A 45,528-nucleotide genomic window follows, 5' to 3' on the forward strand; every position below is an offset into this window, starting at 1 on the left:
ACAGCAATCACCTGCGCGGTCATGGCACCCCCCCCCCCCCCCCCCCCCTCCTCTCCCCCCCCCCCCCCCCCCCCCCCCCCCCCCCCCCCCCCCCCCCCCCCGTCACCGTGGGTTCACGGTGAGGGGATCAGCGGGTCACGGATAGGACACGACATTGCTGGGGGTGGTGTTGGACGCGGTGACCGCTCCGGTGTCGTTGATGACGTGGGTGATGGTGCCCACGCCGCCGAGCGAGACGGTCAGCGCGCTGTGGAATTTCACGCCGGAGGTGTTGGGCACCTCGAACGCGTGGTAGCTGTTCACCGCCGGGTTGACGTTGAAGTAGCAGTAGCTGCCGAGCCCCCACGCCTCATGGGTGGTGACGTTCGCGCCGACCTTGTAGGCGGCGTATCCGTTCTGCCCGTTGGGGTTGACCCAGGCGGCCTGGTTCGGCGGGTCGTACGGCATCTCGTTCTGGAAGAAGATCGTCTTGCCGCCCTGGCCGTTCCAGACGACCTCGTACTTCTGGTAGTGCTCGACGAACAGTCCGGTCGCGAGCACATTGGCGCCGTTGACGATCAGACCGGTGTCGGCGGTGTTGGACGTCCAGCCGACGCCGCTGCCGTGGTCGGCGCGCCAGGCCCAGATGTGGTCGATGATCGTGTTGGCGCTGTTCACGATGAGGCTGGTGGTGGCCTTGCCCGCGACCTGGCCGCCGATCCGGAAGAAGACGTCCTGGATGGTGGTCGGGTTGGCGGCGTGGCTCGCGGTGGAGCCGGAGGGGCCGACGGTCAGCAGCGCGGCGGAGTTGGTGGTGCCCGCGTCGAAGAGCAGACCCTTGAGGCGTACGCCGTCCACGTCGGCGACCTGCATGGCGTTGACGCCGTTGTCGGGCACGAACGTCGGGTAGCCGATGCCGAGGATGGTGGTGTTGGCCTTGGTCACGTTGAGCGTCTGGTTGAGGTGGTAGACGCCGGGGGTGACGAAGAGGTTGCAGCCCTGGGACAGGGCGGTGTTGATGGTCGCGGCCGTGTCCCCGGCCTTGACCACGTAGAACTGGCTCATCGGCAGCGAGGTGCCGGGGGTGCTGCCGTTGGCCCAGCTCGGTCCGGACGCGTTGGTGCGCAGCGACGGCAGGAAGACCCGGTACTTGCCCGCGCTGTCGACGTACAGGTACGGCACGTCACGGGAGACCGGGGTGGTGGCCAGCGTGGTCTCCGGCGGGTTCGGGAAGGTGTTGGCCGGGGCGCCGTTGACACCGGAGAAGACCATGTTCCACACGCCGCCCGCCCAGCTCCCGAGGTTGCTGTCGCGGGTGTACCACTGCTGCTGCGAGACGGACGCGGCCTGGCCGCTGACCTTGGTGTCGGCGATGTAGCCGCCGCTGGCGTAGCCGTAGCTGGCCGGGTAGAGCGCGAGCCCGCCGTGCACGTCGATCCGGCGGAAGGGCGCGGCCTGCGCGACGGCCCACCGGTCGGTGCCGCTGGAGGGGTTGATCGCCAGATTCTCCGCGGACCGCCAGAAGTTCTGGGTCGCGTTGCCCGCGTCGGAGGCGTTGAAGGCGTCCACGGTGACGTCACCGTTGATCGTGACGTCGTCGGGGTTCTGGCCGAGACCGGCCACCGAGGTGTAGAAGCCGACGTTGTCGGACACGTTGTACGTGCCCGGCTTGAAGAGCTGCGCGACCCGGTTGTTGCTGAACTGCGCGGTCTGGGTGTCCTTCTGCTGCGCGAACTGCGCGTCGAGCTGCGCCTGGATGGTGGCGCTGGACATCGACGGGTCGTAAATGTGGACGTTCGACCCGAAGTTGGGAGTGTCCGACTGTGTCGGGCAGCTCGCCGAGGTCGAGCCGATGGTGTAACTGGCGGTGGCCACGGCCGAGTTGGTGGACCCGGACTTGATGCCGATCGCCTTGACCGTGGTGCTCGCCGAGATGTTCAGCGGCGCGCTGTAGAGCGTGGAGGAGGCGGTCGGCGTGGAGCCGTCCAGCGTGTAGCGGATGCTCGCGCCCGAAGTGGCGTCGGATATCGTCACGCTCTGCGCCGAGCTGAAGGTGCCGCCCGCCGGGCTGAACGTCGGCGTGGCGACGGTCGTTCCGGTGCCGCCGGTGCCGCCTCCGGTCGTACTCCCGCTGCCCTGGGTGTACGAGAAGTGCGGCGTGTCGTACTGCGGGCCGCTCTTCTCGTACGTGAACCAGTAATCGAGCACGGTGCCGGTGGTCAGCGAGCTGACGGTCTGGGTCCAGACGCCCGCGTTGTTGGTCATCCGGACGTTCTGCTGATTCGCGCCGTTGACCAGGTAGTGGACATCGACGTAGGCGGCGGCCGTGGTGGGCTTGAACGTGATCTGGGCCTGCGTGGAGTTCAGTTGGGCGACGCTCTGCGTGTAGTCGGACGCGTCCGCCGAGGCGGTGCCGACGGTCTGGGTGAGGCCGATGATCCCGGCCAGAACGAGGACGAGGGCCCCGAGCAGGGCGACCACGCGTCGCTGCCGACGCGGCGTGCCCTCGGTACGGGCCGGGAGGATGGATCTGCGCATGTGTGGGGGTCCTTTCGCCTGGGTTCGCGAAGTGAACACCAGGGTCAGCGCGGAGATGTGGGGGTGGATCGCGCTCGGCACTGCACATTCAGAGCCAAGGTCCCGCCTTGGCCCTTTGATTCAGTCTCTTGAAAACGCTCTCAATCTGCGGATGGCGGTAATCCCGAATCCGTAAGGCAGTGTCAAGTGGCCATGGCGAGCCGTCAAGCACATGCACCGGATTCACACAGTGAACGATTCGAGTGGGGCGTGCGGGAGACGTGGGGTCCGTGGTGCGCCGCCCAGGTCACGCCTCGTCCGCGGTCATCCCTGCCCCCGCTCACGCCCGCCCCGGTCACGCCCTGCCCGCGTCGTCGCGGGCCAGGAACGGGCGCAGGAGCGCGAGCAGGGCGCGCGGCCGGTGCAGCGGGATGATGTGGCCGCAGTCCTCGATGAGGTGTGCGGTGAGATCGTCGGCCAGCGGGCGCAGTTGGTGTGCGAGCACGTCGCCGACCGGCTGGGCGCCCAGGGCCATCGTCGGCACCGTCAGGCGGTGGGCGGCGACCGCCTCACCGATCCGCGCCGCGCTCTCGGGCAGGGCGCGGTAGTACGAGAACGCGCGGCTCAACGCCTCGCGGCCGGTGTACGCGCGCACGAACGCGTCCCGAAGTGCGGGGCGCACTCCCTCACCGAGCGTGCCGGAGCGCAGGAACCAGTCGACGTACTCGGCTTCGTGACCCTCCAGCACGGTCTCGGCGAGGCCGGGCGCCGCGCGGTGGAAGCCGAACCACCACGGCGGTCCGGCGGCGAGGAAGTCCTCGGCGCCGGGCAGCGCGCCCAGCAGGGATTCCATGACGACCAGGCGGCGGACGAGGCCGGGGTGGCGCAGGGCGAGGAGGAAGGCCGCGGGGGCGCCCGCGTCGATGCCCACCACCGCGGCGGACGACACGCCGAGCGCGGCGAGGAGCGCCGCGGCGTCCTCGGCCAGGGTGCCCGCGTCGTAACCGGACGGGGCAGGACCACTCGCGCCGAAGCCGCGCAGGTCGGGCGCGATGACGCGGTAGCGGCCGGACAGATCGGCCATGACGTCCGTCCACACCTCCCAGGTGTGCGGGAAGCCGTGCAGCAGCAGGACGGCGGGACCCGATCCGGCGAGGGCGACGTTCAGTTCGACACCGTTGACGGGCACGCGGCGCAGTTCGGGCATGACGGGACTCCAGGAGTGGTAACCAATGGTGACAAGATCACGCTAGGGAACTAAGCTGGTCCGCCCAAGACGGCACTTTCCCCTCAGGTGGTGAGCCCCAGGTGACCACGTCCGGGCCCGACGCACCGGGCACGTACGGGCCGCGGCCCGGCGACCGCGGTGACCTGCTGGATCCGCGCTGCCCGACCCGCCAACTGCTCGACCGCATCGGCACCAAGTGGACGTCGATGGCGGTCAAGACGCTGGCCGAGCAGGCTCCGGGCGAGGTCCGCTTCGCCGAACTGCGGCGCCGCATCCCCGGCATCTCGCAGAAGATGCTGTCCGCCACCTTGCAGAGCCTGGTCCGCGACGGCCTGGTCACGCGCCGCGTGGAACCGACGGTGCCGCCCGCCGTCCACTACCGCCTCACCGACCTCGGCCTGTCCCTCGAACACCCCCTCGCCGCCCTGCGCGACTGGGCCGAGACCCACATGCCGGAGATCGACCGCAACAACCGGCTCGCCGACGGGCCGTCTCCCGACTAGGGCCCGCGCGGCCGACGGCGACAGGCGCCGTTGCTCAGCGCTGGGGGCTCAGGCCAGCCACCGACAGGTCGAAGAGTTGGCGGGCGCGGGCGGCCGGGTCGGGGGCGTGCTCCGTGGCCAGGGCGATGCCGACCAGCAGGGTGATCAGGTCGAGGGCGGTGACGTCCTTGGCCACCACGCCGTCCCGCGCGGCGCGGCGGAGCAGCGGGCCCGCCGCTTCTTCGAGCGTGGCCGAGCAACTGTTGTTGTGCACCGGGTCGACTCCGGCGGCGTTGTAGGACAGCGCGGTGGCCAGGCCGCGCGCGGAGACGCAGTAGGTGAGGACGTCGCCGAGCCACTCCAGCAGCGCGCCGCGGCTCTCGCCTTCGCCGGTCAGCTCGTGCGCGCGGACGCGCAGGGCCTCGATCCGCTCCCGGGAGACCGCCTCCAGCAGCGCTTGGCGGGTGGGGAAGTGCCGCCGCACGGTCGCGGAGCCGACCCCCGCCGTGCGGGCGATCTGTTCCAGCGAGGCGTCGGCCCCGTGGGCGGCGACCTCCTGCTGGGCCACGGCGAGGATGCGCGTGTAGTTGCGCCGGGCGTCGGCGCGCTGGCCATCCGGCATGGCCTACCTCCATGGTTGCCAAGTGGCGGGGTCCGCCATATCGTACCTGGAAGAGAAACGGCGGGCCCCGCCGTTTAGCGTCTCCCCCGCACGAGCACCCGAGGAGCATCATGTCCGCACGCCCCGCACCGGTCCTGGTCACCGGTGCCACCGGCCGGCAGGGCGGCGCCACCGCCCGCGCCCTGCTCGCGTCCGGCGTCCCCGTCCGCGCCCTGGTCCGCGACCCTGCCGCCGACCGGGCCAAGGCCGTCGAGGCGCTCGGCGCCGAACTGGTCACCGGCGACCTGCGCGACCGCGACTCCGTGGTCCGGGCCGCCGAGGGAGTCCGCGCCGTCTTCTCCGTACAGATGCCCGAGATGACGGCGGAGAGCTTCGACTTCGAGGGAGAGGTGACGCAAGGCGTCAACCTCGTCGAGGGCGCGAAGGCCGCAGGAGTGCCGCAGTTCGTGCACACCTCCGTGACCGGCGCCGGTCAGCACACCGAGGCGCCCGGCTGGGCCGAGGGCCGCTGGCCTTACATGGAACCCGTCCTGGGCGCCAAGAGCGCGATCCAGGACGCGGTCCGCGCGGCGGGTTTCCTCCACTGGACGCTGCTCAAGCCCGGCTTCTTCATGGAGAACTTCCTTCCGTCCATGGCGTTCCTGTTCCCGCGCGGCATCGAGGGCGGCCTGGTGAGCGTCCTCAGGCCGGACACCCATCTGTCGCTGATCGCGGTGGACGACATCGGCCGCACCGCTGCGGCGGCCTTCGCCGATCCGGAGCGGTTCGACCGGGTCGAACTGGAGCTGGCGGGCGACTATCTGTCGATGACTCAGATCGCCGACGTCCTCTCGCGGGCCCTGGGCACGCACCTGCCCGCGCCGGACATGACAGAGCAGGAGGCGCTCGCCGCCGGAATGCCGGCCATGGGCGCCTCGCATGAATGGCTCAACGCGGTCGACCAGCCGGGCCGCCCGCAGTACGCGCGGGACCTCGGCATCCCGCTCACCGGCTTCGAGGAGTGGGCGCGGCAGCACATGGTGGCCGCGGCCTGAACCGCGCCCGCGAGGCGAGCGGGCCCGCACCGCGACCGGCCGGAGCCCGCGGTGAGCCGTCCCCTCAGGCGCCGGGGAGGACGGCCGCGACGACCTTGCGGATCGCGGCGGGTGTCGGCGGCGGTCCGTCGCGGTCGGCGAACAGCAGATGGCCGGCGCCGATCAGGGTCGGGGCGAGGGAGTCGACGTCCGCGTCCGGCGCGAGGCGGCCGAGGTCGCGCTCGGCACGGAGGCAGGCGGCGATCATCTCCGTGACCTGATGCAGCAGGGAGACCGCCGTCGGCATGGACCGGCGCAGGCGGGCGCGCAGGTCGTCCCGGAGCAGGATGCGCTCGGCGGCGTCGAGAAGCTGCTCCCGTACATTCCGAATGGCCACCCCTGTCGGCACCGCCCGCCCGGTGGAACTTCTCAGCATCCTCGGCCCGCAGGGTGAGCACTTCCACATCAGGGGCCGCCACCGCCCGGCCTGACGCCGGTCGGCTTCACCGCGCCTGAAGTCCGAGCTCGTCACCCGGGCGGCGACAGCAGTTCGGTGCGAAGCGCGGCGCCAACTCCCGCGCCGTGGCGACGAACGCGGCCTCGGCCGCCGCGTCGAGCGGCTGCGGCGGCTGCGTCCGCGTCGCGACCGGCCCACCGAAGAGGGTGAAGAACTCGTCCTGCCCAGCCGGAGCGCACATGCTCCGGCCGTCCGAGCCGGGCTGGGACGCCACCTGCCGCCGCCTCCTGGCGACCTGTCTGCGAGGCCCGCGGCGTGAGCCGTGACCGACCCCGATGACCCCGCGCGCCTCGGCCGGCGGAAAACCACAGGCCGCGCGGCGGCCCAACTGCCTATATTCCTGGCCATGCCCCAGATCGAACTGCTCCACCCGGACCACTCCCCCGCGCTGCTCGCCTTCGAGCGGGAGAACCGGGCCTACTTCGCCGCGACGATCCCCGATCGGGGCGACGACTTCTTCGCCCGCTTCGACGACCACCTCCGTGACCGGCTGGCCGAGCAGGAGACCGGCGCCTGCTACTTCCACGTCGTGACCGGCACCGAGGGCGACGTCCTCGGCCGGATCAATCTCGTCGACGTCGCCGACGGCGGCGCCGACCTCGGCTACCGGATCGCCGAACGCGCCGCGGGCCGGGGCCTGGCCACCTGGGCGGTACGGGAACTGTGCCGCACGGCCGCCACCGACTACGGGCTGACCGTCCTGCGCGCCGGAACCACCCTCGACAACGCGGCCTCCCGAGCCGTACTGGCCCGTACGGGCTTCACCGTCGTCGGCGAGCACCAGTTCTCCGGCCGCCCCGGCCTGACGTACCGCCGCGCCCTCACGCCGTAGCGGACGGGGAGAGCTGTTCGCGCACCCACGCGGGATCGGGGTTGGTGTACGGCCGGCCCGCGACGACGACGGTCGGGACGGTCTCATTGCCCTCGTTGACCGCCCTCACCGCCTCCGCCGCGGCCGGGTCACGCCAGATGTTGACCCAGTGCAACCGGCGGGCCCTGCGGCCGAGTCGGAAGCGCAGGCGCAGGCAGAATTTGCAGCCCGGCCGCCAGTAGACGATCGGCCGGCCGTCGGCGGCGCTGAGGCGCTGCGCCTCGGACGCGCCGATCGACCGGGGGAAGACCAGAGGCGAGTTCAGCCCCGCGAGCAGCACGAAGGCCAGCAGGAAGGTCGCGGCCCGGCCGGGGCTCCCGCCGAGGATCAGCCCCGTCGCGGCGGCCACGCCGCAGAGGACCAGCAGCATCGACAGGAACCACCCACGCATCATGATCAGGCAGCTTATCGGTGCGGTGAACCGCCTCTCGGGCCAGGCCGCGGCTCGCTCGCGTACCCCCCGGACAACCGGACGACCGGAGTCGGCCTCGCGCGCGACGCGTCGCCTTCGGTCGATGACGCCGGTATTCGGTTTGCCGTCGGCCGACGGGCTCGGATAGGAAACGTGCATGCTCAAGGGGAACAAGGTCGGGCTGAGGGCTCGGCACGCGGATGACATCCCGGTCCTGCGGACCGAGCTCTACAACGACGTGGTCAACGCCGCGCGAGCGGAGGGCGGCCCGTGGCGGCCGGTCTCGCCCGAGTCGAAGGATCCGCGGCTGTTCGTGGACGACAAGGAGGAGGGGCATGTCGCCTTCTCCGTCGTGGAGTTGGACGGCGGCGCCCTGGTCGGCACCGCGACGCTCTGGGGTATCGACACCCACAACCGGTCGGCGCACATCGGATTGGGCCTGTTGCCGTCCGCTCGCGGGAAGGGCTACGGAACGGACGTGGTCGCGGCCCTGTGCCAGTACGGCTTCGTCGTGCGCGGCCTGCACCGGTTGCAGATCGAGACACTGGCGGACAATGACGCGATGCTGCGCTCCGCCGAGCGGAACGGCTTCGTCCGCGAGGGCGTGCTGCGCTCGTCGGCGTGGGTGATGGGCGAGTTCCTGGACGAGGTCCTGCTCGGGCTCCTGGCCGCGGACTGGAAGCCGTAGCCAGGGGCTGCTAGAGGGCGCGGTCACGGGCTGGTTTCACATGTGCTGCCCGTGGTGGTCCACGACGGCGGTGAGGAGCCGGGCCAGCTCGGCGCGCTCCGGTTCGGACAGCGGGGCGAGCACCTGGTCCTCCACCTCGGTCAGCAGTCCGTCGAGCTTCAGGAGCCGGCGGCGGCCCGGCCCGGTGAGCGCGATGATGTTCTGCCGACGGTCGGCGGGGTTGGGCGAGCGTTCGAGCAGCCCGCTCTCGGCCAGTTCGTTGACGACCGCGACCATGTCGCTGCGGTAGATGCCCGTACGGCCGCTCAGCTCGGCCTGGCTGGCGGGCCCGAACTCCTCCAGGGTGGCGAGCACCGCGTAGTGCCATTTGCGGGCGCCCTCCCGCGTCAACTCCTCGTTCACCAGGCGGTCCGAGCGGATCGCGGCGAGCGACAGGAGCCGGGTCCGCAGATTCCGCAGCCGCGCCGGAGTGGCCGCGACGGTGGCCTGCGGTGCGGTCGGGGGTGCCGTATCACGTGCGCCGTTGCTCATGCCGCGATCATACCCTTTGCGTTAGTGCCACTAACGGATTATCTTCGACACGAGATAACCGTTAGTGTGACTAGCGATGCGGAGAAGCGTCATGCCCGTGACGAAGGTGCTCGATTCGACGATGTTCCACGAGGAGACGGGCAGCGGCACTCCCGTCGTCCTCCTGCACGGCAATCCCGGCTCGTCCCACCTGTGGCGCAAGGTGCTGCCCGCGATCGACCTGCCCGCCCGCCTGCTCGCGCCCGACCTGATCGGCATGGGCCGCTCGGGCAAGCCCGACGTGCCGTACCGGTTCGCCGACCACGCGCGCTACGTGGACGCGTGGTTCGACCGGCTGGACCTGGACAAGGTGGTGCTCGTCGGCCACGACTGGGGCGGGGCCCTCGCCTTCGACTGGGCGGCCCGCCACCCCGACCGGGTCCTGGGTGTGGCCTTCTTCGAGACCATCGTGCGGCCGATGTCCTGGAGCGAACTGGGCGAGGGACCGCGCTCGCGCGCCGAGACCATGCGCGGGCCGCAGGGCGAAGCCCTGGTGCTCGACCGGAACGTCTTCCTGGAGTCGGCCTTCACCGGCGGGGTGCTGCACCCGGTGGGCGAGGACGACCTGCGGGCCTACCGGGCGCCGTACCCGACGCCCGAGAGCCGCCGCCCGATCCTCGCGTGGGCCCGCTCACTGCCGCTGGACGGCGAGCCGGCCGATGTCACCGAGCGCGTCGAGCAGTACGACAAGTGGCTCGCGAGCAGCGATCAGGTCCCCAAACTGCTGCTCACCTTCGACTCCTCGCCCACCTTGCTGATCGGCCCGGAGACGGCGGACTGGTGCGCGGCGAACATCGCGGCCCTGGAGACCCGGCACTGCGGTCCCGCCGGGCACCACGCCCCGGAGGACCAGCCGCTGGCCATCGCGGACGCGATCACCGCGTGGGCGCGGCGGCACGCGGTGGTCATCGGCCGCTGAGCGCGCGGCCCGGCCGTTCCCGCGCCGGGCCCGTACGGGAAATCAGTTGCGCCCGGTGGCCTCGTGTCAGCAGGGTGCGGGGGTGATCGGGACGGGGACCGCACCGGCCACGGACGTCGGTCGAGCCGTGACCGTATCGGCGTCCCCTCCGTATCCGCCAACCGTATCCGCCATCCGTATGCGCTACCCGCATTCGCTTCCGCAGGAGGATTCGCCGTGCAGCGTTCTGAAGGCCCGGCCGTCACGGAGATCCCCGTGGCGGGCAAGGAGGCCGGCCCCTACGGCATCGCGGCAGGACCTGACGGCGCCCTGTGGCTCACCCTCGCGCAGAGCGGCAGCGTGGCGCGTCTCACCCTCGACGGCGAATTCAGCGAATTCCCGCTGGACTCGCCCGAGAGTCGCCCCACGGTCATCACTGCGGGCCCGGACCGCGCGCTGTGGTTCACCCTCCATCTGGCGAGCGCGATCGGCCGCGTCGGCACCGACGGCGCGCTGCGCTCCTACCGGCTGCCGACGCCCGACAGCGGCCCCTTCGGCATCGCCACCGGCCCCGACGGCGCGCTGTGGTTCACGCAGATGAACACCGACCGGATCGGCCGGATCACCGTCGAGGGAGAGATCACCGAGTACGCCCTTCCCGTACAGGGCGGCTGTCCCTCGGCGATCACCGAAGGCCCGGACGGGGCGCTGTGGTTCACGCTCAACCAGGCGAACGCGATCGGCCGCGTCACCGTCGAGGGCGCGGTCGACCTGTACCCCCTGCCGACTCCGGGTGCCGCGCCGGTCGGCATCGCCAGTGACGGCGCCGCCTTGTGGTTCGTCGAGATCGCGGCGGGGCAGATCGGCAGGATCACGACGGACGGGCGGATCGAGGAGTTCCCGCTCCCCGACCGTACGGCCAAACCGCACGCCGTCGTAGCGGCCGGCGTCGGGGACTGCTGGTTCACCGAATGGGGAGCCAACCGCATCGGTCACCGCGCGGCGAGCGGCGAGATCACCGCGTACGACCTGCCGACCGCTTCATCGGAGCCGCACGGCATCACCGTGGGTCCGGACGGCGCTGTCTGGGCGGCCCTGGAGGTGGGAGCCGTCGCACGGCTCGCGCCCTGAGGTGAACCGCCGCTTCGGCGGGGCCGGGCGGGTCGTCACCGGGCCCGCGCGGAAATCCCCTCGACAGACCGCGCCTCGCCCGCTGGAACAGTCGCGGTCGTCCGAGATCGCCAGCCACATCGATCGCATCGCCTCAAGGAGCCGTCCTGACCACGCAGCACACCCCGGACACCGCGGACTTCCGCCCCGCGATCGACACCGCGCTGGTACGACGGCTGGTCGACAGACAGTTCCCGCGGTGGGCCGCACTTCCCCTGGAACCGCTCGGCGCGGCCGGTTCCGATCATGTGATCCACCGGCTGGGCCGGGAGTTGTCGGTCCGCCTCCCCCGCCACCGCGGCGCCATCGGCCAGGCCGAGAAGGAGGCGCGGTGGCTGCCCCGGCTCGCCGCGCACCTGCCGCTGACCGTCCCCGTACCCGTAGCTGTCGGACGGCCCGACCTCGGCTATCCGTGGCCGTGGGCGGTCACCCGGTGGCTGGACGGCGAGGTGGCCACCGTCGAGCGGCTCGGCGAATCGGTGGGCGCGGCGGTCGAGTTGGCGGAGTTCCTGCTGGCCCTTCAGCGGCTCGCACCGCCGGACTGGGTCGCGGAAGGGCCAACGGGCCTTGCGGCAAGCCCGTTGGCCGCGCGGGACCGCGCGACCCGGGCCGCCGTCGCGAGGGTCGGCGACGCCTTCGACACGGCGGCGATGACCGGCCTGTGGGACGCGGCGCTGCGCACCCCCGCGTGGGGCCGGCCGCCGGTCTGGGTGCACGGCGACTTCCACACCGGCAATCTGCTGACCGTCGACGGCCGCCTCAGCGCGGTCATCGACTTCGGCGGCCTCGCCCTCGGTGACCCGGCCTGCGATCTGATGGTCGCCTTCACCTTGATGTCGGCCGGGAGCCGGGCCGCCTTCCGCGCCACGCTCGGCGTGGACGACGCCACCTGGACACGCGGTCGCGGCTGGGCACTGGCCACCGGCCTGAACGCCTACGTGTCCTACGCCGCCGACGATCCGCGAGTCGCCGCACAGACCACCCGCCAGATCACCCAGGCCCTCACCGGCTAGTTCCCGCACAGGGCCGCCTCACTACGACCGCAGGGTGGTGTTGTCGTGGCCCTCCGCCATCAGTGCGAGGACTTCGCGTTCGAGCGCCGCGCGCAGGCCCTCGTCCCGGAAGCCGGGCGGCATCCGGACGTCGAGCACGGCGGTGGCCGGGCGGTGTTCGAGCAGCGCGGGTAGCGCTTCGGGGCCGGTGCCGACGACGTCGACCGCCTCGTGCCCCGAGGAGGTGAGCAGCAGGACGAGCCCTTGGCGCACCAGCGCGTTGTCCTCGGCGATCACCACACGCACGGCAACTCCGCCTGGATGACGGTCGGTCCGCCGACCGGACTGGACACGGTGACCTCGCCGTCGAGCGCGGCGACCCGGCGGCCTGTGCCGAGCAGACCCGAGGCGCCGTGCTCCCCGCTCGCCGTCCGCTCGTCCACGCCGCCTCGGCCGCGTGACGGCGCGGAGCCCCGGGTGAGCGGGGAGGACACGTCCGCTCATACTGGGGCGACCGCAGACCCCGCACTCCTGGAGAAGTCACGTGATCGTCGTCGGTCTCATGTCGGGCACCTCGATGGACGGCCTGGATGTCGCCGTCGGTGAGTTCGGGTTCGACGGGGAGGTGCTGACGCTGCGGCCGCTCGGGGCCGAGGAGTACCCGTGGCCGCCCGAGACGCGGGAGCGGCTGCTCGGGCTGCTGCCGCCGTCCGCTGTCGGACTCGCCGAGGTGTGCGAGGTGGACACGCTGGTGGGGCAGGCGTCCGCGGCGGCGGTCGTCAGGGCGATCGAACGGTTCTCGGGCGGCCGGGCCGACCTCGTGGCCTCGCACGGCCAGACGGTGTTCCACTGGATCACCGACGGCCGCGCCCTCGGCACCCTGCAACTCGGCCAGCCCGCGTGGATCACCGAGGCGACCGGGCTGCCGGTGGTCTCGGACGTACGGGCCCGCGACATCGCGGCGGGCGGCCAGGGCGCGCCGCTCGCCAGCACGCTGGACACGCTGTGGCTCGCGGACGACACGTCGGCCGGTGCCGGGACCGTACCGACCCGCCGGGCCGCGCTGAACCTCGGCGGCATCGCCAATGTGACGGTGGTCGGCGGCCGGGACGAGCCGGTCGTCGCCTTCGACACCGGTCCGGCCAACTGCCTGCTCGACGCCGCCGCCCACCGCGTCACCGGGGGCCGGGCCGGGAGCGACCTCGACGGCCGCCTCGCGCTGGCCGGGACCGTACGCCCGGACCTGCTGGCCCGGCTGCTGGACGAGCCGTACTACCGGCGGGAGGCGCCGAAGTCCACCGGCCGCGAGCTGTTCAGGGCCGACTACGTCGAGCCGCGGTGCGCGGGGCTGCCGCCGGTGTCGGACGAGGATCTGATGGCGACGCTGACGGAGCTGACGGCCGTGACCGTCGCGGACGCCTGCCGCCGGTACGGGCTCACCGAGGTCGTCGCCTCCGGGGGCGGGGTGCGCAATCCGGCGCTGATGGCGGCGCTGCGCGAGCGGCTGAGCCCCGCGGTCCTCGTCACCAGTGACGAGCGCGGGCTGCCCGCGGGCGACAAGGAGGCGTATCTGATGGCGCTGCTGGGCTTCCTCACCTGGCACGGGATTCCCGGTGTGGTCCCCGGCGCGACCGGCTCCTCGACCCCGCGGGTACTGGGCCGGATCACTCCGGGCGACGCGCCGCTCCGGCTGCCGGAACCGGCCCCGAGCCCGCGCCGCCTCGCCGTCCTGCCGCCGGTCTGACCAGTACCGCCTGGCGACGGCCGACGGCCCGGGGGGGGACACGCTGGGCGGCATCACCTTGTGCGTACCGCCGTTGAGCCGTGCGCCGTTGAGCCGTGCGCCGATGAGCGGCCGATCAGGCGCGGTCGTGGAGCGTGATCTGGTAGCCGTCGGGGTCGGCGAAGGTGAACGTCCGGCCGAAGGGGCCGTCGACCGGCGCGGAGACGATGGTGTGACCGTCGGCGACGAGAGCGTCATGGACGGCCTGGACGTCGGTGGCGTGCAGCCAGATCGCGGCACCGATGCCGGGCTGGGCGACGGACGCGAGATCGGTGCCGGGAACGATGTCGCGCAGTGCGAACGCGATCGGCTTCGTCTCGAAGACGACGGCGTGCGGAGGTCCGGCCTGCGAGCGGACGAGGCCGAGGTACCGCTCGTAGAACGCCTGTGAGGCGCCGAGGTCGCGCGCGGCGCGTTCGTCACGCGGCAGTCGATGAACGTGCTGCTCCAGACCCTGGAACGGGACGGCTACGTGACCAGGCCCGCGGCGGCGCCCGTAGGGAAGGTCCTCCCCACGCGGCTCACACCGCGCGGCCGACAGAGCCTGGAGAAGGCGACCGTGGCCGTCCGTTCCGTCGAGGTGAGAATGCTGGCCGGCCTGACCGACACCGAGCAGTCAGGCGCGTTCCGGATCCTGCAAAGCATGATCCATTCCCTGCGCGACACCCAAGCCGACGGCCCATGCGGCGCTGGTTGACGCAACATCGTCTGGGAGACGCGGCTCCTGGCCACGCCTTCCAGCGCCTCGGCTCCCGCGCCGCGTCCGTCAGGCCACCGTCACTTCGAGAGGAAGTCGCGCAGCGCGGTGTTGACCTCGTCGGCGTGGGTCCAGAGCAGGCCGTGCGGTGCTCCTTCGACCTCGACGTAGTCGGCCTCGGGGAGCGCCTTGTGGAATCGGCGGCCAGTGGCGTCGATCGGGAGGATGTTGTCCTTCGTTCCGTGCAGGATCAGCGCGGGCTTGCCGCTCGCACGGACCGCCTCGACATCGGCGCGGAAGTCCTCGATCCATGCCGGGACCGCGGCGTACGCGGCCACCGGAGCGCTGAGGACCGCGACGTTCCAGCTACCGGTCACCGCCTCCTGGCTGATACGGGTGCCGAGGTTCTCGTCGAGGTTGTAGAAGTCCGCGTAGAACTGCTTGAACCAGGCGTACCGGTCCGCCTTCGCGGTCGCCGCGATGCCGTCGAACACTTCCTGCGGCACGCCGTCGGGGTTGTCGTCGCGAGCGACGAGGAACGGCTCCAGTGAGGCGAGGAAGGCGAGCTTCGCGACACGCTCATGACCGTGCCGGCTCACGTAGCGGGCGAGTTCCCCCGTGCCCATCGAGAAACCGACAAGGACGACGTCCCGCAGGTCGAGGGTCTCGAGGACCGTGTTCAGATCGGCGGCGAAGGTGTCGTAGTCGTAACCGGAGTTCACCTTCGAGGACTGGCCGAAGCCTCGGCGGTCGTAGGTGATGACCCGATAACCCTGGGCCAGCAGTTCGCGCGTCTGACGTTCCCAACTGTGCCCGTCCAGCGGGTAGCCGTGGACCAGGACGACCGGCTGCCCGGAACCCTGGTCCTCGTAGTAGAGCTCGACCGGCGTGCTGTTCTCCGTGCCGACGGTGATGTAACCCATGGTCTCTTTCCCTTTCCGGCCGACGAACCGAACGCCGACCCGTGTCTTTGAGCCCGATGGCTCGATTTCTGTGCGAGAACTCCGTTTCATCAGCGGCGAGTCGGATGATTCCCCGCTCCGCCGCCGACCGCTTCCCGTGCCGGGCCGTCCCTCGGCGGACGCACGGCCTGGTCCACGGTGTCCACGACGGTGACGCGGCCACCGTCGCCGGGATCGGGATCGGGCATGATCGATTCCGGGTCGGCGAGATACACCTCGTGACCACTCAGCGTCAGCCGACGCACGACCTCCAGCAGCACGCGCCGCGCCGCGTCGTCCATCGAATGGACCCTCGTCAGGTCCAAGGCCACCCTTACGGCCGAAGGCGGAACGGCCATGGCTTCCTGAACGACCCTCTCGGCCGCGGCGAAGCCGATGCCGCCTTGCAGTCGCAGGACCCGGAGCGCGTTCGGTCCGCTGCCCACGTCATGGTGGGACCGCACCACCGCACGCGCGGCGGCGGGGACATCCATCACACGCAGTCCCATGCCCCCGGAGAATCGTTCGAACAGGGACACCCCGCGAACGCTTCCCGTGACGATCCAGGCGTGGTGAGAACGTGGCCATGCCGATCTGTCCGGGGAGCGCGCCGATCAGGCCCCCTGCCACCCCGCTCTTCGCCGGAATGCCGACCCCGCGTGGTGACGCGCACGGAACACTGCCGGATGCAACCGTCCACGACGGCCTCGGGGTCCTCGGTGAGGCCACGCGCTCCGCCGGAAGCAGGTTCACCGCGCCGGCGAGTGCGTGCACGGTGATCGCACCAACGTTGATCATGGGATTGAGAGGGCGCAGTGCCTCTGCCCGATAGTCGGGAATGATCGGCCGCATTCGTCCTCCATGCGCAATCGGCGTCGGGCACCGCCGCACGACGGTTTGTCCGACTGTCCTTCCGCGCGGAAGGCGACGAGGTGACCGCGGTTTTCGGGCCCGGTCGAGGCGCCGCTGTTCTTCTGCGACGAGTGCTCAAGCAGCCGTGCCGGACTCGGGGGCGGCGGTGAGCGCGCGGAGCCGGTCGATCTCGACGTTGGCTCCGAAGGCGGGGGTTCCCGGCTCGAGCCGGACGCCCGCCGCAAGGCCGCCGATGGCGAGGGGGTCGAATCCGAGTGCGGTGATCAGGTCAGCGACGACGGCGAGATCCTCGGGCGAGTCCCCGGCGATCGCGATGGCCTTGCGTCCGACGGAGCCGACCGGACGGGCCCCGTCCTCGAGATCGTGGTAGCCCATGTGGTTGAGGGCTTTCACGACACGTGCGCCCGTCAGGAACCGCTGAACGGCCTCGCTTGACGACGTGTCGGGCGGGAGGATCTCGTCGCGGGGACCGTCGACCTCCCACCAGTGGTTCATCGCGTCGACGACCAGCTTGCCCTTCAGCTCCGTGACCGGGAGGTCACGGTGTTTGCCGAGCGGGAGGGCCAGGACCACCACGTCGGCGGCATCGGCGGCCCGGGCCGGCCATACGGCGGTCGCTCCGGGCGTGAGGACCCTGGCGGTGAGCGCGACCTTGGAGGGGTCGCCGGACCCGGAGATCAGGACTCGATAGCCGGCGGCGACCGCCAGGCGTGCCAGGACAGTGCCGACCTTCCCGGCTCCCAGGATTCCGACCGTGGTGACAGGGTCAGTCATCGCGTGGCTCCCGCCGAGGCCGCGGGCCGCTCGGACAGAAGTTCACGGACCCGAGGGATGACCTGGGTGCCGTACAGCTCGACCGCACGCAGGCGCGCGGAGGCCGAAACGGTGCCGGCGGCGGAGTAGATCATGTCGAACCGGCCCGCGTCCAGGACCCGGACGGCATGGGCGATCCTCGCCGCGACCGTCTCGGCCGAGCCGACGTACAGCGACCCGCGGTCCACCTCCGCGTCGAATTCCTCCCGGCGGAGCGGCGGCCAGCCGCGCTGCCTCCCGATGCGGTCGCGGATCTCCTTGTACCCGGGGTAGAAGAGCTCCTTGGCCTCTTCGTCGGTGGAGGCGACGAAGCCGGGCGAATGGGTCCCGATCGGCTGGGCCGTTGTGCCGAACTCGTCGCTGGCACGCCGGTAGAGATCCACGTAGGAAGCGAACCGGTCGGGAGCGCCGCCGATGATGGCGAGCATGAGCCGGAAGCCGTATCGCGCGGTGCGGAGCACGGACTGCGGTGTCCCGCCCACCCCTACCCAGGTGTTGAGACGTCCCGACTCCGTCTTCGGGTACACGTCGGCATCGCGCAGGGCGGCACGCGTGGTGCCGTCCCAGGTGACGGGCTTCTCGTCCAGGAGTCGATGGAAAAGGTCGATCTTCTCCTCGAACAGCACGTCGTAGTCCTTGAGGTCGTACCCGAACAGCGGGAACGACTCGGTGAAAGAACCGCGCCCGAGGATCACCTCGGCGCGGCCGTTGGAGAGCGCGTCGACCGTGGCGAACCGCTGGAACACCCGCACCGGGTCGTCCGAGGACAGCACGGTCACGCCCGAGGCGAGCCGGATGCGCCTCGTGGCCGTCGCGATGCCCGCCAGCACCGTCTCGGGACTGGAGATCGCGTACTCGGGTCGGTGGTGCTCGCCCAACGCGACGACGTCGATACCGACCTGGTCGGCGAGGACCGCTTCGGTCACCGCGGCGCGGATGGCCTGGGCGTGCGAGACGATGACGCCCTGGTCGTCCCGGGGCCGGTCCCCGAAGCTGTCGATGCCGAACTCGATTTGCGAAACGTCCATCGTGCTCACTCGCTCAACGCTTTCGTCGGGTCGGGGCATGGCGATGCGTGGCTCGTGACCGCCGGGCGGGACATCCGTCCCGGGCGACCTGTGCGCGGATTCCCCGCCGGTCAGGTGCAGCGACCGCACCGCCGTCGCTTTAGTTGACATGTAAACCATGCCACTCTCATGGTTGAGATGTCAACTAGATTCCGGTGCGACACCCTCGACAGCAGTGGATGGAGGGGAGGCGGGGCACAGACCTCCGGCCCCTGACGAGGATTCCTCGCCTGACGCGGGCCCGCATGGCCGTGCCGCCCACCGGCGGGGGCCGCTGCGGCCCCGCCGGAAGGTACTCGCTCTCACCCTCACCGTCGTCGCGATCGCGGCGACCGCGCTCGCGGCCGCTTCCGCGGCGACGGACACGCCCAAGGACACCGCGGCACCCCTGAAGTGGGAACCGTGCCCGAAAGAAGCCGCCGCGCCGCGGTTGGAGTGCGGAATCCTGCACGTCCCCCTGGACTACAGCCGGCCCGACGGCCGCCAGATCGAGATCGCGGTTTCCAGACTGGCCAGTGATCAGCCGTCCAGGCGCCGGGGTGTGCTGTTCACCAATCCGGGAGGCCCGGGCGCGGCCGGGCTCGTCTATCCCGCCAGCGCGTGGATGCTGCCGCACACCACCACCGCCAACAACGCCGCAAGGGGTGCGCGCCGAGACCAGGGCCGTGTTGTGCGGCTGCGGTCAGAGCCGCCTCCAGCCGTACTGCGACCACGCGGGGCCCTGCGGTCAGTGACACGACCGGCGCCCCGGCGCGCAGTGGGGACACCGCTCGGCTGAGTTCTCGTCAGCGGCGCCGAGAACGACTCCGCCCGCCTCACGCGCCAGAGGTCGGCCGGATGCTTCCGTCAGCCTCTGTGCGGCCGACTTCGACCACCGCCTTGCCGTGGAGCGTGCGCGTGAGGAGCCGGTCGATCGCTTCGTCGACGCGGTGCCAGGAGCCGCGCCACGCCACTGACGGAGTCAGGTCCCCCATGGCGACCCGCTCGCTCAACCAGCTGAGGTCAGGAGGCAGCGGAGCGCCGTCGAGCTGGTGGAAGGTGACGATGCTGCGGTTGTGACGCGCCGGGCCGGCGATGAGGGCACCCGGCGGGAACGACTCCGGCTCGGGAGCGACGTGCCCCAGGGCGACGAGCACCCCGTCCCGCTCCAGGAGGTCGAACGCCTCCACGAGGAGCGCGCCACCGACACACTCGACGACTCCGTACACGGATCCGGCGTACTCACTGGGGCGAGAGACCACCTCGGCGGCACCGAGAGAGCGCAGCTCGTCGGCGTACGGCGCGGCCGAGCCGGTGACGGCGACGACCGTGGCCCCGCCCATGCGCGCGAGTTGCACCGCGTAGCGTCCGACTCCCCCGGTGGCGCCCGTGACCATGACGGTTCGGCCGAGGATGGGGCCGATGCGCCGTAGCGCGCGCAGAGCGCTGTTGGCGGCGACCGGGATGGTGCTCACTCCGCCGAGATCCGCGTCCCGGGGAACCACACCGATCATCGCGGTGTCCGCGACCCTGTACTCGGCCCAGCCGTTCGCCTCGTCGAGTGTGATGACAGGCGTACCCACCGGGGGCCCGGAGCCGTCGCGTGCGGCTTCGACGACATGTCCGGCCGCTTCCCACCCCGGAATGGCACCGTCGGGCAGGTCGCGCGCGGTCACGATCTCCCCGTAGTTGAGCGAGAACGCGTCTACCTTCACCAGGACCTGGGAAGGGCCGGGCCGAGGTGGTTCGGCCTCGCCCACCCGGAGCGCCGTACCGCGTGTGTGGTCGACCATCAGTGCTCTCACGGAAGCCCTCCTCAATGTGCCACTGAGAGGCACATGCTACCAAGTGGCAGATCGAGGTTTCACGGTAGGCTGCACGCGTGGATGGCGCCAGACCGGTCGGAGGGCAGGGCGGAGCCCGGCCGGAGACACTCAGGGAGCGCAAGAAGGCGCAGACCCGCCGGGATCTGGTGGTCCATGCGCTGGAGTCCTTCACCCTTCACGGCGCGGATGCTGTCACCCTCGACGACTTGTGCCTTCAGGTGGGCGTCTCGAAGCGCACGTTCTTCCGGTACTTCACCAGCAAGGAAGACGCGGCGATGACGCCGTTGCAGGATCTGTGGCGCGAGTTCCTGCGGCGGCTGGATTCGGAGCCGCAGTCCCGCGACGCCGACGCGACAGTCCTCTCCGTCCTGCGCGACACCCTGGTCGCCTCCATCCGCGAATGTGCGGCTCGGGACGCGAACTGGACCCGGCTCACGCTCCTTGCGCTCGGGCTCGACGCCGTCCACCCGTCGTTCACCGCGCACAATCTCCGGTTCTGCGACGAGGCCGTTCAGGCTGCGCTGAGCACCCTGGCACCGGTCCTGGGCATCTCGGATGCGGACGATCCCAGGCCCAGGCTCCTGCTCGACCTCTTCCTCGTCGCCTCGCGTGACGCCCAACGAGTCTGGATGCGGCGCCCGGAAGACGGCGACAGCGCGGAAAGTCTCGTCCTTCTCCTCAACCGCACCGTCGCCGCGCTCCCGGCGAGTCTCGAACTCAAGGCGCCTCAAGACTGATCGCTCACGCGTCCACGCCGACCCTTCCCACCGCCCGGCCCGTGGCTCGGCTCGCGCCAGGAACGCGCACCACTCCGGCGCGCCCGTGCTGGCACTCGCCTCACATATCCCGCCCCGTCAGATCGACGCCGGTTTCTTCCAGGAGACGCACCCGGAACGGCTGTTCGTCGAGTGCGGCGAATACCGCGAGATGATCAGCACCTCCGAGCAGATGCCGGGGTACTGCGGAGGCGGGCGCTCTCGCACGACGGACCGTTCCCGGTCGACCTGGTGACCGACCCCGCCGCGCTGTCGATCCGCCGCACGTCTCGGCCGCTTCGGCCTTGGGGGCCGACATCGCACGCCCGGTGGCGCTTCCGTACGGGTTCGTCGGCTGCGTCGCCGAAGGCGACCTCGGGGTCGTCCCGTCCACGTCAGATCTGGTTGGCGCCGCCGTCGACGTAGATGTTCGCGCCGACGACGTAGCTGCTCTGCTCCGAGGCCAGGAAGGCCACGACCGCGGCGGCTTCCTCGGGCTGGCCCATGCGGCCCTTGGCCACGGTCGCGGCGACGTTCTCCTTGACGGCCCGGGCGGTCTCCTCGTCGCCGAAGGCGGCGGTGCCCCCGGGCGTCTCGATCCATGCCGGCGAGACCACGTTGACCCGGATGCCGCGGGTCTTGAGCTCGTTGGACCACGTCCGCGCGAAGGACCGGACGGCCGCCTTCGACGCCGCGTAGGCGCCGAACGCTTCCACGCCGCGGTCGCCGGCCGTCGAGCCGACCAGGACGACCGAGGCTCCGTCGTTGAGCAGCGGCAACGCCTTCTGCACGGTGAACAGGGTGCCTCGGACATTGACCCCGAAGGTCTGGTCGAAGTGCTCCTCGGTGGTCTGTTCCAGTGTCACGAACGCGCCGATCGCCGCGTTCGCCACGAGCACGTCCAGACCGTTGCCTCGCCCCCGGACGGCGGCGTAGAGCCGGTCCAGGTCCTCCGGCTTCGCGATGTCGCCGACGACCGCGGTGGCCCGGTCCGCTCCGATGGTCTTGACGGCGGCCTCCAGCTCGGACGCGCGGCGGCCGGTGACGAAGACGTACGCGCCCTCGTCCGCCAGCCGGACCGCGGTGGCCAGACCGATACCCGTGCTGCCCCCGGTGACCACCGCCGTCTTGCCTTCCAGCTGTCCCATGTGGATGTCTCCCTCACTGGCCCGGTGCCCATCTGTACGACATCGATACTGCGGGAGCAGTGGAGTACGATCAATGACGGATGGTCTTCCATTGTTTACGTATCGTCCAGGAGATGTCGTCGATGCTCGGGTTCGGGGATCCGGTGGCCGACGCGATCAGCCTGCTCCGGCCCCGCACGGTGATCGGGCCCAATCTCCGGGCCTCGGGAAAGTGGGCTCTGCGCTTCGACACGTTTCCTCACGTGCGGGTCGGGGGCCTCGTACGCGGCACGTGCTGGTTGATCCTCGAAGGGCACGAGCCGGTGCTCCTGCGGGAGGGTGACACCTTCATGCTGGGCAACCCGCCGCCTTACGTGCTGGCCAGCACGCTCGACGCAAGCCCGCGCCCCGCGGAGCCGGTGTGGGCGGGCGCCGACGACGGATTCGTGCGGATCGGCCCGGAGTCCGAGGAGGACCTCTACCTCTGCGTCGGGCACATCGCGTTCGACGACAGGAACGCGGCACTCCTGACCGATCTTCTGCCGCCGCTCGTGATCATCCGCGCCGGCGATCCTCATGGCGGGCGGCTCGCCCAGCTGATCGATCTCCTCGCCACCGAGGTCGGGATCACCGCCGCCGGTGGCCCGCTGGTGCAGAACCACCTCGCGCAGATCCTGCTCGTCCACATGCTCCGCGCCCACGCCGGTCAGACCGACCGGCCCACCGGCTGGCTGGGCGCCCTGAACGAGGACGGCATCGGTGCCGCCCTGCGCGCCGTGCACGCGGACGTGGCCCACTCCTGGACCCTCAAGGAGCTCGCCGAGATCAGCCACATGTCACGTTCCGCGTTCGCCCATGCCTTCAAGAGCCACGTCGGTGTCCCGCCGCTGGAGTACCTGATCCAATGGCGCATCAGCCTCGCCCGCGACGCCCTCACCCGCGACACTCTGTCGATCTCCGAGCTGGCGCGCGCCACGGGTTACCGGTCCGAGAGCGCGTTCAGCACCGCGTTCCGCCGCGTCGTCGGCTCATCGCCCGCACAGTTCCGGAACCAGGAACGGCAGTCATCACGCTCGGTCGCGAACGGAAACTGAAGGAGCCGTCCCACGCTCAGCCGACCCCGCCCGCGCTCGCGACTCATACGGCGGATCCGCGGGCCTGACGTGGGGACATCGGGTCGCGTCCTGCTTGCCACGGGATCAGGTGAGATGTCAACAACATCGATAGACTGTGCGTATGGACGTGACGCCACGCTGGCTCGAGCCGGAAGAGAAGGCCGCCTGGGACAGCTTCATCCGCATGCAGGAGACCCTCATCGGACGGCTGTCCCGCCACGTCCAGACCGACTCCGGAATGTCCGCGTCCGACTACATCGTGCTCTCCAGCCTCACCGAAAGGGGCGGGGGGCGCATGCGGTTCCTGGATCTGGCCAAATCCGTGGAGTGGGAGAAGAGCCGGATGTCCCACCAGGTCTCGCGGATGACGAAACGCGGGCTCACCGTCAGGGAGGAATGCCCCGACGACGGCCGTGGAGCATTCGTCGTCGCGACTCCCGCCGGCTACAAGGCGATCGAAGACGCCGCGCCGATGCACGTGGAGCGCGTACGGCGCCTGTTCGTCGACGCCCTGACCCCGAGTCAGCTCAGCACGCTCGCTCTGATCTCCAAGAGAATCCTGGACCACATCGAGAAGCAGCCGGACTGACCGGGCGTCACCGTCAGTTCACGTCCTGCCCGGCCGCCATGGCCTCGTCAGGTGCTTCGAAGGCGACGCGAATGGCCGCGGAGCCGGCACCGGAGCGCTGGGCTGAGGGCAGTACCGCGCACGGAGGGCGTCGGTGCAGAAGGCGGCAGGGCGGTGGCGGCGGGCGAGTCGAGCGGTGTGGCGGGGTCAGTGGTCCTCGGCTGACGCGCGTCGGCCGGGGTGGGGGTGGGGGCGGCGCTGGTGCACCACGCCGTAGGTCTGCGCGAGCGCGGCGGTCGCGCGGTCGTACGAGCGCTGGGCGATGCCGACGAACAGGCAGTCGACCACGGCCAGTTGGGCGATCCGGCTGGCGGTGGAGCCGGACCGCAGGGGCATCTCGCGGACCGCGGTGGTGAGCACCAGGTCGGCGGACCGGGTGAGCAGCGAGCCCGCGAAGTTGGTGAGGGCGATGGTGGTCGCCCCGCGCTCGGCGGCGGCCTCCAGGGGGTCGACGGTGTCCACGGTGGCGCCGGAGTGGGAGATGCCGACCGCCACGTCGTTCTTGCCGAGCAGGGCGGCGGCGGTCAGGGCCGCGTGCGCGTCCGTCCAGATGAACGCCATGAGGCCGATGCGGTGCAGTTTCTGGTGCAGGTCCTGGCCGACGAAGCCGCTCGCCCCGATGCCGAAGATGTCGATCCTGCGGGCCTGGGATATCGCCCGTACGGCCAGTTCCAGGGTGTCGAGGTCGAGGTTGGCGCCGGTCTCCTCCAGCGCCCGCGCCTCGTTGTACACGATTTTGTCCACGACCTGGGCGAGGGTGTCCGCCTCGCTGATGTCGCCGCTGGCCCGTAGCCGGTCCGCGCTCTGCGCGTCCTCGCGCGCCGCCGCTCCGGCCAGCGCCACGCGCAGGTGCGGGTAATTGCGCAGCCCGATCGTCCGGCAAAAGCGCATCACCGTCGTCACCGAGGTCTCCGCCTGCCCGGCCAGCGCCGTGCTGGACAGCCGCGCCGCCCCGGCCGGATCGCTCAGGATCGCCGCCGCGACCCGCTTCTCCGCGGGCTGGAGGGAGGGGACGGCGCCGCGGATCCTGACCAGTACGTCACCGGCGAGCGCGTCGTCGGGCGCCCGGTGCGCCGTGACGCCGGAGACGGGAGGGGCCGCCGCGGTCGGAGGGACCGCGGCGGACGCGTCCTGCGCGGTGGGCACGGGCAACAGTGCGCGCTTGGCCATGGCTTCCTCCAGATGACGTCAGCGACAGCGTAGCCCGGAGATGATGTTAAAAACGAACACTATGACCGCCGCTCGCGGTAGTTATTGACGCGTCAGGCCGTCATCTCCATACTTGCCGAATCACCGCAGCCCAAGGGCGGTCCGCAGCCGGACCGTCCGGCCATGCCGTACGCCCGGCGGGCGGGGCTGCGCGTACGGGGGACGGCGCCGCCGGGGTCCCCGTCCGACACCTCTGGCACCGCACCGCGAAGGAGACACAGCTCGATGAGATCTATGTGCAAGGCAGGCATTGCCGGGCTCACCGCGGCCGTCTTCCTGCTCACCGCGTGCGGGAACGACGGCTCGTCCTCCTCTTCCCCCTCCTCCGCCGACGGCAAGTCGCTGACCTGGTGGGTCATGAAGGGCACCAACCCGGACGCGACGGCCTTCTACGCCGCGGCGAAGAAGGAGTTCGCCGCCGAGACCGGCGCCACCTTGAAGATCCAGGAAGTGCAGTGGGCCGACGCCCACGACAAGCTGGTCCGCGCCTTCGCGGGCGGCGGCGGTCCCGACGTCTCGGAGATCGGCACCACCTGGACCCCGGAGTTCGCCGCCGCGGGCGGGCTCACCGACCTCACCCAGCAGATCGACTCCGCCGGCATCTCCAAGGACCTGATCCCCGCTCTGAAGGACTCCGCGACCTACGACGGCAAGCAGTACGGCGTCGGCTGGTACGCCGGTGTGCGGGCGATCGTCTACCGCAAGGACGTCTTCACCGAACTGGGCCTGAAGACCCCGGCCACCTGGGCCGAGCTCGAGCAGACCGTGAAGACGCTCAAGCAGAAGAAGCCCGACATGATGCCCATGCCGATCGCCGGCGCCAGCTCGTACGCCTCGGCGCCCTTCATCTGGGGTGCGGGCGGTGACTTCGCCAAGGACAGCGGCGGCAAGTGGACCGGCACCCTCGACTCGCCGCAGGCCCGGGCGGGCCTGGAGTTCTACACCAACCTCGCGCTCAAGGACGACTCCTCCAGCGTCGGCGCCTCGACCTGGAAGGAGACCGACCTGCTCGACTCCTTCGTCAAGGGCAAGGCCGCCATGGTGATCCAGGGCAACTGGACCCCGAAGACCGCGGTCGCCACCGACCCCACCCTCAAGGACAAGATCGGCGCCTTCCCGATCCCGGGCAAGGACGGCGGCATCGCGCCCGCGTTCCTCGGCGGCTCCAACCTCGCGGTCCTCAAGACCAGCAAGAACCCCGATCTGGCCTGGAAGTTCATCAAGATGATGACCACCGGCGGCCTGAGCAAGCAGTGGGCGGACCAGGCGGGTTACTTCCCCAGCACCACCACGCAGCTCAAGCAGTACGCCAACAGCCCCGACCCGCTGGTGGCGCCGTTCGCCAAGACGATGCTCGAAGCGGGCAAGAACGTGCCGAGCGCGCCGCAGTGGGGCGCCGTCGAGGGCGACCAGACCGTGACGCAGATGCTCCAGTCGATCCTTACCGGCACCTCGGTGCAGAAGGCCACCACGACAGCCTCTGACTCCATCACCAAGACGCTCCAGGGGAGCTGACGTGGAGGACGTCACCGTGACCGACGGCGTGCGCACCGTCCCCGCACTCGCGGAGGACGCGCGCCGTCCGGTCCGGCGCACGCCGCCGCTCGTGGCCCGGCTGCGGCCGTGGCTGCTGCTCGCCGCGCCGCTGGCCGTGATCGCGGCGCTGCTGCTCTACCCGATCGTGCGCGTCACCTATCTGTCGTTCCAGCGCTACGGCCTGAAGGAGATCATCTCCGGCCACCCGACGTACATCGGTGTGGACAACTACCGCGAGGCGCTGGCGGGCTCGTATCTGTGGCACACCGTGCTGCCGAACACCGTGCTCTTCGCGCTGGTCGCCGTCGCGGGCACCATCGTCTTCGGGACGCTGGTGGCGCTGCTGCTCCAGACCCTGGGTCCCAAGTCGCGGGCCGCCGTCATCGCCTCCGCGCTCATCGCGTGGGCGCTGCCCGCGGTCACCGGCACCTATGTCTGGGTGTGGATCTTCGATCCGGACTCGGGCCTGGCCCGGCGGGTCTTCCAGAGTGTCGGGCTGCTCGGTCCCGACGGGTACAACTGGTTCACCGACCGGTTGTCGTTCTACTCGATCGCCGAGCTGAACGTGATCCACCACAGCTACCCGTTCGTCGCCATCACCGTCTTCGCCGGGCTGACCACGGTGCCGCAGGAACTGCACGAGGCGGCCCGGCTGGACGGCGCGAGCGCCTGGCAGCGGTTCTGGCACGTCACGGTGCCGGTGATGCGGCCGGTGTTCGCCGTGGTCACCGTGCTCTCGACGATCTGGGACTTCAAGGTCTTCACCCAGATCTACCTGATGCCGGGCGGCGCGGGCTCCAACCCGGACGTGCTCAACCTCGGTGTGTGGTCCTACATGAAGGCGATCAACCAGAACCAGTACGGGCTGGGCGCGGCCATCGCCGTCCTGCTCACCGTCGTACTGCTGGCGATCACCGCGGTGTACCTGCGGGTGCTGTTCAAAGAGGATGAGATCCGATGACTGCCAGATCCTCCAACTGGGTCAGGACCGGCAAGTTCGCGGCCACGGCGCTGGTCCTGCTGTTCACGCTGTTCCCGGTGTACTTCATGCTCTCCACGGCCCTGAACGGGCGGGCGAGTTCGGGCACGGACAGCCTGTTCCCCACGCACTTCACGATGGGGCATTTCTCGAAGGTGATGTCCTCGGGGGCCTCGGGCGGCTTCGGCCGCTACATGGTCAACTCGGCGATCGTCACCGTGATCGTGGTGGTCGCCTCGGGTGTGCTCGCGCTGCTCGGCGCGGTCGCCATGGCGCGCTTCCGGTTCCGGCTGCGCACCACCGTGCTGGTGCTGATCCTCGTGGTGCAGATGCTGCCCGCCGAGGCGCTGGTCATCCCGCTGTTCCTTCAGATGAAGGACTTGCGGATGCTCAACTCGCTGCTGGGCCTGGCGGTTGTCTACACGGCCTTCGCGCTGCCGTTCGCGATCTGGAATCTGCGGGGCTTCGTGGCCGCGGTGCCGGTCGAGTTGGAGGAGGCCGCCTACCTGGACGGCTGCTCCTGGTGGCGGATGTTCCGCTCGATCCTGCTGCCGCTGGTCGTGCCGGGACTCATCGCCACCAGCGCGTTCTCCTTCGTCCTGGCCTGGGAGGAGTTCACCTTCGCGCTGACCTTCCTGTCCGACCAGAACAGGATGACCGTCGGCGTCGGCCTCGCGGAGTTCCTCGGCCAGAACACCAACGACTGGGGCGGCCTGATGGCGGCCTCCACGCTGGTGACGATTCCGGTCGTGATCGTCTTCGTGCTGGCCCAACGACGGCTGACCATGGGCCTGGTGGCCGGCGCCGTGAAGTGAGGACTCCATGTCATCTGTGAACACCGGGGCCTCCGGGAGCACCACGAGCACGGCGCCCGCCGTGGACGAGCGGACCCGGCGGCTGGTCCACGCCGTCCTCATGCCGGGCTTCACCGGTACGTCGGCGCCGCCGTGGCTGCTCGACGCCCTGCGCGACGGCCTGGGCTCCGTCTGCTACTTCGGGCACAATCTGGAGTCGCCCGAGCAGACCGCGGCGCTGTCAAAGCGGATCCACGCGGCCGGGCGGGCGGTCATCGCGATGGACGAGGAGGGCGGCGGTGTCACCCGGCTGCATGTGCGCGGCGGCTCTCCGCACGTCGGCGCGGCGGTGCTCGGCCGCGCCGACGACCTCGCGCTGACCGCGGCGGTCGCGCGCGGGATCGCCCGTGACGTACGGGCGGCGGGCATCGACCTGGCGCTCGCGCCGGTGGCGGACGTCAACTCCGACCCCGCCAACCCGGTGATCGGGGTGCGCTCCTTCGGCGCGGACCCCGATCTGGTCGGCACGCACACGGCCGCGTTCGTGACCGCGATGCAGGCCGAGGGGGTCGCGGCCTGCGCCAAGCACTTCCCCGGCCACGGCGACACGAAGGTCGACTCGCACGTGGGCCTGCCGGTCGTGGGGGTCGATCTGGAGACGCTGCGGAGCCGGGACCTCGTGCCGTTCGCGGGCGCGGTGGAGGCCGGGGTGCGCTGCGTGATGACCTCGCACATCGTCTTCCCCGCGCTGGACAGCGCGATGGCGACGGTCAGTCCCGCCGTCGTCGCCCTGCTCCGCGACGGTCTGGGCTTCGACGGCGTGATCGTCTCCGACGCGATCAGCATGCTGGCGGTCGCCGAGACCATCGGCTTCGCCGAGAGCGCGGTGCGGGCGCTGGCCGCGGGCGTCGATCTGGTGTGCCTGGGCAATCCGGGCCTGCCGCTGACCGGTGACACGCCCACCGACGAGGAGGAATTCCGCGCGGTGCTGGACGCGGTGACGCGGGCGGTCGCCGAGGGCCGCCTGCCGGTGGCCCGGCTCGAAGAGGCGGCGGCCCGCGTCCACGCCCTCGCGGACTGGACCCAACGGGCCCGAGGGGCCCGAGGCGGCGACGTCTCGGAAGCTTCGGTGACGTCGGACGTGACCGACGCCAACGCCGCCGCGGCGCGGCGGGCGCTGCGCGTACGCGGACAGGTCGCCGGCTCGCTGAGCGGGGCGGTGCGCGTCGTGGACGTGCGCAGGCGGCGCAATGTGGCGACCGGGCGGCTCTCCGACCTGGTCGCGGACGCCCTGCTCGACCGGCTGCCCGGCTCGACCGTCGAGGCGGTCTTCGCGCGGACGGCCACCGTCGAGGGCCGGGCCGAGCAGGGGGACCTGACACCGGGCGAGGCGCAGGACGGTACGGCCTCCCCCGGTATCCCGGCCGATGTGGTCCTGGTCGGCACGCCCGGCAGCGATCCCGCCCAGGACGCGGCGCTCGCACGGCAGTTGGCCCTCTCCCCCGGCGCTGTCGTCGTGTGCCTCGGCTGGCCGGGCACCGAGGACGTCCTGCCCGAGGCGGTCAACGCGGTCTTCACCCACGGCGAGTCCCTCCCCACCGCCCGGGCGGTCGCCGCGCTGCTCACCCGCTGACGCCCGGCGGCCCTCGGCCGTGGGGCCGAGGACCGCGGGTGCTGCGGGTGGGCGCCGCGCGTCGGTGCTACGCGTTCGCCGCCGTGCGGCTGATACGGACGCGTTGGGCGATCAGGGCGAGGGCGCCGAAGACGATGACGGCCGCGCTGTAGACGACGGCGGTGCGGTGGAGGCCGACGTCGGTGGTGGCGAATCCGGCGACCACGGCGGGGATGCTGAACGCGAGGTAGGAGATCACGAAGGCGACGGCGAAGAGTTCGCCGCGCTCGGCCGGTTCGGCGATCCGGGCGAGGGTGCCGAAGCTGGCCAGACCGGCGGCGCCGAAGCCGACACCGGCGACGGCGGTGCCGAGGGCGGCCGTGGTGACCGACTCGGCCTGCACTCCGGCCAGGCCGACGGCGGTGCCGGTGACCAGCAGGGCGGCGCCGAGCGCGAGGGTGCGTTCGGTGGGCCAGCCGCGCAGGGCGAAGGCGGTGACCGAGGCCGGTCCGCACAGCAGGGTGACGACGAGTCCGCCGATGACGTGGCTGGACAGGCCGAACAGTCCCACCGCGACCGAGGGGCCGAGCGCGAGGTACAGACCGCCCAGCGCCCAGCTCGCGACGAGGATCGGCACGAGTCCGACGAGGTCGGCGCGGAGCCGGGGGGCGACGCCGAGGCGCGGTTGCAGCGAGCGCGCCGCGCCGGGCCGCCGCTGCGAGGTCTCGGGCAGCAGGGAGACGAGCAGGCCCGCGAGCACCAGACCGGCGAGCAGGAGTACGTAGACCAGGCGGGTCGGGTGCGGGCCGTACTGCACGAGGAAGCCGCAGCCGAGCGCGCCCACTCCGAGGCCGAAGGTGGGGGCGGCGCCGCTGATGACTCCGGCGCGGTGCGGTGCGTGCGGCGGGTTGAGGTCGACCAGGGTCGCGCCGAGTGTCGTCATGGCCGCGCCGGTGGCGATGCCCTGGACGAAGCGGGCCACCAGCAGCACGGAGACGTCTCCCGCGACGATGAACAGCAGCATCGCGACGGCTTCGAGCGCGATGGCCGAGACGAGGACGGGGCGGCGGCCGATGTGGTCCGACAGCGCCCCGAGCACCAGCAGCGCGCCGATCATGCCGACGACGTACACCGCGAAGACGGTGGTCAGCATGGACGCGGAGAAGTTCCATTCGTGCTGGTAGACGACGTAGAGCGGGGACGGCGCGCTCGACGCCGCCATGAACAGGATGAAGATCGCGGCGATGGCGGCGAAGGCGACGGGACGGCTCAGGCCGCGCCGCCGGGAGCCGTTCCCCGCGCCCGGTATCGCCACGGGCTCGGCGCCCCGGGACGTGACACCCGGGGACGCGGGGCTCTTCTCTTGGGGCGTCAGCGCGCCGGTCATACGACTCTCCGATTGCAGTGATCGTTGCGTTAGCGACGTTCATGCTAACGCAGCGATTGGTGCGATAATTTCCGCATGACCGAAGCAGTCCAGACCCGTCCCGGTGGCCGTTCCGCACGCGTACGGGCCGCAGTGCACCGAGCCGTCGAGGAATCGCTCGCCACGGAACCGGGCGACGCGCTCACCATTCCCGCCGTCGCCGCGCGCGCCGGGGTGCACCCCACCACCGTCTACCGGCGCTGGGGTTCGGTGGCGCAGCTCCTGGCCGACGTCGCGACCAGCAGGTTCAGCGGCGACATCGTCGTACCCGACTCCGGCTCGCTGGCCGGTGACCTGGAGCGGTGGATGGGCGACGTCGCCACCGACCTCGCCGACCCCGACGTGCTGGCCCTGATGCGCGCGACGATCGGCTCGGGCCCGGAGGGCGGCTGCGCGTGCACGGCCGACCGGCACGACCAGCTCCGCGCGATCATCGAGCGCGAGCAGGCGCGCGGCGGCAAGGTCCCGTCCTTGGAGCGCGCGGTCGACACGCTGCTCGGCCCGCTGTACTACCGCGCGATCTTCAGCGCCCGCCCCGCTTCCAGCGCATGGGCGCGCGGCCTGGTCGCCACGCTGCTGGCGACCACGTAGCCGCGGGGGCCGGAGGTCACGTCACCGCGATCGGGGAGCCTCCGGCGGCCAGGGTGATGTCCAGGGTCGCGGGATTCAGGACGTGGTCGCGGACGAGATAGCCCGCGCCCGCGATCCCGGCGCGGGACTTGTAGCGGGTGGGCACGATGCGCAACTGCCGGGTGGCCAGCGGGAGTGAGCGCTGGTAGATCACCTCGCGCACGCCTGCCAGCAGGTGGTCGCCGGTGGTGCCGAGCATGCCGCCGAGGACGATGACGTCGGGGTTGAGCAGGCTGGTGGCGTAGGCGACCATCTCGCCGAGGACGCGGCCCGCGGCCCGCAGGCTGGCGACGGCCTCGGTGTCGCCGCGCTTGACCTGGGTGACGACATAGCGCGCGTCGTGGCTGTCGCTGTGCTGGCGGCTGCGCAGGTCACGGGCGAGGGCCCAGCCGCCGATCAGGGCTTCCAGGCAGCCGAGGTTCCCGCAGCGGCACTGGGGGTCGCCGAAGCCGCCGATGTGCGCGTGGCCGATGTCGCCCGCCGCGCCCTGGGCGCCGCGGTTGATCTGGCCGCCGATCACCATGCCGCTGCCGACCCCCGTACCGGCCTTGATGTAGAGCAGGTGCGGCTCGTCGCGCCAGAACCGCCGGTGTTCGGCAAGGGTGAGCAGATTGACGTCGTTGTCGATCAGGATCGGGACCTGCCAGGTCCTGCGCAGGTGGCCGCGGATGTCGTAGCCGTCCCAGCCGGACATGATCGACCAGCCGAGCACCTTGCCCGCGTCGTAGTCCACGGGCGCGGGCAGGCCGAGGCCGATGCCCGCCACCGGTATGTCGCCCAGTCCGGCCTGGACGATCATGTCGCGCACGGTCTCGGTGATCTTGTCGAGCAGGACGTCGGGGCCCTCGCCGAGGGCGAGTCGTTCGACCCGGTCGACCAGGATGTTGGTGTTGAGGTCGGTGACCGCGATACGGGTCCGCTCCTCGCCGATGTCCACGCCGATCATCAGCATCGCCGCGTGGTTGAGCTGGAGCGTCTTGGACGGCCGGCCGCGCGAGGGCACGTTCTCCGCGCCCTCGCGGATCAGGTCGGCGGCGAACAGCGCGTCGAGCCGCTGGCCGACCGTGGACCGGGACAGGCCCGTGACCTGGGTGAGGGCGGACCGCGTGCGGGCCTGGCCCGTGGTGATGAGTTCCAGGATTCTTCCAGGCCCCTCGTCGGCCCGCCACGGTGACGGGCCGCCTGTCGTCGTACTGGTCGTCGCAGTCATCTCACTCCCGGTCTCGGACGTCGGCCAGAGCTTAGTGAAGCACGTTCTTTTGTCGGTGGAAAGACAAAAGATAAATATTTCTGCTTGACAGCCAGTGAAACATTGCGAAATATCTCTGTCATCGCCCCGTGCTCTGCCGACTGGCCGAGTTAACGGCCCCGCATCCAGGAGGAACCCCATGAAGATCACCCGATGGGCCAGCAGACCGGCACAGCTCGGAGTCATGGCCCTGGCCGGAACCTGTGCCCTCGCCGTCGCGGGGTGCAGTTCGAGCAGCGGCAGCACCACCGGCAGTTCCGGCGGAGCGGTCACGATCGGCATCGTCGAGCTGAACCTGAGCAACCCGTTCTTCGGCACCCTGGAGAAGGCGACCGAGGCCGCCGCCAAGGCCAAGGGCTGGAAGGTCATGAAGGCCGAGGCCAAGGTGCCCGGTGACTCCGCCACCCAGGTGACCGCCATCGAGAACATGATCGCCAACAAGGTCAAGGCCATCGTGCTCACCCCGGCCAACGCGACCGCGCTCAACGGCGTGGTGAAGCAGGCGAGGGACAAGGGCATCCTCGTGATGACCGTCAACTCGCCGCTGTCGCCGGAGAGCGCCGCGGACGCCACCTACGCGACCGACAACGTCGCCGCGGGAAAGCTCATCGGCCAGTGGGCCAAGGCGTCCTCGCCGCAGGACCCGCACATCGCGATGCTCGACTTCGACCTGTCCGACGGTCCGGCCAAGGGACGCCACGACGGCTTCCTCGAGGGCTACGGCATCACCGCCAAGTCGCCGCAGGTGGCGGGCACCGCGCTCACCCAGGGCACGATCGACACCGGGCAGTCCGCGATGGAGAACCTGCTGTCGGCCCACCCGGACATCAACGTCGTCTACACGATCAACGAGCCGACCGCGCACGGCGCTTACACCGCGATCAAGAACAAGGGCCTCGCGGGCAAGACCACGCTGGTCTCGGTCGACGGCGCGTGCTCCGGCGTCCAGGACGTGAAGAACGGCGTCATCGGCGCCACCGCCATGCAGTTCCCCAGCAAGATGGGTGAGATGGCCGTCGAGGCCGCCGCCGCCTACATCAAGGACGGCACCAAGCCGAAGGCCGGCGTCACCGACTCGGGCACCGTCCTGATCACCGACAAGCCGGTCAAGGGCATCGCCTCCGAGACCTCCGCCTGGGGCCTCGACCACTGCTGGGGTCCGAAGTGACAGGAACGACGACGCATGACGCGGACGCGGAGGCGCTGGAGACGGGGATCTCGCGCGGCAGCCTGCTCCGCGCCTTCGCCGGCAACCAGATCGCCGGACCGCTCGCCGCCCTGATCGTCGCGGTGATCGTCTTCACGCTGTCGACCAGCACGTTCTTCAACTCGGAGAATCTGTCGCTGATCGCCCAGCAGTCCGTCGTGGTCGGCACCCTCGCCCTCGGACAGACCCTGATCATCCTGACGTCGGGGATCGACCTGGCCAACGGCGCGATCATGGTGCTCGGTTCTGTCGTGATCGGCAAGATCGCCGTCCACAACAACCCGGCCCTGGCGCTGCTGGTCGGCCTGGTGGTGTGCGTGGCGGTCGGCTCGGTCAACGGCGCGCTGGTCTCGCTGCTGAGACTGCCACCGTTCATCGTCACCCTCGGCGTGATGTCCGTGGTGGCCGCGGCGGCCAGGCTCTACACCTCGTCGCAGACGTACCCGATCAACTCCAGCCTGCTGACCTGCCTCAACAACGGTGTGACGGTCGGCGGGGTGACGATCACCTACGGCGTGATGCTCTGGATCGGCCTCACCGCCGTCCTGGCCTACGCCCTCGGACAGACCTCCTGGGGCACGCGGGTCTACGCCCTCGGTGACAACCACAAGGCCGCCGAACTCGCCGGGATCAAGGTCAAGCGCCTGCTCCTCGGGGTGTACATGGTCGCCGCGGTCGTCTACGTCTTCGCCGCCTGGCAGGCGCTCGGCCGTACCCCGACCGCCGACCCGAGCGGTTACTCGACCGCCAACCTCGACAGCATCACCGCGGTCGTCATCGGCGGCACCAGCCTGTTCGGCGGTCGCGGCGGCGTCATCGGAACGTTCATCGGCGCGCTGATCGTGACCGTGCTGCAGAACGGCCTCACCCAGGCCGGTATCGACTCGCTCTACCAGCAGGTCGCCACCGGCGTCCTGGTGGTCGTCGCGGTCGGCGTCGACCAACTCGTACGAAGGAGGCAGTCGCGATGACGCACTCCGCATCCCTGCCCGACGGGTCCGCTCCCGGCAGGTACACCCCCACCGGGTCCCAGCCCGCCGAGTCCGGGTCCCAGCCGAAGGTGCTGGAGGGCCGCGGCCTCACCAAGCACTACGGCCACGTCGTGGCCATGGACAACACCGACTTCGACCTGCGGCCCGGCGAGATCCTGGCCGTCATCGGGGACAACGGCGCGGGCAAGTCGACGCTGATCAAATCGCTGACCGGCGCGGTCGTCCCCGGCTCCGGCACCCTGCGTCTGAACGGCGAGGAAGTGCAGTTCCGCAGCCCGCTCGACGCGCGCAGGGCGGGCATCGAGACGGTGTACCAGGAGCTGGGCGTGGCCCCGGCCCTGGACATCTCGCAGAATCTCTACCTCGGCCGGGAGCAGCGCCGTCGCGGCGTACTCGGCACAGTCTTCCGGCAGTTGGACAAGGGCGCCATGCGCCGCGGCTCGGCCCAGCAGATGGCCGACCTGGGCATCCGCGTCCAGTCCATCCGGCAGAAGGTCGAGACGCTGTCCGGCGGGCAGCGGCAGGCCGTCGCGGTGGCGCGCGTCGCCGCGTGGGCGACCCGCGTCGTGGTGATGGACGAACCGACCGCCGCGCTCGGCGTGCGCGAGACGAACCAGGTCCTCGACCTGATCCTGCGCGTCCGCGACAACGGCCTGCCGGTGGTGCTCATCAGCCACAACATGCCGAACGTCTTCGAGGTCGCGGACCGGATCCACATCCACCGGCTGGGGCGGCGTATCGCCCTGGTCGACAAGAACGACACCAGCATGGAAGAAGCCGTCGCCGTCATGACCGGCGCCAAGGCGCCGGACACCCTCGTGGGCGTGGAAGCACCCGCCGGGGACTCCGCCCCGCAGGGCGCGCACGCGGCACCGACGGATCTCTCGAAAGGCGAAAATTGAACCCCCCAGGACCGGCCGCCGACCCCCAGCACAATCCCGGGGCCGACGGCGCGGACTACGACGCCCTCATCGACTCGGCCCAGGCGCTGATCACTTCCGGGCAGCGCCGGATCCTCGGAATCACGGGCGCGCCCGGCTCCGGGAAGTCCACTCTCGCCGAAGCCCTGGTGAACGCACTCGGTGACCAGGCGGTGCTCGTCAGCCTCGACGGCTTCCACCTGGCCAACGCCGAACTGCACCGGCTCGGCCGCCACGCCTCCAAGGGGGCCGCCGACACCTTCGACGCGGCCGGTTACATCAACCTCCTGCGCCGGCTGCGCGCCCGCGACGAAGAGGTCGTCTACGCCTCGTTCTTCGACCGCGCCATCGAGGAGTCCATAGCCTGCGCGGTGCCCGTCCCCCGTGACGTCCCGCTGGTCGTCACCGAGGGCAACTACCTGCTGGTCGACGGGCCCCGGTGGGGAGCCGTACAGCCGCTGCTCGACGCGTGCTGGTACGTCGACCCCGACGAGGACGTGCGCATGGAACGGCTGATCGCCCGGCACATGCGGTACGGCCGGTCGGCGGCGGAGGCGTACGAGCGGTCGCACGGCTCCGACCAGCGCAACGCAGAACTCATTCACGCAACCCGCACCCGCGCGGACCGGATCGTCCGGGTGCCCGACGCGCAGTCAGCGCCGACGTCAACCGAGGAGCAATCGGCATGAGTGTCCTGGACCAGTTCCGGCTGAACGGCAAGGTCGCCGTCGTCACCGGCGGAAACCGCGGCATCGGCAAGGCCATCGCCACCGCGCTGGCGGAAGCGGGCGCGTCCGTCGCCATCGCGGGCCGGGACGAGGCGCGCAACGCCGAGGCCGTCGCCGAACTCACCGCGCTGGGCGCCACCGCGATCTCGACGAGGACCGACGTCACCAGCCGCGCGGACATCGTGGCCATGAACGAGCGGGTCACCGCGGAGCTCGGCCCGGTCGACGTCCTGATCAACAACGCGGGCATCGGCATCCACGGCGAGTCCCTGACCATCGACGACGACAGTTGGGACCGTGTGATGGCCACCAACCTCGACGCGGTCTGGAAGGTCAGCCAGGTCGTCGGCGAGTCGATGGTCGAGCGCGGCACCGGATCGATCGTCAACGTCGGCTCCATGTCCGGCATGATCATCAACCGCCCGCAGTGGCACGCCCCTTACGCCGTGTCCAAGGCCGGGGTCCACCACCTGACCAAGTCCCTGGCCGCCGAGTGGGCGCCGAGGTCGGTACGGGTCAACGCGATCGCGCCCGGTTACACGAAGACCGAGATCTCGGACATCGACCTGCCCGAGTACAAGCACTACTGGATCGACGAAGTGCCCATGCAGCGGTACGCGCAGGCGTCGGAGATCGCCCCGGCCGCGCTCTACCTGGCCAGCCCCGCCTCGTCCTTCATCACCGGCGAGATCCTCGTCATCGACGGCGGCTACACCCTCTGGTGAGCCGGCGGGCCCCGCCCCGCCCGCACCCTCTTTTCGTGTCGAAGGAGCGCTCGTGACGAGCACGTACGTTCAGCATGCCCACATACCCTGGACCGAGGACGACCAGGGGGCCGTGACCACCGCCCGCGTCCTGGCCATGGACGCCGTGCAGGAGGCGGGCCACGGTCACCCCGGCACCGCCGTCAGCCTGGCGCCCGCCGCCCATCTGATATTCCGGCGCTTCCTGCGCCACGACCCCGCCGACCCCCGGTGGCGCGGGCGGGACCGGTTCGTTCTGTCCTGCGGTCACTCCAGCCTCACGCTGTACATCCAGCTCTACCTCGCCGGATATCCGCTCACGCTGGACGACCTGCGCGCCTACCGGAAGCGCGGCAGCCTCACCCCTGCGCACCCCGAGTGGGGGCACACGCCGGGTGCGGAGACCACGACCGGGCCGCTCGGCCAGGGCATCGCCACCGCGGTCGGCATGGCGATGGGCGCCCGCCGCGAGCGCGGCCTGCTCGACCCCGACGCGCCCGAGGGGACAAGCCCCTTCGACCACCGGGTGTTCGTCCTGTGCTCCGACGGCGACATCCAGGAGGGCATCAGCGCCGAGGCCGGTTCCTTCGCGGGTCACCAGCGCCTGGGCAACCTCGTCGTCGTCTACGACGACAACCGGATCTCCATCGAGGGCAGCACGGACCTGGCCACGAGCGAGGACGTCGGCGCCCGCTACGAGGCGTACGGATGGCACGTGCAGCGGGTCGGCCTCGCGGCCGACGGCGACATCGACGTGTCCGCACTGTCGCGGGCGCTGGAGGAAGCCGCCGCCGAGACGACGCGGCCGTCGATCGTCTTGATGCGCAGCATCATCTCCTGGCCGGTGCCCGGCGCGCAGAACACCGCGAAGTCGCACGGCTCCGCTCTCGGGGCCGACGCGGTCCGCGCGGCGAAGTCCGTCCTCGGCGTGAACCCGGACACCGCCTTCGACGTATCGGCCGATCTCCACGAGCGGCTGACGTCGGCGGCGCGCGCGGCGGGATCGGCGGCCCACCGGGAGTGGGACGCGGCGTTCGACGCGTGGGCGCGCGGGAATCCGGACGGGCGGGCGCTGCTCGACAGGCTGACGGCCAAGGGGCTCCCCGCCGCCTTCGAGGACGCGCGTCCGGTCTTCGCGGCGGACACCCAGGTGGCCACGCGGAAGGCGTTCGGGCGGGCGTTGAACGCGGCGGCGGCGGAACTGCCCGAGCTGTGGGGCGGCTCGTCCGACCTCGGCGACTCCAACAACACGACGGTGGAGGGCAGTTCGTCCTTCCTTCCGGCGTCGAGCGCGCAGCCCGGCGCCGACCCGGCGGGACGCACCGTCCACTGGGGAATCCGCGAGCACTTCATGGCCGCCGCGATGAACGGCATCGCGCTGTCGGGCCTCAGCCGTCCCTACGGCGGCACCTTCCTCGTCTTCAGCGACTACATGCGCCCGGCGGTACGGCTCGCCGCGCTGATGAAGCTGCCGACGCTCTACGTGTGGACGCACGACTCCATCGGCCTCGGCGAGGACGGCCCGACCCACCAGCCGGTCGAGCACCTGGCGTCCCTGCGCGCGATTCCGGGCCTGGACATCGTGCGGCCCGGTGACGCCAACGAGACGGCCGTCGCCCTGTGGAAGGTGCTCGGCGCGGCCGGGTCCGCCGGGCCGACCGGTTTCAGCCTCAGCCGTCAGGACCTGCCGGTCTTCCCCGACGGCACGGACGGGTTCGGCTCGGCCGCCGAGGCGGTCAGGGGCGGTTACGTACGGTACGAGGCGCCCGTCGCGGACCCGTCGGCCGGTCCGGCCGACCCGGACGTCGTGGTCATCGCCACCGGGTCCGAGGTGCAGCTCGCCGTCGCCGCGGCGCGGGCGCTGGCCGCGGACGGGATACGGGCGCGCGTCGTGTCGATGCCGTGCCGTGAGTGGTTCGACGCGCAGGACGCGGCGTACCGCGACAGTGTCATCCCGCCGGGCGTACGCCGCCGGATCGCGGTGGAGGCGGGCGTCGGTCAGGGCTGGTACGACCTGATCGGCCTCGACGGCCGGTCGATCGGCGTCCAGGAGTTCGGCGCGTCGGCGTCGGCCGCCGAACTCTACGAGCACTTCGGGCTGACGGCGGACGCGGTCGCGTCGGCGGCGCGGGAGCTGATGGGCAGGTAGTGAGGCGGCAGCGGGGCCGCCGGTCGGAGGGCGGGGTTCGGGCGTACGCGCAGGTGTGGGGCGCAGGCGTCGCAGGCGTCAGGCGTACGCGTCGTCCTCCGGCCGTCAGTAGTCAGTAGTCAGCCGTCAGCCGTCAGCAGCCAGCCGTCAGCCGTCAGCCGTCAGCCGTCGAAGGAGGCGGCCAGGCGGTTGCTCTGCGAGACCGGGAGTTCGCGCTCGATCAGCGGGATGAAGTCGCGCTGTTCGTGGCCGAGGAACTGGTCGATGTCGGCCAGCACACCGTTGACGGTCTGGGCACGCGTTCCGGCCGGACCCGGCGACGCGATGGAGCCGTCGAGGAGGGCGAGGAGGTACGCGCCCTCCTCGCGGTCGCGCCTGACCGCCTCGGCGACCGGCGGGTGTGACTCCAGCGCGCGCCCCGCCGTGGCGTCCTTGGCGGCGCAGTGCCGACGGAAGGCGTCGGCCACCGGCCGCAGATCGGCCGGGGCGGTCGTCTCCCTGTTGAACAGCGCCTGGATCATGTCGTGCACCGCCGTGCCCGACTCCAGCAGCCGGACGGACACGCCGTGGAAGCGGGCCCGATCGGCGGTGGCGGCCTCGGTCTCCGCGTCCCGGACCGACTGGTCGAACTCCTCGGAGTGGTTCTGGATGTTGTGCGGCCCCTTGGGCCGGTCCCCCATGCCATGGCCCGCGGTGCCGCCGTCCGTCGCCGGGTCCCACACGGTCGCGCCCTGCCGTCGCGTTGCCTCGTTCATGTCCGGACCTCCTCCACCGGGGGCGAGCCGCGGCGCGTGAGCCGCGACACGCGGGCGAACACCCCGATTGTCCCCCTCTCCCCCATTCTCCGCCCCTCCACCGCCTCTCCACCCGGCCGTGTCCCCGGCCACCGGCGGCGGAGGGGCGGCTGTCGTACGAACGTGACGAGATGGACTCGCACAAATATTCGAACACGTGCCAGGATTGCCCCCATGAAGCAGCACGACTTCCCCGCTGATCTCATCGAGGCGCAGCGCGACTGGTACATCACCTACCGCCTGCTCGCCGACGCTCCCGCCGGTACGCAGACCACCGTGCTCCGGCGCCGCCTGCAAAGGCTCTCCGTCCGGATCTCCACCCATCCCTACTGGGCGTCGCTGCCCGGAACGGCTCCGGCCGCCCGGATGGAGCTCAAGCAACTGACCTGGGCCGCCTCCGAGCAGTCCCCCCGGCCGGCCGTGTGACCTCGGACCACGGGCCGGGCGCGACCGCCCCCCGACCGCCCCGGCTCGCCGCCCCCGGGCTTGTCCCGCCGCCGGGGCATAATGCAGACAGATCTGTCCGAAAGGTGACGGCCATGGCGACTTCCCGGACCACCACGAAGCCGTCGGCGCGTGAGCGACTGCTCGCCGCCGCGGACGAGCTGTTCTACGCCGAGGGCGTGCGGAGCGTCGGCATCGACCGGGTCATCGAGCACGCGGGCGTGGCCAAGGCGTCGCTGTACAACACCTTCGGCGGCAAGGAACAGCTCATCCGGGCCTACCTCGACAGCCGCCACGCGGGCATCACCCAGCGGATCACCGACGCGGTCGACAGCCGCGACACTCCGCGCGAGCGGCTGCTGGCGGTCTTCGAGGCGCAGGGCGCGCTCTTCGGGGAACCGGACTTCCACGGCTGCGCCTTCGTCCGGGCCGGCGCGGAGGCCGGTCCCGGCAGTCTCGTGGAGGAGGCCGCGGACAACTACCGTGCCTGGCTGCGGGAGTTGTTCACCCGCCTCGCCGGTGAGGCGGGCGCCGCCGACCCGCGGTCGCTCGGCCGCCAGCTCCATCTGCTCTACGACGGCGCCGGGATCTCCGCCCGGATGGACCGCGACCCCTCGGCGGCCGTCGCCGCCCGGGCCGCCGCCTCGGCGCTGATCGCGGCGGGGACCGGTGACGTCGGCCGGACCGGGCCCGCCGTGACGGTGGCGGGTGCGCTCGGCTGACGCCCTCCGTACGATCGGCCCCGCTGCGGACAGGCGTACGGGATCGGTCAGGCCCTAGGAATCCCGGTCGTCCGGTCCGGCGCCGGAGCGCTCGCGCAGGATGCTCTCGACGGCCGCCGGATCGTCCGGGGTGATGAAGGGCCGGACGAATTTCCCGGTGTCCAGGACGAGACCTTCCGTCTTGGACAGCCGCCGCGGATCGAGGCTCGCCCAGTAACGGGGGTTCGCGGTGCCCCAGATGCGGCCCTGCCCGCTGAACACGCCCATCTTCACGCGGGTGACCGTGCGGATCGACGCGTACGGAATCGTCTTGGTGCCCCAGGGGAAGTAGTAGCCGCGGATGCGGAGCGCGTCAGGTGTGCACTCGATCCAGCCGTCCTGGTAGCTCGTGCTCATGTCCCCGCCCTCTCTCCTCATTCCTCCGCCTCCCCACGGAACGGATGATCAATCCCGTCGCGGTCCGCGCGCGGTACGGCTTCCGATGCCGATGCCGGTGCCCATGCCGGTGCCGGTTCCGATGCCGGTGCCGGTTCCGATGCCGGTGCCCATGCCGGTCAGCGGGACGCGATGGCGACGAGTTCGGTCAGGGAGTTGATCCGCCAGTCCGCGGCGGCGGCCACGTCGGGGTCGTCGGCCCACAGGTGGCCCCAGGGCCCGCGGCGCAGGTGGGCGACGCGCAGTCCCGCGCGCTTCGCGGGGAAGACGTCGTTGCCGGGGTGGTCGCCGACGTAGAGGATCTCTTCGGGTTCGGCCCCCGCGACCTCGACGACCTTCGCGTAGAAGCCGGGGCTCGGTTTGGCGACGGCCCATTCCGCGGAGGTGGCGACCAGGTCGAGCGGCAGGTCGAGGCCGCGCAGCAGCTCCCCGACCCGGGCGGTCTGGTTGCCGGCGGCGAGCACCTTGATGCCGGCCTCCCGCAGCCGGGCCAGCGCGGGGCGGACGTCCGGGTACAGATCCGTCTCGTCCAGGTGCTCGCCCCGCCCGGCCGCCTCCCTGGCGGCGTAGGCGGCGGGGATGTCGAGGCCGGGGGTGATCAGCCGTAGCGCGTCGCCGTCGTCGCGCCCTTCGGCGACGACCGCTCCCACCAGGGCCGAGACGGTGTGTGACGGGACGCCGAGCCAGTCGGCCCAGCCCGCCCAGTGCCGCGCGTCGGAAATCAGGGTCTCGCCGATGTCGAACACGATCGTGGTAGTCATCGTCGTCACCCTAGGGCAGCCGCCGCGCCGCCCGGCGCGCCACGACCGGTCCTTCACTCCGTCGTGGCGGCCGTCGGCTCACCGGTGGACGCGCGGGGCGGGCGGACGGCGGCCCGTCTCACCTCACACGCGCGCGCTCTTCCCCCGCGGGCGGGGACGGGTGCGGCAGGAGCTGGTCGGCGCGCAGCAGTTGGCCGGGGGTGTGGAGCTGGGCGCGGAGCGCGAAGGTGGCGGGCGCGTCGAGCGGGGCGATGACGGTACGGCCGCCGGGCGCGCGGACGGCGAGCAGCTCCGCCGGGTCGATCTCGTCGGTGTCGAGGAGGTCGGGACTGTGGCTGGTCGCGATGACCTGGCGGCGGTCGCTGGCGTCCCGCAGCGCGGCCAGCAGCGCGCCGGTCGCCGTGGGGTGCAGGGCGGTCTCGGGCTCCTCGACGGCCACCGTGCTGTAGGCGCCGCCCGCGGGGGTGAACAGCGAGGTGAGGACGCCGAGTGCGCGCAGGGTGCCGTCGGAGACGGAGGGCGCGCCGAACCGCCAGGGCGCCTTGGCGCCGGGCACGTCCTGAGTGAACTCCAGGATCTCGCGGCCCCCGCGCGTGCGCCGGGTCACGCCGTGGATGCCCGGCACGATCTGCCGCAGATAGCTCTCGATCCGCGCCTTGTCCTCCCGGCCGCGCGCGCTCCGGCCCAGCCGGTGCAGTACCGCGGCGATGTCGGAGCCGTCGCGCTGGAGGAGTTGACCGGATCCGGGCGTCCGCGGCTCGCGCATGGCCTCCGGGTTGAGGGTGAACACGCCGATGTCGGCGAGGCCGTCGTGGACGTGCTTGAAGGGCTTGCGGGTGGCGAGGTCGGCGAGCAGCAGGCGGTGACGGTCGGCCGCGGGCATACCGGACTCGGTGCTGGAGGTCAGCACCCCGTCGTCCACCCGGTAGGCGGCCTCGGCCGGTGCGGTGCCCGCGCCGTCGCGGGCGGCGGCGGCCCGTACGGTGCAGTGCTCGCGCACGATACGGAAGCCGCCGCCGCGTTCGGCCGCGACCTGGATTCCGTAGCCGCCGTCGCCGTGCGGGCCGCGGAAGTCGAGGTCGACGCTGAAGCGGGTCGGGTGTCCCGCCGACCTGCGGCGGACCTGCGCGACGCCGCCGCGCCGGTCGAGTGCTTCGTCGAGGGAGGTCCGCAGTCCCTCGGAGACCAGGCGCAGGGCGTCGAGGAAGTTGCTCTTCCCCGAGCCGTTGGGCCCGATCAGGAAGACGAGCGGGCCGAGCGCCACGTCGGCTTCCGGGATGCTGCGGTACTGCCGCAGCCGGACACGGGTCAGCGAGAAGGAGGTGTCCTGCATGCGGCCAGTCTGTCAGCCGCGCCGCCGGGATCCGCGCCGACCGGGCGGGTCGCGCGGTGGCGTGGCGCGGCGGAGGCGCGATCCGGCCATGAAGCGGCGCGTTCCGGGCAGGAGCGGGCCAGGGCCGGACGGGCCCTGGGAGCCGCGCGGGCGTGGGTGGTACGGCCGCGGACGTTCACCGAAGGGATCACCGCGTGATCGTGGATTGCGCCATCTACCGGGACGGTCGTCGCGAGAAGACGCCGGACGACCTGTCCGACGCGCTCGCCGAGGCCCGCGCGTCGGGGAACTGCTTCGTCTGGATCGGCATGCACGAGCCGACGACGAGCGAGTTCGACCGGGTCGCCACCGAGTTCGACCTGCATCCGCTGGCCGTCGAGGACGCGCTCAAGGCCCGTCAGCGGCCGAAGATGGAAGCGTACGACGGGGCACTGTTCACGGTCGTGCGGCCGTTGCGCTACGACGACGAGAAGAGCCGCGTCACGGCCGACGAGCTGATGATCTTCATCGGCGACTCCTTCGTCGTGACGGTGCGGCACGGGCACGCGAAGACGGCCGCCGACGCCCGTTCCCGTTTGGAGAAGTCCCCCGAGGTGCTGCGGCACGGTCCGGTGGCCGTGCTCTACGCGATCTGCGACGCGGTCGTGGACGACTATCTGGACATCGCCGCGGAGCTGCAAGTGGATCTGGAGGAGTTGGAGGAGCAGGTCTTCTCCCCCACCGGCGGCGACTCCTCGCGGGTGGCGGGCGTCATCTACTCCTTCAAGCGCCAGGTGCTGGAATTCCGCCGGGCCATCAGTCCGCTCTCGGAGCCGATGGCCCGGCTGGCCGGCGGCAACGCGCCGTTCGTCGACGCGCGCACCAAGCCGTTCTTCCGCGATGTCGCCGACCACCTGGCGCGCGTCAACGAGGCGGAGGAAGGGCTCGACCGGCTGCTGTCCGACATCCTGGCGGCGCATCTGACGCAGGTGGGTGTGCGGCAGAACGACGACATGCGCAAGATCTCCGCGTGGGCGGCCATGGCGGCGGCCCCGACGATGATCGCCGGGATCTACGGCATGAACTTCGACCACATGCCGGAGCTGCGCCAGGTCTGGGGCTATCCGGCGGTGCTCGGCCTGATGGCGTCGGTGGTGACCTTCCTGTACTTCCTGTTCAAGCGGCGCGGCTGGCTCTGAGCCGGTGCGGGTCGGGCGGTCCCGTTCACTCCTTGATTTCGCAGATGACGGCGCCGGAGGAGACGGAGGTGCCGACTTCGGCCTTGAGGCCGATGACGGTGCCCGACCGGTGGGCGTTCAGGGG

At 71.2% G+C, this 45,528-nt stretch carries 47 protein-coding genes and 4 pseudogenes; 26 read left to right on the top strand and 25 right to left on the bottom strand.

Annotated elements, in window-relative coordinates:
* Positions 1-135: 135 nt before the first annotated feature.
* The 3 genes and pseudogenes from ACZ37P_RS34000 to ACZ37P_RS34010 form a co-directional block, all read right to left on the bottom strand.
* Positions 136-2,013 (bottom strand): FN3 associated domain-containing protein, encoded by a 1,878-nt coding sequence (locus ACZ37P_RS34000; protein ID WP_391164289.1) that lies wholly within the window; start codon positions 2,011-2,013, stop codon positions 136-138.
* Between the two features lie 135 nt (positions 2,014-2,148).
* A pseudogene (locus ACZ37P_RS34005) lies at positions 2,149-2,517 on the bottom strand (hypothetical protein); the annotation flags it as partial.
* A gap of 334 nt (positions 2,518-2,851) precedes the next feature.
* Positions 2,852-3,703: an alpha/beta fold hydrolase gene (locus ACZ37P_RS34010; RefSeq protein ID WP_467350254.1), complete on the bottom strand. Its 852-nt coding sequence runs from the start codon at positions 3,701-3,703 to the stop codon at positions 2,852-2,854.
* Positions 3,704-3,804: 101 nt separating this feature from the next.
* Here ACZ37P_RS34010 and ACZ37P_RS34015 point away from each other — a divergent pair, with 101 nt between their 5' ends.
* Positions 3,805-4,227, top strand: a complete 423-nt coding sequence (locus ACZ37P_RS34015) for a winged helix-turn-helix transcriptional regulator (RefSeq protein WP_402712651.1) — start codon at positions 3,805-3,807, stop codon at positions 4,225-4,227.
* Positions 4,228-4,261: 34 nt separating this feature from the next.
* Here ACZ37P_RS34015 and ACZ37P_RS34020 read toward each other — a convergent pair whose 3' ends face one another.
* Entirely contained in the window at positions 4,262-4,828 is a 567-nt protein-coding gene (locus ACZ37P_RS34020; protein WP_467350256.1) for a TetR/AcrR family transcriptional regulator, read from the bottom strand.
* Between the two features lie 110 nt (positions 4,829-4,938).
* Here ACZ37P_RS34020 and ACZ37P_RS34025 point away from each other — a divergent pair, with 110 nt between their 5' ends.
* A complete protein-coding gene (locus ACZ37P_RS34025) occupies positions 4,939-5,862 on the top strand; it encodes an NmrA/HSCARG family protein (RefSeq protein ID WP_467350257.1) in 924 nt (307 codons plus the stop codon).
* A gap of 64 nt (positions 5,863-5,926) precedes the next feature.
* On the opposite strand, the gene ACZ37P_RS34030 is transcribed toward ACZ37P_RS34025, so the two are convergent.
* Positions 5,927-6,238 (bottom strand): hypothetical protein, encoded by a 312-nt coding sequence (locus ACZ37P_RS34030; RefSeq protein WP_467350259.1) that lies wholly within the window; start codon positions 6,236-6,238, stop codon positions 5,927-5,929.
* 106 nt (positions 6,239-6,344) lie between these two features.
* Positions 6,345-6,572 carry a hypothetical protein gene (locus tag ACZ37P_RS34035; protein WP_467350261.1) on the bottom strand — a complete coding sequence of 76 codons (228 nt, stop codon included), beginning with the start codon at positions 6,570-6,572 and terminating at the stop codon, positions 6,345-6,347.
* A 132-nt stretch (positions 6,573-6,704) separates the two neighbouring features.
* Here ACZ37P_RS34035 and ACZ37P_RS34040 point away from each other — a divergent pair, with 132 nt between their 5' ends.
* Positions 6,705-7,190 carry a GNAT family N-acetyltransferase gene (locus ACZ37P_RS34040; protein ID WP_391164260.1) on the top strand — a complete coding sequence of 162 codons (486 nt, stop codon included), beginning with the start codon at positions 6,705-6,707 and terminating at the stop codon, positions 7,188-7,190.
* Here ACZ37P_RS34040 and ACZ37P_RS34045 read toward each other — a convergent pair.
* Positions 7,180-7,623, bottom strand: coding sequence for a glutaredoxin domain-containing protein (locus tag ACZ37P_RS34045; RefSeq protein ID WP_391164261.1), 444 nt, complete (start codon positions 7,621-7,623; stop codon positions 7,180-7,182). The genes ACZ37P_RS34040 and ACZ37P_RS34045 overlap by 11 nt on opposite strands.
* A gap of 175 nt (positions 7,624-7,798) precedes the next feature.
* Between ACZ37P_RS34045 and ACZ37P_RS34050 the strand changes: the two genes are divergently transcribed.
* Complete coding sequence (locus tag ACZ37P_RS34050; RefSeq protein ID WP_391052441.1) at positions 7,799-8,329, top strand: GNAT family N-acetyltransferase; 531 nt, start codon at positions 7,799-7,801, stop codon at positions 8,327-8,329.
* 36 nt (positions 8,330-8,365) lie between these two features.
* Here the strand turns inward: ACZ37P_RS34050 and ACZ37P_RS34055 are convergent, their stop codons facing one another.
* Positions 8,366-8,860 carry a MarR family winged helix-turn-helix transcriptional regulator gene (locus ACZ37P_RS34055; RefSeq protein WP_401314568.1) on the bottom strand — a complete coding sequence of 165 codons (495 nt, stop codon included), beginning with the start codon at positions 8,858-8,860 and terminating at the stop codon, positions 8,366-8,368.
* Between the two features lie 91 nt (positions 8,861-8,951).
* On the opposite strand from ACZ37P_RS34055, the gene ACZ37P_RS34060 reads away from it, so the two are divergent.
* The 3 genes from ACZ37P_RS34060 to ACZ37P_RS34070 all read left to right on the top strand — a co-directional run bounded on the left by ACZ37P_RS34060 (position 8,952) and on the right by ACZ37P_RS34070 (position 11,980).
* The gene (locus tag ACZ37P_RS34060) at positions 8,952-9,818 is read left to right on the top strand and encodes a haloalkane dehalogenase (protein ID WP_467350265.1); all 867 of its coding nucleotides are present in this window, start codon (positions 8,952-8,954) and stop codon (positions 9,816-9,818) included.
* A 216-nt stretch (positions 9,819-10,034) separates the two neighbouring features.
* Positions 10,035-10,928: a Vgb family protein gene (locus tag ACZ37P_RS34065; RefSeq protein WP_467350266.1), complete on the top strand. Its 894-nt coding sequence runs from the start codon at positions 10,035-10,037 to the stop codon at positions 10,926-10,928.
* Between the two features lie 146 nt (positions 10,929-11,074).
* Complete coding sequence (locus tag ACZ37P_RS34070) at positions 11,075-11,980, top strand: aminoglycoside phosphotransferase family protein (RefSeq protein WP_467350299.1); 906 nt, start codon at positions 11,075-11,077, stop codon at positions 11,978-11,980.
* A gap of 78 nt (positions 11,981-12,058) precedes the next feature.
* On the opposite strand, the pseudogene ACZ37P_RS34075 reads toward ACZ37P_RS34070, so the two are convergent.
* Both ACZ37P_RS34075 and ACZ37P_RS34080 read right to left on the bottom strand, forming a co-directional pair.
* Positions 12,059-12,265, bottom strand: a pseudogene (locus tag ACZ37P_RS34075) (response regulator transcription factor); the annotation flags it as partial.
* A pseudogene (locus tag ACZ37P_RS34080) lies at positions 12,253-12,414 on the bottom strand (sensor histidine kinase); the annotation flags it as partial. The pseudogenes ACZ37P_RS34080 and ACZ37P_RS34075, both read right to left, overlap by 13 nt.
* A gap of 89 nt (positions 12,415-12,503) precedes the next feature.
* Between ACZ37P_RS34080 and ACZ37P_RS34085 the strand changes: the two are divergent.
* Complete coding sequence (locus ACZ37P_RS34085) at positions 12,504-13,703, top strand: anhydro-N-acetylmuramic acid kinase (RefSeq protein ID WP_355347564.1); 1,200 nt, start codon at positions 12,504-12,506, stop codon at positions 13,701-13,703.
* A gap of 115 nt (positions 13,704-13,818) precedes the next feature.
* Here the strand turns inward: ACZ37P_RS34085 and ACZ37P_RS34090 are convergent, their stop codons facing one another.
* Complete coding sequence (locus ACZ37P_RS34090; RefSeq protein WP_467350301.1) at positions 13,819-14,172, bottom strand: VOC family protein; 354 nt, start codon at positions 14,170-14,172, stop codon at positions 13,819-13,821.
* Between ACZ37P_RS34090 and ACZ37P_RS34095 the strand changes: the two are divergent.
* Positions 14,137-14,439, top strand: a pseudogene (locus ACZ37P_RS34095) (MarR family winged helix-turn-helix transcriptional regulator); the annotation flags it as partial. The gene ACZ37P_RS34090 and the pseudogene ACZ37P_RS34095 sit on opposite strands and share 36 nt — an antisense overlap.
* A gap of 80 nt (positions 14,440-14,519) precedes the next feature.
* On the opposite strand, the gene ACZ37P_RS34100 reads toward ACZ37P_RS34095, so the two are convergent.
* The 6 genes from ACZ37P_RS34100 to ACZ37P_RS34125 all read right to left on the bottom strand — a co-directional run bounded on the left by ACZ37P_RS34100 (position 14,520) and on the right by ACZ37P_RS34125 (position 19,917).
* On the bottom strand, positions 14,520-15,362 hold the full coding sequence (locus ACZ37P_RS34100) for an alpha/beta fold hydrolase (RefSeq protein WP_467350267.1): 843 nt from the start codon (positions 15,360-15,362) through the stop codon (positions 14,520-14,522).
* A gap of 89 nt (positions 15,363-15,451) precedes the next feature.
* Entirely contained in the window at positions 15,452-15,919 is a 468-nt protein-coding gene (locus ACZ37P_RS34105) for an STAS domain-containing protein (protein ID WP_467350269.1), read from the bottom strand.
* Positions 15,828-16,232: a glutaminase gene (locus ACZ37P_RS34110; protein ID WP_467350271.1), complete on the bottom strand. Its 405-nt coding sequence runs from the start codon at positions 16,230-16,232 to the stop codon at positions 15,828-15,830. The genes ACZ37P_RS34105 and ACZ37P_RS34110 overlap by 92 nt, the downstream gene beginning before the upstream one ends.
* Positions 16,233-16,367: 135 nt before the next feature.
* Positions 16,368-17,027: an NADPH-dependent F420 reductase gene (locus ACZ37P_RS34115; RefSeq protein ID WP_467350273.1), complete on the bottom strand. Its 660-nt coding sequence runs from the start codon at positions 17,025-17,027 to the stop codon at positions 16,368-16,370.
* The gene (locus ACZ37P_RS34120) at positions 17,024-18,094 is read right to left on the bottom strand and encodes an LLM class flavin-dependent oxidoreductase (RefSeq protein ID WP_391164271.1); all 1,071 of its coding nucleotides are present in this window, start codon (positions 18,092-18,094) and stop codon (positions 17,024-17,026) included. The genes ACZ37P_RS34115 and ACZ37P_RS34120 overlap by 4 nt, the downstream gene beginning before the upstream one ends.
* 854 nt (positions 18,095-18,948) lie before the next feature.
* Positions 18,949-19,917 (bottom strand): zinc-binding dehydrogenase, encoded by a 969-nt coding sequence (locus ACZ37P_RS34125; protein WP_467350275.1) that lies wholly within the window; start codon positions 19,915-19,917, stop codon positions 18,949-18,951.
* A gap of 77 nt (positions 19,918-19,994) precedes the next feature.
* Here ACZ37P_RS34125 and ACZ37P_RS34130 point away from each other — a divergent pair, with 77 nt between their 5' ends.
* On the top strand, positions 19,995-20,675 hold the full coding sequence (locus tag ACZ37P_RS34130; protein ID WP_391164274.1) for a TetR/AcrR family transcriptional regulator: 681 nt from the start codon (positions 19,995-19,997) through the stop codon (positions 20,673-20,675).
* A 413-nt stretch (positions 20,676-21,088) separates the two neighbouring features.
* On the opposite strand, the gene ACZ37P_RS34135 is transcribed toward ACZ37P_RS34130, so the two are convergent.
* Entirely contained in the window at positions 21,089-21,841 is a 753-nt protein-coding gene (locus ACZ37P_RS34135) for an SDR family NAD(P)-dependent oxidoreductase (RefSeq protein WP_467350277.1), read from the bottom strand.
* A gap of 113 nt (positions 21,842-21,954) precedes the next feature.
* On the opposite strand from ACZ37P_RS34135, the gene ACZ37P_RS34140 reads away from it, so the two are divergent.
* Both ACZ37P_RS34140 and ACZ37P_RS34145 read left to right on the top strand, forming a co-directional pair.
* Positions 21,955-22,914 carry an AraC family transcriptional regulator gene (locus tag ACZ37P_RS34140; RefSeq protein WP_467350279.1) on the top strand — a complete coding sequence of 320 codons (960 nt, stop codon included), beginning with the start codon at positions 21,955-21,957 and terminating at the stop codon, positions 22,912-22,914.
* Between the two features lie 142 nt (positions 22,915-23,056).
* Positions 23,057-23,524 (top strand): MarR family winged helix-turn-helix transcriptional regulator, encoded by a 468-nt coding sequence (locus ACZ37P_RS34145; protein WP_391052476.1) that lies wholly within the window; start codon positions 23,057-23,059, stop codon positions 23,522-23,524.
* 186 nt (positions 23,525-23,710) lie between these two features.
* Here the strand turns inward: ACZ37P_RS34145 and ACZ37P_RS34150 are convergent, their stop codons facing one another.
* Complete coding sequence (locus tag ACZ37P_RS34150; protein ID WP_355347579.1) at positions 23,711-24,733, bottom strand: MurR/RpiR family transcriptional regulator; 1,023 nt, start codon at positions 24,731-24,733, stop codon at positions 23,711-23,713.
* A 264-nt stretch (positions 24,734-24,997) separates the two neighbouring features.
* Here ACZ37P_RS34150 and ACZ37P_RS34155 point away from each other — a divergent pair, with 264 nt between their 5' ends.
* From ACZ37P_RS34155 to ACZ37P_RS34170, 4 genes are read left to right on the top strand one after another with little or no spacing between them, the layout of a single operon-like run.
* Positions 24,998-26,287, top strand: a complete 1,290-nt coding sequence (locus ACZ37P_RS34155; RefSeq protein ID WP_355347582.1) for a sugar ABC transporter substrate-binding protein — start codon at positions 24,998-25,000, stop codon at positions 26,285-26,287.
* Position 26,288: 1 nt separating this feature from the next.
* Entirely contained in the window at positions 26,289-27,269 is a 981-nt protein-coding gene (locus tag ACZ37P_RS34160) for a carbohydrate ABC transporter permease (RefSeq protein WP_391127999.1), read from the top strand.
* On the top strand, positions 27,266-28,102 hold the full coding sequence (locus tag ACZ37P_RS34165; RefSeq protein ID WP_355347589.1) for a carbohydrate ABC transporter permease: 837 nt from the start codon (positions 27,266-27,268) through the stop codon (positions 28,100-28,102). The genes ACZ37P_RS34160 and ACZ37P_RS34165 overlap by 4 nt, the downstream gene beginning before the upstream one ends.
* A gap of 7 nt (positions 28,103-28,109) precedes the next feature.
* Positions 28,110-29,714 carry a glycoside hydrolase family 3 protein gene (locus ACZ37P_RS34170; RefSeq protein ID WP_467350284.1) on the top strand — a complete coding sequence of 535 codons (1,605 nt, stop codon included), beginning with the start codon at positions 28,110-28,112 and terminating at the stop codon, positions 29,712-29,714.
* A gap of 67 nt (positions 29,715-29,781) precedes the next feature.
* Here the strand turns inward: ACZ37P_RS34170 and ACZ37P_RS34175 are convergent, their stop codons facing one another.
* A complete protein-coding gene (locus ACZ37P_RS34175) occupies positions 29,782-31,080 on the bottom strand; it encodes an MFS transporter (RefSeq protein WP_401314537.1) in 1,299 nt (432 codons plus the stop codon).
* A 75-nt stretch (positions 31,081-31,155) separates the two neighbouring features.
* Here ACZ37P_RS34175 and ACZ37P_RS34180 point away from each other — a divergent pair, with 75 nt between their 5' ends.
* Positions 31,156-31,710, top strand: coding sequence for a TetR/AcrR family transcriptional regulator (locus tag ACZ37P_RS34180; protein WP_355347598.1), 555 nt, complete (start codon positions 31,156-31,158; stop codon positions 31,708-31,710).
* A 16-nt stretch (positions 31,711-31,726) separates the two neighbouring features.
* On the opposite strand, the gene ACZ37P_RS34185 is transcribed toward ACZ37P_RS34180, so the two are convergent.
* Positions 31,727-32,959: an ROK family transcriptional regulator gene (locus tag ACZ37P_RS34185; RefSeq protein WP_355347602.1), complete on the bottom strand. Its 1,233-nt coding sequence runs from the start codon at positions 32,957-32,959 to the stop codon at positions 31,727-31,729.
* A gap of 178 nt (positions 32,960-33,137) precedes the next feature.
* Between ACZ37P_RS34185 and ACZ37P_RS34190 the strand changes: the two genes are divergently transcribed.
* The 6 genes from ACZ37P_RS34190 (at position 33,138) to tkt (ending at position 39,737) form a co-directional block, all read left to right on the top strand.
* Complete coding sequence (locus ACZ37P_RS34190) at positions 33,138-34,166, top strand: substrate-binding domain-containing protein (protein WP_355347605.1); 1,029 nt, start codon at positions 33,138-33,140, stop codon at positions 34,164-34,166.
* Positions 34,163-35,176 carry an ABC transporter permease gene (locus ACZ37P_RS34195; RefSeq protein WP_355347608.1) on the top strand — a complete coding sequence of 338 codons (1,014 nt, stop codon included), beginning with the start codon at positions 34,163-34,165 and terminating at the stop codon, positions 35,174-35,176. The genes ACZ37P_RS34190 and ACZ37P_RS34195 overlap by 4 nt, the downstream gene beginning before the upstream one ends.
* Before the next feature lie 137 nt (positions 35,177-35,313).
* Positions 35,314-36,099, top strand: coding sequence for an ATP-binding cassette domain-containing protein (locus ACZ37P_RS34200; RefSeq protein WP_391128062.1), 786 nt, complete (start codon positions 35,314-35,316; stop codon positions 36,097-36,099).
* Positions 36,096-36,806: a nucleoside/nucleotide kinase family protein gene (locus ACZ37P_RS34205; protein ID WP_467350286.1), complete on the top strand. Its 711-nt coding sequence runs from the start codon at positions 36,096-36,098 to the stop codon at positions 36,804-36,806. The genes ACZ37P_RS34200 and ACZ37P_RS34205 overlap by 4 nt, the downstream gene beginning before the upstream one ends.
* On the top strand, positions 36,803-37,570 hold the full coding sequence (locus ACZ37P_RS34210; protein WP_467350288.1) for an SDR family NAD(P)-dependent oxidoreductase: 768 nt from the start codon (positions 36,803-36,805) through the stop codon (positions 37,568-37,570). The genes ACZ37P_RS34205 and ACZ37P_RS34210 overlap by 4 nt, the downstream gene beginning before the upstream one ends.
* Before the next feature lie 52 nt (positions 37,571-37,622).
* Positions 37,623-39,737, top strand: a complete 2,115-nt coding sequence (gene tkt, locus ACZ37P_RS34215; protein WP_467350290.1) for a transketolase — start codon at positions 37,623-37,625, stop codon at positions 39,735-39,737.
* 161 nt (positions 39,738-39,898) lie between these two features.
* Here the strand turns inward: tkt and ACZ37P_RS34220 are convergent, their stop codons facing one another.
* Entirely contained in the window at positions 39,899-40,492 is a 594-nt protein-coding gene (locus ACZ37P_RS34220; protein ID WP_391052503.1) for a hypothetical protein, read from the bottom strand.
* A 213-nt stretch (positions 40,493-40,705) separates the two neighbouring features.
* Here ACZ37P_RS34220 and ACZ37P_RS34225 point away from each other — a divergent pair, with 213 nt between their 5' ends.
* Positions 40,706-40,957 carry a hypothetical protein gene (locus ACZ37P_RS34225; protein WP_355347625.1) on the top strand — a complete coding sequence of 84 codons (252 nt, stop codon included), beginning with the start codon at positions 40,706-40,708 and terminating at the stop codon, positions 40,955-40,957.
* Positions 40,958-41,070: 113 nt separating this feature from the next.
* The gene (locus tag ACZ37P_RS34230; RefSeq protein WP_401314529.1) at positions 41,071-41,697 is read left to right on the top strand and encodes a TetR/AcrR family transcriptional regulator; all 627 of its coding nucleotides are present in this window, start codon (positions 41,071-41,073) and stop codon (positions 41,695-41,697) included.
* Between the two features lie 54 nt (positions 41,698-41,751).
* Here the strand turns inward: ACZ37P_RS34230 and ACZ37P_RS34235 are convergent, their stop codons facing one another.
* The 3 genes from ACZ37P_RS34235 to ACZ37P_RS34245 all read right to left on the bottom strand — a co-directional run bounded on the left by ACZ37P_RS34235 (position 41,752) and on the right by ACZ37P_RS34245 (position 44,226).
* Positions 41,752-42,093: a PH domain-containing protein gene (locus tag ACZ37P_RS34235; RefSeq protein ID WP_355347631.1), complete on the bottom strand. Its 342-nt coding sequence runs from the start codon at positions 42,091-42,093 to the stop codon at positions 41,752-41,754.
* A gap of 158 nt (positions 42,094-42,251) precedes the next feature.
* Positions 42,252-42,893, bottom strand: a complete 642-nt coding sequence (locus ACZ37P_RS34240) for an HAD family hydrolase (protein WP_355347634.1) — start codon at positions 42,891-42,893, stop codon at positions 42,252-42,254.
* A gap of 118 nt (positions 42,894-43,011) precedes the next feature.
* A complete protein-coding gene (locus tag ACZ37P_RS34245) occupies positions 43,012-44,226 on the bottom strand; it encodes an AAA family ATPase (protein WP_467350291.1) in 1,215 nt (404 codons plus the stop codon).
* A gap of 194 nt (positions 44,227-44,420) precedes the next feature.
* Here ACZ37P_RS34245 and corA point away from each other — a divergent pair, with 194 nt between their 5' ends.
* Entirely contained in the window at positions 44,421-45,404 is a 984-nt protein-coding gene (corA, locus tag ACZ37P_RS34250; RefSeq protein WP_355347640.1) for a magnesium/cobalt transporter CorA, read from the top strand.
* The last annotated feature ends 124 nt before the right edge of the window (positions 45,405-45,528 follow it).

The organism is Streptomyces sp. NPDC024632, assembly GCF_055559175.1.

Coding starts and splice junctions, on each gene's coding strand:
- ACZ37P_RS34110 (WP_467350271.1), bottom strand. CDS start 16,232: ATGCGGCCGATCATTCCCGACTATCGGGCAGAGGCACTGCGCCCTCTC.
- ACZ37P_RS34040 (WP_391164260.1), top strand. CDS start 6,705: ATGCCCCAGATCGAACTGCTCCACCCGGACCACTCCCCCGCGCTGCTC.
- ACZ37P_RS34245 (WP_467350291.1), bottom strand. CDS start 44,226: ATGCAGGACACCTCCTTCTCGCTGACCCGTGTCCGGCTGCGGCAGTAC.
- ACZ37P_RS34200 (WP_391128062.1), top strand. CDS start 35,314: ATGGACAACACCGACTTCGACCTGCGGCCCGGCGAGATCCTGGCCGTC.
- ACZ37P_RS34235 (WP_355347631.1), bottom strand. CDS start 42,093: ATGAGCACGAGCTACCAGGACGGCTGGATCGAGTGCACACCTGACGCG.
- ACZ37P_RS34055 (WP_401314568.1), bottom strand. CDS start 8,860: ATGAGCAACGGCGCACGTGATACGGCACCCCCGACCGCACCGCAGGCC.
- ACZ37P_RS34190 (WP_355347605.1), top strand. CDS start 33,138: ATGAAGATCACCCGATGGGCCAGCAGACCGGCACAGCTCGGAGTCATG.
- ACZ37P_RS34225 (WP_355347625.1), top strand. CDS start 40,706: ATGAAGCAGCACGACTTCCCCGCTGATCTCATCGAGGCGCAGCGCGAC.
- ACZ37P_RS34240 (WP_355347634.1), bottom strand. CDS start 42,893: ATGACTACCACGATCGTGTTCGACATCGGCGAGACCCTGATTTCCGAC.
- ACZ37P_RS34135 (WP_467350277.1), bottom strand. CDS start 21,841: ATGGGACAGCTGGAAGGCAAGACGGCGGTGGTCACCGGGGGCAGCACG.
- ACZ37P_RS34010 (WP_467350254.1), bottom strand. CDS start 3,703: ATGCCCGAACTGCGCCGCGTGCCCGTCAACGGTGTCGAACTGAACGTC.
- ACZ37P_RS34220 (WP_391052503.1), bottom strand. CDS start 40,492: ATGAACGAGGCAACGCGACGGCAGGGCGCGACCGTGTGGGACCCGGCG.
- ACZ37P_RS34165 (WP_355347589.1), top strand. CDS start 27,266: ATGACTGCCAGATCCTCCAACTGGGTCAGGACCGGCAAGTTCGCGGCC.
- ACZ37P_RS34230 (WP_401314529.1), top strand. CDS start 41,071: ATGGCGACTTCCCGGACCACCACGAAGCCGTCGGCGCGTGAGCGACTG.
- ACZ37P_RS34115 (WP_467350273.1), bottom strand. CDS start 17,027: ATGACTGACCCTGTCACCACGGTCGGAATCCTGGGAGCCGGGAAGGTC.
- ACZ37P_RS34045 (WP_391164261.1), bottom strand. CDS start 7,623: ATGATGCGTGGGTGGTTCCTGTCGATGCTGCTGGTCCTCTGCGGCGTG.
- ACZ37P_RS34170 (WP_467350284.1), top strand. CDS start 28,110: ATGTCATCTGTGAACACCGGGGCCTCCGGGAGCACCACGAGCACGGCG.
- ACZ37P_RS34180 (WP_355347598.1), top strand. CDS start 31,156: ATGACCGAAGCAGTCCAGACCCGTCCCGGTGGCCGTTCCGCACGCGTA.
- ACZ37P_RS34060 (WP_467350265.1), top strand. CDS start 8,952: ATGCCCGTGACGAAGGTGCTCGATTCGACGATGTTCCACGAGGAGACG.
- ACZ37P_RS34120 (WP_391164271.1), bottom strand. CDS start 18,094: ATGGACGTTTCGCAAATCGAGTTCGGCATCGACAGCTTCGGGGACCGG.
- ACZ37P_RS34145 (WP_391052476.1), top strand. CDS start 23,057: ATGGACGTGACGCCACGCTGGCTCGAGCCGGAAGAGAAGGCCGCCTGG.
- ACZ37P_RS34210 (WP_467350288.1), top strand. CDS start 36,803: ATGAGTGTCCTGGACCAGTTCCGGCTGAACGGCAAGGTCGCCGTCGTC.
- ACZ37P_RS34100 (WP_467350267.1), bottom strand. CDS start 15,362: ATGGGTTACATCACCGTCGGCACGGAGAACAGCACGCCGGTCGAGCTC.
- ACZ37P_RS34140 (WP_467350279.1), top strand. CDS start 21,955: ATGTCGTCGATGCTCGGGTTCGGGGATCCGGTGGCCGACGCGATCAGC.
- ACZ37P_RS34185 (WP_355347602.1), bottom strand. CDS start 32,959: ATGACTGCGACGACCAGTACGACGACAGGCGGCCCGTCACCGTGGCGG.
- ACZ37P_RS34175 (WP_401314537.1), bottom strand. CDS start 31,080: ATGACCGGCGCGCTGACGCCCCAAGAGAAGAGCCCCGCGTCCCCGGGT.
- ACZ37P_RS34050 (WP_391052441.1), top strand. CDS start 7,799: ATGCTCAAGGGGAACAAGGTCGGGCTGAGGGCTCGGCACGCGGATGAC.
- ACZ37P_RS34155 (WP_355347582.1), top strand. CDS start 24,998: ATGAGATCTATGTGCAAGGCAGGCATTGCCGGGCTCACCGCGGCCGTC.
- ACZ37P_RS34150 (WP_355347579.1), bottom strand. CDS start 24,733: ATGGCCAAGCGCGCACTGTTGCCCGTGCCCACCGCGCAGGACGCGTCC.
- ACZ37P_RS34020 (WP_467350256.1), bottom strand. CDS start 4,828: ATGCCGGATGGCCAGCGCGCCGACGCCCGGCGCAACTACACGCGCATC.
- ACZ37P_RS34025 (WP_467350257.1), top strand. CDS start 4,939: ATGTCCGCACGCCCCGCACCGGTCCTGGTCACCGGTGCCACCGGCCGG.